The sequence below is a fragment of the Halorhodospira sp. 9621 genome, assembly GCF_022228055.1.
GTDB lineage: Bacteria > Pseudomonadota > Gammaproteobacteria > Nitrococcales > Halorhodospiraceae > Halorhodospira > Halorhodospira halophila_A.
Genome location: NZ_JAJNRD010000019.1, coordinates 1 through 43,075, shown reverse-complemented (window position 1 = coordinate 43,075; position 43,075 = coordinate 1). Strand labels below are relative to the sequence as shown.

At 70.2% G+C, this 43,075-nt stretch carries 42 protein-coding genes, 1 tRNA gene and 1 other RNA gene; 6 read left to right on the top strand and 38 right to left on the bottom strand.

What is annotated here, in order from left to right; translation table 11 throughout:
• Positions 1-212: 212 nt before the first annotated feature.
• From LRF89_RS09560 to LRF89_RS09545, 4 genes are all read right to left on the bottom strand, one after another.
• Positions 213-839 carry a hypothetical protein gene (locus LRF89_RS09560; protein ID WP_238636996.1) on the bottom strand — a complete coding sequence of 209 codons (627 nt, stop codon included), beginning with the start codon at positions 837-839 and terminating at the stop codon, positions 213-215.
• Positions 840-887: 48 nt separating this feature from the next.
• Positions 888-2,369, bottom strand: a complete 1,482-nt coding sequence (traF, locus tag LRF89_RS09555; protein ID WP_201172370.1) for a conjugal transfer protein TraF — start codon at positions 2,367-2,369, stop codon at positions 888-890.
• A 144-nt stretch (positions 2,370-2,513) separates the two neighbouring features.
• Entirely contained in the window at positions 2,514-5,021 is a 2,508-nt protein-coding gene (locus LRF89_RS09550; RefSeq protein WP_238636995.1) for an ABC transporter permease, read from the bottom strand.
• Positions 5,018-5,728: an ABC transporter ATP-binding protein gene (locus LRF89_RS09545; RefSeq protein WP_238633888.1), complete on the bottom strand. Its 711-nt coding sequence runs from the start codon at positions 5,726-5,728 to the stop codon at positions 5,018-5,020. Before LRF89_RS09545 ends, LRF89_RS09550 begins: the two co-directional genes overlap by 4 nt.
• 15 nt (positions 5,729-5,743) lie before the next feature.
• On the opposite strand from LRF89_RS09545, the gene LRF89_RS09540 reads away from it, so the two are divergent.
• On the top strand, positions 5,744-6,397 hold the full coding sequence (locus tag LRF89_RS09540) for an arylesterase (RefSeq protein ID WP_201172373.1): 654 nt from the start codon (positions 5,744-5,746) through the stop codon (positions 6,395-6,397).
• A 180-nt stretch (positions 6,398-6,577) separates the two neighbouring features.
• On the opposite strand, the gene LRF89_RS09535 is transcribed toward LRF89_RS09540, so the two are convergent.
• From LRF89_RS09535 to LRF89_RS09515, 5 genes are all read right to left on the bottom strand, one after another.
• Positions 6,578-7,486 carry a recombination-associated protein RdgC gene (locus LRF89_RS09535; protein ID WP_238636994.1) on the bottom strand — a complete coding sequence of 303 codons (909 nt, stop codon included), beginning with the start codon at positions 7,484-7,486 and terminating at the stop codon, positions 6,578-6,580.
• Positions 7,473-8,627, bottom strand: a complete 1,155-nt coding sequence (locus LRF89_RS09530) for a 5-(carboxyamino)imidazole ribonucleotide synthase (RefSeq protein WP_238636993.1) — start codon at positions 8,625-8,627, stop codon at positions 7,473-7,475. The genes LRF89_RS09535 and LRF89_RS09530 overlap by 14 nt, the downstream gene beginning before the upstream one ends.
• Positions 8,624-9,115, bottom strand: coding sequence for a 5-(carboxyamino)imidazole ribonucleotide mutase (gene purE, locus LRF89_RS09525; RefSeq protein WP_201172390.1), 492 nt, complete (start codon positions 9,113-9,115; stop codon positions 8,624-8,626). Before purE ends, LRF89_RS09530 begins: the two co-directional genes overlap by 4 nt.
• A 45-nt stretch (positions 9,116-9,160) precedes the next feature.
• Positions 9,161-9,397 carry a hypothetical protein gene (locus tag LRF89_RS09520; protein WP_201172393.1) on the bottom strand — a complete coding sequence of 79 codons (237 nt, stop codon included), beginning with the start codon at positions 9,395-9,397 and terminating at the stop codon, positions 9,161-9,163.
• Between the two features lie 89 nt (positions 9,398-9,486).
• Complete coding sequence (locus LRF89_RS09515) at positions 9,487-11,292, bottom strand: PHA/PHB synthase family protein (protein ID WP_201172396.1); 1,806 nt, start codon at positions 11,290-11,292, stop codon at positions 9,487-9,489.
• A 62-nt stretch (positions 11,293-11,354) separates the two neighbouring features.
• Here LRF89_RS09515 and LRF89_RS09510 point away from each other — a divergent pair, with 62 nt between their 5' ends.
• A complete protein-coding gene (locus LRF89_RS09510) occupies positions 11,355-12,152 on the top strand; it encodes a class I SAM-dependent methyltransferase (RefSeq protein ID WP_201172399.1) in 798 nt (265 codons plus the stop codon).
• Between the two features lie 92 nt (positions 12,153-12,244).
• Here the strand turns inward: LRF89_RS09510 and LRF89_RS09505 are convergent.
• The 26 genes from LRF89_RS09505 to mraZ all read right to left on the bottom strand — a co-directional run bounded on the left by LRF89_RS09505 (position 12,245) and on the right by mraZ (position 37,504).
• Positions 12,245-12,318 (bottom strand) — tRNA-Gln (locus LRF89_RS09505).
• Positions 12,319-12,342: 24 nt separating this feature from the next.
• Positions 12,343-12,735 carry a 30S ribosomal protein S9 gene (gene rpsI / locus LRF89_RS09500; RefSeq protein WP_201172401.1) on the bottom strand — a complete coding sequence of 131 codons (393 nt, stop codon included), beginning with the start codon at positions 12,733-12,735 and terminating at the stop codon, positions 12,343-12,345.
• Between the two features lie 26 nt (positions 12,736-12,761).
• On the bottom strand, positions 12,762-13,190 hold the full coding sequence (rplM, locus tag LRF89_RS09495; protein WP_201172413.1) for a 50S ribosomal protein L13: 429 nt from the start codon (positions 13,188-13,190) through the stop codon (positions 12,762-12,764).
• Between the two features lie 87 nt (positions 13,191-13,277).
• Positions 13,278-14,096, bottom strand: a complete 819-nt coding sequence (gene speD, locus LRF89_RS09490; RefSeq protein WP_201172416.1) for an adenosylmethionine decarboxylase — start codon at positions 14,094-14,096, stop codon at positions 13,278-13,280.
• A 156-nt stretch (positions 14,097-14,252) separates the two neighbouring features.
• Positions 14,253-15,071 carry an indole-3-glycerol phosphate synthase TrpC gene (gene trpC, locus LRF89_RS09485; protein WP_201172419.1) on the bottom strand — a complete coding sequence of 273 codons (819 nt, stop codon included), beginning with the start codon at positions 15,069-15,071 and terminating at the stop codon, positions 14,253-14,255.
• Entirely contained in the window at positions 15,068-16,096 is a 1,029-nt protein-coding gene (gene trpD, locus LRF89_RS09480) for an anthranilate phosphoribosyltransferase (RefSeq protein WP_201172422.1), read from the bottom strand. The genes trpC and trpD overlap by 4 nt, the downstream gene beginning before the upstream one ends.
• Before the next feature lie 45 nt (positions 16,097-16,141).
• Entirely contained in the window at positions 16,142-16,735 is a 594-nt protein-coding gene (locus LRF89_RS09475; protein WP_201172425.1) for an anthranilate synthase component II, read from the bottom strand.
• The gene (gene trpE / locus LRF89_RS09470; protein WP_238636992.1) at positions 16,732-18,207 is read right to left on the bottom strand and encodes an anthranilate synthase component I; all 1,476 of its coding nucleotides are present in this window, start codon (positions 18,205-18,207) and stop codon (positions 16,732-16,734) included. The genes LRF89_RS09475 and trpE overlap by 4 nt, the downstream gene beginning before the upstream one ends.
• Before the next feature lie 4 nt (positions 18,208-18,211).
• Positions 18,212-18,892: a phosphoglycolate phosphatase gene (locus LRF89_RS09465; protein ID WP_201172431.1), complete on the bottom strand. Its 681-nt coding sequence runs from the start codon at positions 18,890-18,892 to the stop codon at positions 18,212-18,214.
• A 68-nt stretch (positions 18,893-18,960) separates the two neighbouring features.
• On the bottom strand, positions 18,961-19,863 hold the full coding sequence (gene lpxC, locus LRF89_RS09460; RefSeq protein WP_238636991.1) for a UDP-3-O-acyl-N-acetylglucosamine deacetylase: 903 nt from the start codon (positions 19,861-19,863) through the stop codon (positions 18,961-18,963).
• 160 nt (positions 19,864-20,023) lie between these two features.
• Positions 20,024-21,184, bottom strand: a complete 1,161-nt coding sequence (gene ftsZ / locus LRF89_RS09455; RefSeq protein WP_201172434.1) for a cell division protein FtsZ — start codon at positions 21,182-21,184, stop codon at positions 20,024-20,026.
• A gap of 48 nt (positions 21,185-21,232) precedes the next feature.
• Positions 21,233-22,471 carry a cell division protein FtsA gene (gene ftsA / locus LRF89_RS09450; protein WP_201172437.1) on the bottom strand — a complete coding sequence of 413 codons (1,239 nt, stop codon included), beginning with the start codon at positions 22,469-22,471 and terminating at the stop codon, positions 21,233-21,235.
• 14 nt (positions 22,472-22,485) lie between these two features.
• On the bottom strand, positions 22,486-23,259 hold the full coding sequence (locus LRF89_RS09445; RefSeq protein ID WP_238633879.1) for a cell division protein FtsQ/DivIB: 774 nt from the start codon (positions 23,257-23,259) through the stop codon (positions 22,486-22,488).
• Positions 23,256-24,170 carry a D-alanine--D-alanine ligase gene (locus tag LRF89_RS09440; RefSeq protein WP_238636990.1) on the bottom strand — a complete coding sequence of 305 codons (915 nt, stop codon included), beginning with the start codon at positions 24,168-24,170 and terminating at the stop codon, positions 23,256-23,258. Before LRF89_RS09440 ends, LRF89_RS09445 begins: the two co-directional genes overlap by 4 nt.
• Entirely contained in the window at positions 24,167-25,069 is a 903-nt protein-coding gene (gene murB / locus LRF89_RS09435; RefSeq protein WP_238636989.1) for a UDP-N-acetylmuramate dehydrogenase, read from the bottom strand. Before murB ends, LRF89_RS09440 begins: the two co-directional genes overlap by 4 nt.
• Positions 25,066-26,526, bottom strand: a complete 1,461-nt coding sequence (gene murC, locus LRF89_RS09430; RefSeq protein ID WP_201172460.1) for a UDP-N-acetylmuramate--L-alanine ligase — start codon at positions 26,524-26,526, stop codon at positions 25,066-25,068. The genes murB and murC overlap by 4 nt, the downstream gene beginning before the upstream one ends.
• A complete protein-coding gene (gene murG, locus LRF89_RS09425; protein ID WP_238636988.1) occupies positions 26,519-27,592 on the bottom strand; it encodes an undecaprenyldiphospho-muramoylpentapeptide beta-N-acetylglucosaminyltransferase in 1,074 nt (357 codons plus the stop codon). Before murG ends, murC begins: the two co-directional genes overlap by 8 nt.
• The gene (ftsW, locus tag LRF89_RS09420; RefSeq protein WP_201172464.1) at positions 27,589-28,776 is read right to left on the bottom strand and encodes a putative lipid II flippase FtsW; all 1,188 of its coding nucleotides are present in this window, start codon (positions 28,774-28,776) and stop codon (positions 27,589-27,591) included. Before ftsW ends, murG begins: the two co-directional genes overlap by 4 nt.
• Positions 28,769-30,112 carry a UDP-N-acetylmuramoyl-L-alanine--D-glutamate ligase gene (murD, locus tag LRF89_RS09415; protein WP_238636987.1) on the bottom strand — a complete coding sequence of 448 codons (1,344 nt, stop codon included), beginning with the start codon at positions 30,110-30,112 and terminating at the stop codon, positions 28,769-28,771. The genes ftsW and murD overlap by 8 nt, the downstream gene beginning before the upstream one ends.
• Positions 30,112-31,176 (bottom strand): phospho-N-acetylmuramoyl-pentapeptide-transferase, encoded by a 1,065-nt coding sequence (mraY, locus tag LRF89_RS09410; protein WP_201172595.1) that lies wholly within the window; start codon positions 31,174-31,176, stop codon positions 30,112-30,114. The genes murD and mraY overlap by 1 nt, the downstream gene beginning before the upstream one ends.
• Positions 31,177-31,194: 18 nt before the next feature.
• Complete coding sequence (locus tag LRF89_RS09405) at positions 31,195-32,550, bottom strand: UDP-N-acetylmuramoyl-tripeptide--D-alanyl-D-alanine ligase (protein ID WP_238633868.1); 1,356 nt, start codon at positions 32,548-32,550, stop codon at positions 31,195-31,197.
• A complete protein-coding gene (locus LRF89_RS09400) occupies positions 32,538-34,049 on the bottom strand; it encodes a UDP-N-acetylmuramoyl-L-alanyl-D-glutamate--2,6-diaminopimelate ligase (protein ID WP_238635638.1) in 1,512 nt (503 codons plus the stop codon). The genes LRF89_RS09405 and LRF89_RS09400 overlap by 13 nt, the downstream gene beginning before the upstream one ends.
• Positions 34,046-35,773 carry a peptidoglycan D,D-transpeptidase FtsI family protein gene (locus LRF89_RS09395; protein ID WP_238636986.1) on the bottom strand — a complete coding sequence of 576 codons (1,728 nt, stop codon included), beginning with the start codon at positions 35,771-35,773 and terminating at the stop codon, positions 34,046-34,048. Before LRF89_RS09395 ends, LRF89_RS09400 begins: the two co-directional genes overlap by 4 nt.
• A gap of 10 nt (positions 35,774-35,783) precedes the next feature.
• On the bottom strand, positions 35,784-36,056 hold the full coding sequence (gene ftsL / locus LRF89_RS09390; protein WP_201172482.1) for a cell division protein FtsL: 273 nt from the start codon (positions 36,054-36,056) through the stop codon (positions 35,784-35,786).
• Positions 36,053-37,027 (bottom strand): 16S rRNA (cytosine(1402)-N(4))-methyltransferase RsmH, encoded by a 975-nt coding sequence (rsmH, locus tag LRF89_RS09385; RefSeq protein ID WP_201172485.1) that lies wholly within the window; start codon positions 37,025-37,027, stop codon positions 36,053-36,055. Before rsmH ends, ftsL begins: the two co-directional genes overlap by 4 nt.
• 18 nt (positions 37,028-37,045) lie before the next feature.
• On the bottom strand, positions 37,046-37,504 hold the full coding sequence (gene mraZ / locus LRF89_RS09380; protein WP_201172489.1) for a division/cell wall cluster transcriptional repressor MraZ: 459 nt from the start codon (positions 37,502-37,504) through the stop codon (positions 37,046-37,048).
• A gap of 287 nt (positions 37,505-37,791) precedes the next feature.
• Here mraZ and rnpB point away from each other — a divergent pair.
• An RNA gene (rnpB, locus tag LRF89_RS09375) (RNase P RNA component class A) lies at positions 37,792-38,151 on the top strand.
• A gap of 25 nt (positions 38,152-38,176) precedes the next feature.
• On the opposite strand, the gene rsmI is transcribed toward rnpB, so the two are convergent.
• Positions 38,177-38,998, bottom strand: a complete 822-nt coding sequence (gene rsmI, locus LRF89_RS09370; protein WP_238636997.1) for a 16S rRNA (cytidine(1402)-2'-O)-methyltransferase — start codon at positions 38,996-38,998, stop codon at positions 38,177-38,179.
• An 80-nt stretch (positions 38,999-39,078) separates the two neighbouring features.
• On the opposite strand from rsmI, the gene LRF89_RS09365 reads away from it, so the two are divergent.
• From LRF89_RS09365 to LRF89_RS09355, 3 genes are read left to right on the top strand one after another with little or no spacing between them, the layout of a single operon-like run.
• The gene (locus LRF89_RS09365) at positions 39,079-40,983 is read left to right on the top strand and encodes a penicillin-binding protein activator (RefSeq protein WP_238636985.1); all 1,905 of its coding nucleotides are present in this window, start codon (positions 39,079-39,081) and stop codon (positions 40,981-40,983) included.
• Positions 40,958-41,320, top strand: coding sequence for a YraN family protein (locus LRF89_RS09360; RefSeq protein ID WP_201172498.1), 363 nt, complete (start codon positions 40,958-40,960; stop codon positions 41,318-41,320). The genes LRF89_RS09365 and LRF89_RS09360 overlap by 26 nt, the downstream gene beginning before the upstream one ends.
• Positions 41,321-41,349: 29 nt before the next feature.
• Positions 41,350-41,946 (top strand): phosphoheptose isomerase, encoded by a 597-nt coding sequence (locus tag LRF89_RS09355; RefSeq protein ID WP_201172502.1) that lies wholly within the window; start codon positions 41,350-41,352, stop codon positions 41,944-41,946.
• Between the two features lie 55 nt (positions 41,947-42,001).
• Here LRF89_RS09355 and LRF89_RS09350 read toward each other — a convergent pair whose 3' ends face one another.
• Together LRF89_RS09350 and LRF89_RS09345 are read right to left on the bottom strand one after the other, a co-directional pair.
• A complete protein-coding gene (locus LRF89_RS09350; RefSeq protein WP_238636984.1) occupies positions 42,002-42,433 on the bottom strand; it encodes a ClpXP protease specificity-enhancing factor in 432 nt (143 codons plus the stop codon).
• An 18-nt stretch (positions 42,434-42,451) separates the two neighbouring features.
• Positions 42,452-43,075, bottom strand: a 624-nt coding sequence (locus LRF89_RS09345; RefSeq protein ID WP_274522124.1) for a glutathione S-transferase N-terminal domain-containing protein, incomplete at its 5' end; no start/stop codon positions are given.

The window sequence follows — 43,075 nt, the reverse complement described above, 5'->3', positions numbered from 1 at the left end:
CGCCCACCGCCCGGGGGGGCCCCGCCCCCCCAACCCACACCACCGGGGGCCCCGCGCCCCCGGGGGGGACCCGGGGCCCTGGCCGCGGTGCTCACCGCGGCCAGCAACAGGCCCAGCACTGCTACGAATGTCCGATCCATGGGAAGGCCTTATCGGAAAAACCTATCCCCGGTTAACGGCCGACCAACGCGCGCCTTGAATGCTGTGAAAGGCTACGATTCAGCATCTCCGCCGGCTTCGTCATCGGCCGCTCCCTGGCCCTCGTTCTGCTCCTCAGCCTCGTCCTGCTCCTCGGCCCGGTCCTGTTCCGCGGCAGCCTCTTCGGCCGCTTCCTCTCGCGCCGCCCGCCGGGCCTCGGCGCGCTCCCGGGCCAGCTGCTCGCGCAACTCAGTCACGCGTCCGCCAAGCTCCTCGAGCCGCTCATCATCGGCGAAGACCACCACCGCGCGGGCCTCGGTGCCCCGCACCCAAGGGTGCAGGCCGCCGACGCCGGCCAAGGCGAACCACCCCCAACCGGTAGTGCAGATCGGCTCGGCGGTGGTGGAGCCGTCGTCGAGGTTGGTCCAGCGCACGTTGATCAGAGCATTGCCACCCTTCTCCGCGGCCTGCTCGGCCAGCTCGTCGGCGACCTGATCAACCAGCGCGTCGCAACTGGTCCAGGCAAAGCCGCGGGCCGAGGCCTCCACCGGGCCGATTTCCACGTAGGGAAGGTTGCCGGCGGTACCACCGGAGTAAAAGGCGCGCTCGTCGTAGTCGGTATAACTGGAGGTGGTGCTGCACCCCGCCGCCACCACGCCGGCACCGACGATGGCGATGATCCCTAGGCTTTTCTGCTGCATGGGTCTCCCCCCAAGGCAATACGTCACACATGGGCCGCCGGTGGGCGGCTAGAATCCGAGTTCGAGGCCGACATTGACCAGCGCCGAGCGGGGCACGGAGGAACCGTCGTGCTCCACATCGTCGGTACTCACCGCGGCGTCGATGTTCAGGACGCGGAACAGGGTCAAGCCGCCGGTGATGTACGACAGCTCGCTGCCGGCGTTATTGGTCCGGTAGCCGAGCCGGAACCCCGGCCAGAGATAGCTCTCACTGGCATAGCCCACGCCCACCGCCGTCCACTGGTACTCGTTGTTGTTCTCAGCGCCGTGGGGCCCCTCGACGCTGTTGAGATCGTGACTGAAGCCGAGCATCCAGCGCCGATTGGGCGAGTGGAGCGAAGCCTCCACCGTGCCCTGACGCTCCAGGGTGTAGCTCTTGGTGCGACTGACCCGGTCCTGCACCGAGGCAGGCAAGTCGTCGTAGCCGGCGATCTCCGGGTAGTCGAGGCTCGGCTCGTTGAGGTTCTTGCCGGTCAGCCCGACCTGGTAGTTGCGCGCCACCCAGAGCAGGCCCAGATCGACGCCGAAGGCGTCGTCGCTGGAGCGGCTGTCGGAGAAGTCGTCACTCAGGGTATCCAGCGCGTCGTCGTCGATCTCGCTGACCGCCCGGGCCATCTCGGCCTGGTAGTAGTGACCGCGGCCGCCGACGAAGAGCTCACCGTCGCGGCTGCTGTAGGTGCGGGCGGAGTAGCCGAGGGAGAAGCGCCCAATGGCGGCGGCTTCCATGTCGGAGTAGACACCAAGGCTACCGTCGGCTATGTCGACTTCGTCACCGCCCTCTTTTACGCTGTCATCGTCGATTGTCCACTCGACGCCGTCGGGGCCTGTGGCGGTGAACTTGCTACCATCTGTACCCCAATCATCCGAGCTCAGCGGGATACCGGCCAACCCGGTCTCGAAGGTCCCGTCGGTCATCACGCCAACCCGGCCACTGACGCTGCCGTGTATATCGAAGCTCACGGCGCCGCCCAGAACGTCGTGGTTAACCACCAAGGGCGTAAGTGCACGGAAGGCACCGGTAAGGTTGAGCGCGGCGTTGTCGCCCACCGACTGGATCAGGGTATCGCCTGCCTGCTCGACCTCAAGCAGCCGCTCAATGGAAGCGAGGAGATCCTCAAACTCTTCCAGATCACTCGGATCATCGCTTGGGCTTATATCACTGAAGTCCAAGTCTTCGACTGAGTCGCCGACCGAGTCGATCAGGGCGCTCCGGTCGACGCCCTCATCCGCCCAGGTCTCGAAGGCGTCGAGGAAGTCGTCCACCTCGCCGAGCTCATAACCGACCCCGAGGGAACCGAGGCCAAAGCGAAAGCCCCGCGGCATGGCGGCGCCGGAGGCGGGGTTGGCGACGCTGCCCATCACCCCCTGGGTGTGGCTGATCTCACCGTAGGCGAGGTTGGCGCCGGACGGATGGTAGGGTGCGGCCAGCAGCGGTGTGCAGGCCAGGGTGGCGGCCAGGCCGGTGCCTGCACCGAGGAGTGCTCTTCTCATCGGGATCCCCCTTCCCGTGCGGCAGGCCACGGGGCGCGCCTGCCCATAGGGGTGAAATTACCCGACAACACGAGAGGTCACAAGGATTTTATCGCCGCAGGGCAACCGGCCGCGGGTGCGGCCGGTTGCCCGGGCCCTAGCGGCTCAGGACTCGCCGCCGCGCAGCAGCTCCATGGGGCTGCTGCGCCAGTCCCGGCGGGCCCCCAGCCAGCCCGCGCCGGCCACCGTCACCGCGCCGACGACCGCACCCAGCACCACCACCGATCCGGGGAAGGCGTAGGTCAGATCGAACAGGTACCGGGCCGCCAAGTAGCCGCCCGAGGCGGCGGCGATGCCGGCCAGCAGCCCGGCCAGCGCCCCGGAGGCCGCGAGCTCGGCCACCGCGATGGCCTCCAGCCGTCGCCGCGAGGCGCCCAGGGCACGCAGCAGCGAGGCCTCGAAGCGCCGCTGCGCCGCCGCCGTGCGCAGCGCTGCGAGCAGCACGACCACCCCGGCCACCAGGGTCAGAGCAGCCATCAGCTCCACCACCCGTGCCCCCTGGCCGATGATTCGCCGGGCGGTCTCCAGGATGGCCCCGATATCCAGCGGCGTAGCCCCGGGGAAGCGCTCGTTGAGCTCCGGCAGCACCCGCTCGGCGGCGTCCCCGAGGCGGAAACTGGTGATGTACTCCGGATGGGCATCGATCATCCCCGGCGCGGCGATGACAAAGAAGTTGGGATTGAAGCTGTCCCAGCGCAGCTCGCGCAGCGAGGTCACCGTACCGCTAACCGGCTCGCCGTCGATGACGAAGCTGATCTCGTCGCCCACACCGATGCCCACGCGCTCGGCGTAACCGGCCTCCACCGACCACTCGGCACCGGGGTCGTCGCCCCACCATTCGCCGGCGACCACGCGGTTGTCCTCGGGCAGCGTCTCGGCCCAGGTGAGGTTGAGATCCCGGTCGACCATGCGCTGGGTCCGCGGCGACTCGAAATCACCGGGGCGGACGCGGTCCTCGTTGATGGCGTCGAGCCGGCCGCGGGTGATGGCGTAAAGGGTCACCTCGGTGTCCAACTCCTCGGCCAGGAAGGCCTGCAGCGGCTCGACCTCCTCCGGCGCCACGTCGATGAGGAAGGTATCCGGCGCATCGTCGGGGATGCCGGCCTGCCAGGTATCGAGCAGGTCCTCGCGGACCGCCGAGAGCAGCAGCAGCGCCATCAGCCCCAGGCCCACGGCCACCACCTGCACCACGGTGGCGCCGGGACGCCGGCTCGGCCCGGTGAGCCAGAGCAGCCGCGAGCCGCTGCGCGCACGCAGCCAGCCGGCCAGGCGCACGGCGGCATACGCAGCGATGGCCAGGGCGGCCAGGGTGGCGGCCGTGGCCGCCAGGACCACGCCGGCCAGGGTGAGATCGCCGGCGCGCCAGACCATGAGCGCGGCGATCACCGCCGCCGCCACGGCGTAGGCCCCGCCGGTCCGCACCACGCCGGCACCCGCGGTGCGCCGCAGCACCCGCATGGGCGGCACATGGCGCAGCCGCGCCGCCGTGGGCAGGGCGAACCCGGCCGCCGCGGCCACGCCCAGGCCCACCCCGTAGACGGCCGGCAGCAGGCCCGGCGCTGGCAGGTTGGGCGGCAGCACATCGGCCAGCAGGGCGATCATCACCGCGTGCAGGGCGAAGCCGATGGCCGCGCCGAGCACGCCGGCGGCGAGCGCCACCGCGCCGAGGACCGCGGCCTGGATGGCCACCACCCGGCCCTGCCGAGCGCCGAGCACGCGCATGACCGCCACGCGGTCGAGCTGCGCCTCGGCGTAGTGCCGGGCGGTGAGCAGCACCGCGGCGGCGGCGACCACCACGGTGATCAGCGCCGCCAGGCCCAGGAACCGCTCGGCCTGGCCGACGATCTCCTGGATGGCCGGCTGCGCCTCGGTGCCGGTAAGCACCTCGGCCTCCGGGCCATCCGCCCCGCGCAGCCACTCAGCGAAGGCATCCAGCTCGGCATCGGGGCCGGCGAGCAGCAGGGCGTGGCTCACCCGCACGCCCTCGCCCACCAACCCGGTATCTGCGATGTCCTCCCAGGCCATCAGCACCCGGGGCGCCACGGTGCCGAACATGCCGGCACGATCGGGCTCGGCGGTAACCAGCCGCGTCATGGGCAGCTCGCTCTCGCCGACCTCCAGCGATCCGCCGAGCTCGGCGCCGAGCAGGTCGAGCAGTCGCGGCTCAACCCAGGCCTCACCCGGCTGCGGGCGCTGCTCCGCCACCCGGTCGGCGCTCTCGCGATCCTCTGCGTAGCGCAGCTCACCGCGCAGGGGGTAGCCGACCTCCACCGCCTTGGCGGAGACCAGGCGCGTGCTGCCATCGGCAGCCACCACGGTGGGGAACTCCACGGTGCGCGCCGCCTGCAGGCCGCGCTCGCGGGCCTCGTCCAGCCACGCCTGCGGAGCGGCGTCGTCGGTGCGCACCAGGCGATCGGCGGCGATCAGCTCCGCCGCGCGCTCGGTGGTGGCCGCCCCCACCCGGTCGCCCAGCCACCCAACGGCGGTCACCGCGGCCACAGCCACAACCAGCGCGGCGGCGAGGATCCCCAGCCGGCCGGCGGCCAGATCGCGTCGCAGGAAGCGCGCGGCTAGCCGCAGCGTGGTGCCAATCGCAGAGTTCGGGGCGCTCATCGGGCCAGCACCCCCTCGCGGAAGCGATAGACGGTCTCGCAGCGCTCGGCCACCGAGGGATCGTGGGTGACCAGGATCAGGGTGGTGCCGTGCTCCCGGTTGAGGTCGAAGAGCAGGTCCACCACCTGGGCACCGATGGTGTCGTCCAGGTTGCCGGTGGGCTCGTCGGCCATTAGTAGCCGCGGCTCCGTCACGAAGGCGCGGGCGATGGCCACCCGCTGCTGCTCGCCGCCGGAGAGCCGCTCGGGGGTATGGTGCAGGCGATGCCCCAGCCCCACCCGCTGCAGCGCCGCAGCCGCCGCCTCACCGTCGCCACCACGGCCGGAGAGTTCCAAGGCCAGGCGCACGTTCTCCAGCGCCGAGAGCCCGCCGAGCAGATGGAAGGCCTGGAAGACAAAACCGATGCGTCCGGCCCGCGCCGCCGCACGCCCGTCCTCGTCCAGCGCGGTCAGCTCCTCGCCGTCGACACAGACCTGCCCGCTGGCGGGCTGCTCCAGGCCGGCCAGCAGCCCGAGCAGGGTCGATTTACCGGAGCCCGAGGCCCCCAGGATGGCGACGCTCTCGCCGTGGCGGATGGTAAGATTCAGGTTATCGAACAGGACGACCTCGCCGTCGGGGCCACGAAAGCGCATCCCCAGGCCGCGGGCTTCCAGCGCCGGGTGAGGGGTGCCCGCCGCGGCGGGGGCGTCGGCTTCTTCCTTCAGCATCGGGTGTTCGCTCCTATGGCTGGTACCGGCTGCTTCTTTTTGCCCCTGCGCCGGGCGTTGTTCGCCGCGGCACTGGCGCTGCTCCTGGCGCCGGCGGCGGCCGCCGCCGAGCGTCCGACCATCCTGGTCTTCGGCGATTCACTCTCCACCGCCTACGGCTTCGACCGCGACGAGGCGTGGCCCGTTCTACTCGAGACACGCCTGGACGAGGCCGACCTGCCCCACCGGGTGACCAACGTCAGCCGCAGTGGCGAGACCACCAGCGGCGGGACCCGGCGCCTGCCCGACGCCCTCCAGGAACACGAGCCGGAGATCGTCCTGCTCCAGCTCGGGGGCAACGACGGCCTGCGCGGCCAACCCCCGGAGCGGATCCGCAGCAACCTGGCGCGGATGATCGAGCAGGCCCACGAGGCGGACAGCCAGGTATTGCTGATCGGCATCCGCATCCCACCGAGCTACGGGCGAACCTACACCGAGCAGTTCGCGGCCATCTACCCCGAACTGGCCGAAGAGCACGACCTGCCGGTGATCCCCTTTCTCCTCGATGGGGTCTGGGACCGGGACGGGATGATGCAGAACGACGGGGTCCACCCCACCGCCGAGGCGCAGCCGAAGATCGCCGAGCGGGTGTGGGAGACCCTGCGCGAGCTACTCGACGCCCCCTCCTGACGGCTGACTGACGCCCCCGACCGGCGAGGGCGGGGTGAGGCCGGGGTCGGCCAGGGGCCTCGCTCGCCAGGGACGGCGAGCGTGGAGCCCCCAAAGGTGGGCGGGTAGCGTCCCCAGGTCGGCACCGGCGCCAGCACGCCCCCGCCGGCGGTGATCGTCGGTCGCCCCTGGGGGCAGGTATCAGGAGGTGGCTTTCTCGCCGCCGAACCACTCCATCATGCGCGGGATCAGGGTGCGCAGCTCAAGGGTCATCAGCGAGAAGTCGGCATCGAGCTGCTCGGCCTGGCTCTCCGGGTCGCAGTCGCCGGCCTGCTCGCGGATGACGTCGTGGAATTTCAGGCGGCGCAGGCTCAAGTCGGTGTCGAGCACCGCGCTGAGCCGCTCGCTGTAGGTCACCGCCAGCCGGCGAACGCGCTTGCCGGCATCGATGTGGGCACGCATCTCGTCGGAGGTCAGGTCCTGGCGCTTGACGCGGACCTCGCAACCCTCGGCGTTGGGGTCCTCGAGCACCGCCTCTTCGCCTAGCTCCAGGTCACCGGGCAACTGCTGCTGCGCCAGCCAGCGGGTCATGATGGTCCCCGGCCCCATCTCGGTCTCCGGCGGACTGAGGGTGAGATCCCCCCACGCCTCGCGCAGCTGCTCGACGAAGTGCTCGGCCTGTTTCTCGGAGCCGGCGTCCACCACCAGGTAGCCGGCCTCAGTATCCAGGTAGCCCCAGGTCCGCTTGTGGCGGCTGAATGCCCGCGGCATCAGGTCGGTGACCACCTCGTCGCGGATGCGGTCGCGCTCGCGCTTGCGCACCTTGCGATGCTCGGCCGCCTCCACGGCGCTGATGCGCTCGTCCATAGCCTCGCGAATCACCGCCGCGGGCAGCAGCTTCGTCTCCTCCTGCAGACAGAAGAGCAGGCTGCCGGCGGCGGCGTGCACCAGCGGCGCCCCGGGGCCGAGCGGCGGTACGAACCCACTGCGGCTCGGCTCCAGTGCCCCGCAGGGCGTGAAGGCGAGCGCACCCAGGCGCTGGTCGGCGGTCTCGGGGTCGTAAGCGACGTCATCGCGCAGGCGGTAGGGGATCAGGTTACGAAACCACATGGGGGGCCAGTCGGTTGCGCAGCTTCAGGGCTCGGTCGGCGGCCTCCTGCCGGTCGTCGCCGAGCACGGTGATGTGGCCCATCTTGCGGCCGGGGCTCGGCGCGCCCTTGCCGTAGAGGTGGAGGGTGGCCGCCGGGTCGGCGAAGACCTCGTCCCAGGGCGGGGTGCCGGCATCCCAGACATCGCCGAGCAGGTTGACCATGGCCGCCGGGGTCAACCGCCGGGTGCTACCCAGGGGCAAGCCGCAGATGGCACGCAACTGCTGGTCGAACTGTGAGGTGACCGCCCCCTCGATGGTCAGGTGGCCGGAGTTGTGCGGCCGCGGGGCGATCTCGTTGACCATCAGCTGTCCGCCGGCGTCGATGAAGAACTCGACGCAGTAGGTGCCGACGGCGTCGAGCCCCTCTCCCACCACCCGGGCGATCTCCACGGCCTGCTGACACAACGCCGGGTCGAGGTCGGCATCGCTGACCGACAGATCGAGGATGTGGTCCCGGTGGCGATTCTCGGTCACCCCGTAGTGGACAAGACGGCCATCCACGCCGCGGGCGGCCACCACCGAGACCTCCATGGCCAGATCGATACGCGCCTCGACCACCGCCTCCTCGGCACCGATGGCCGGCCATGCAGCGGCCACGGCCTCGACGCTATCCACCCCCGCCTGGCCCTTGCCGTCGTAACCCAGCCCGGCGCTCTTGATCACCGCCGGGGCACCGAGACGTTCCACGGCAGCGGCCGCCTCCGCGGCCCCGCGGACGGACTCGAAGGGGACCGTGGGCAGGCCGTGCTGGCGCAGGAAGGTCTTCTCCAGGGCGCGGTTCTGCGTCGTCGCGAGGGCGTGGGGGGACGGCCGCACCGGTAGGCACTCCGCGGCGGCCTCGACGGCCCCCCGGGGCAGATTCTCGAACTCGTAGGTCAGCACGCTCAGCTCGCCAGCCAGGCTGCGCAGCAGCTCCGCCGTGGGCTCGGCGTCGTGCACGACATCGGCCACTTGCCCGGCCGGGGCCTGCCCGGCGCCGGGGGCGATGACGTGGACCCGGTAGCCGGAACGCCGCGCGGCCACGGCGAGCATGCGGCCGAGCTGGCCGGCACCGAGGATGCCGATGGCCGCTCCCGGCAAGATCGGCGCGGCGACGGTCATGAGAGCTCCTCCCCATAGACGCGCTCGGCCTGCTGGGTGCGGAAGGCCTTGAGCGCGTCGGCGTAGCGCGGATCCTCGCGGGCGAGCATGGCCACCGCAAAGAGCGCCGCATTGCGCGCGCCGGCGGTGCCGATGGCGAAGGTGGCGGTGGGCACGCCGGCCGGCATCTGGACGATGGACAGCAGCGAGTCGAGGCCGTTAAGGGCCTTCGACTGCACCGGCACCCCGAGCACCGGCACGATGGTCTGCGCGGCGAGCATGCCGGGCAGATGGGCGGCACCGCCGGCGCCGGCTATGATCGCCCGCAGGCCGCGCTCTTCGGCCTCGGCGGCGTAGTCGGCCATCAGTTGCGGGGTTCGGTGGGCAGAGACCACTCGGGCCTCATGGGGCACCTCGAAGTCACGAAGCACCTCGGCGGCGCCGGAGAGGGTGTCCCAATCGGAACTGCTGCCCATCACGACGCCCACTAACGGCTGCGCGTCGGTCATAACGGGTCCACTCGCAAAAGCGAAAATTGTAGCACGGGCGGGAGGTCAGGAGCGGATATTGAGCAGCGTGCCGGTCATCTCGTCGACGGCCCGCACGACGCGGACGCCGGCGTGTCCCTGCTGCTCGTAGCTCAGCGACTGGATGACCGCCGTGTGCATCTCCTCGGAGCGAGGATCGGACTGCGCTGTAACCCGGGCCACCTGGGCGGCGGTCCGGGTCAGGCCCTCGTCCGCGCGGTGGATGGCCTGCATCCCCGCCGGATTGAAAGCGGTCACGTCCATGGCAACGCGCTGCCCGCAAGTTTGACTCAGTGCATAAGTGTAATCCGGGCCGGCCGTCGACACCAGCCCGCCCGACCCGGAAGATGGCTTCAGTCGCCGTAGAGCACGCCGTGGCGGACGTAGGAGCCCGGTGCCGGCTCGATCGGGGCGTGCTTTTTCGACCCGACCTTCCGTGCAGCAACGCTCTCGCCGCCGTGGCCGGCCAGCCACTGCCCCCAGTCGTTCCACCATGAGCCCTCGTGGGCCTCGGCCCCGGCCAGCCACTCATCCTGATCCACCGTCTTGGCGGTGTTGGTCCAGTAGCCGTACTTGTTCTTGTGGGGCGGATTGATGACGCCGGCGATGTGGCCGGATCCGCCAAGCACGTAGCGGGTAGGACCGGAGAGCAGCCGCGGGCCACGGATGGTGCTCTTCCAGGGGGCGATGTGGTCTTCCTTGGCCGACATGAAGTAGGCCGGGATGTCGACCCGGCCCAGGTCGATGGCCTCCCCCGCCAGCTCCAGGGCACCCGGCTCCTTGAGCAGGTTGCGCTGATACATGTTGCGCAGGTAGAAGCTATGCATCTTGGCGGGCATGTTGGTGGAATCGGAGTTCCAGTAGAGCAGATCGAAGGGGAACGGCTCATCGCCCTTGAGGTAGTTGTTCACGAAGAACGACCAGATCAGGTCGTTGGCGCGGAGCATGTTGAAGGTCGTGGACATGTACCGACCCTCCAGATAGCCCTTCCGGCTCATGCGCCGCTCCAGCGTGGCGATCTGCTCCTCGTCGAGGAAGACCTCCAGCTCACCGGGGTACTCGAAGTCGAGCATGCAGGTCAGGAAGGTCGCGGCCTGAATGCGCCGGTCCCCGCGGGCCGCCAGCCAGGCCAGGGTGCAAGCCGACAGGGTCCCGCCGAGGCAGTAGCCAACCAGGTTCATCTCGTCGCTGCCGGTGATCTCCTGGACGACATCCATGGCCGTCACCGGCCCCTCGAGCATGTAATCCTCGAAGCGCTTCTCGGCCAGGCTCTCGTCGGGGTTGCGCCAGCTGATGATGAATACGCTATGGCCCTGATCCACCAGCCACTTCACCATGGACTTCTCGCTGTTGAGATCCATGATGTAGTACTTGTTGATCCACGCCGGCACCAGCAGCAGGGGCCGCTTGTGGACCTCGGCGGTGGTGGGCTCATACTGGATGAGCTGCATGAGTTCGTTCTGGTAGACCACCTGCCCCGGGGTGGTGGCGAGGTTGGTGCCGACCTCGAAGGCGTCGTAGTCGGTCATCTTGATGTCGAGCCGGCCACGACCCCGCTTGAGGTCGTCGAGCAGATTGCTCAGCCCCTGCAGCAGGTTCTGGCCGCCGGTCTCGACGGTCTTCTCGAGCACCTCGGGGTTGGTGGCCACGAAGTTCGACGGGGCCATGGCGTCGATGAACGCCCGGGTGTAGAAATCCACCTTCTTCTTGGTCTGATCATCGAGCCCTTCCACGTCCCGGACCACCGCGTGGGTGTGATCCGCCGCCAGGAGGTAGGACTGCTTAACGAAATCGAAGAAGGGGTGATCCTCCCAGTGCTGGTGCTGAAAGCGCCGATCCCCCTTGGCCGGCTGCGCCACCGGCTCGGACTCCAGCCCCCAGAAGCGCAGGGCCACGTTCTGCATCAGGCTCATGTAGTCCTGCCAGAAGGACATCTGCACCTGCATCAGGCGGGCCGGATCGGCCATCACCCGCGCGCTCAGCTGCTGGAACAGCTGCGCCATCTGCGCGGCGTCCTCCATGGCCACGTGGTGCGTCGACTGCTCCTGCTGCAGGAACTCCTGCACCAGCTCCTGACTCTTGGCGGTAATCTCGGTCAGCGACCGGGAGAGCGCCTCGTAATCGATGTCCTGGTTCCGGGTGCCGTTCTCTTGTGCCATACCGCTCCTCGCGATCGGGGCCACGTGCCCCGCGGGTGTCTTGTCTCCGGAGGAACATACTAATGCACGCAGGATTGCGTTGCGATGCGCCAACCGATGCCGGGCTGCGCGGCGTGCTGGCCGACGGCGACGATGCCCTCGCCGCCGCATGGGCCGAGCGCCTGGGCGTGCCCCAACTCGACGCCCACCCCGACGCCGGCCCCGGGGTGGTGCTGCGCGCCGGCGACCCGCCGGCGCTGCAGATGCTCGGCCGGCGCGCCCCCGGACCGGTGGCGGTGGACTTCGCGGACCGGCAGCTGAAGCGCCGGGTGGCCGGCTCCACGCCCCGCCGCGACCCGTTGGCGCGCGCCGTGGGGCTACATAGACGACCGCAGACGGCAGTGGTCGATGCCACCGCCGGACTCGGCCAGGACGGCTGGGTGCTCGCCGCTCTGGGCGCCTCGGTGACCTGGATCGAGTGCAGCCCGGTCCTCTCCGCCCTGCTCGCCGCCGCCCTCGAGCGGGCTGCCGCCGAGCCGCAGCTGGCCGCCACGACCGAGCGCATCCGCCTGCAACCGGGGGATCTGCGCGACGTGCTAGGGCGGCTCCCCACCGCCTCGTGCGAGGTGGTCTACGTTGATCCGATGTACCCCGACGGCGCCACCCGCGGCGCCGTCGGCCGCCCAGCGCAGGTCCTGCGGGCCCTGCACGCGAGCGCACCGCCCCCGGCCGAAGCCGACCTGCTGGCCGCGGCGCTGGCCCACGCCACCCGCCGGGTGGTGGTCAAGCGTCCGCAGCGCGCGGCCCCGGTGTCCGGCCCACCGCCAAGCCGGGCGGTATCCGGCCGGGCGGTGCGTTTCGACATCTACGAGCGGGGCTAGGATATACGGCGGCGTCGAGAGGAAGGGAGGCCGGACGAAAGCGCCAGCGGCACCCGAGGGTGTCCGCTGGCGCGGGGCATAGGCCGTATAGATGGCTGGGGGAGGTGGATTCGAACCACCGCTGACGGAGTCAGAGTCCGTAGTCCTACCGCTAGACGATCCCCCAGCAGGAACTGCTGCTTTCGCCGCGTTAACGCTTGGAGAACTGCGTCGCGCGACGGGCCTTGTGCAGGCCGATCTTCTTCCGCTCGACCATGCGCGCATCGCGGGTGATGAAACCAGCACGCCGCAGCGGCGCCTTGAGCTCGGCGTCGTAGTTCGCCAGCGCCCGGGCAATGCCGTGGCGCACCGCACCGGCCTGCCCGCTGGACCCGCCGCCCGAGACGGTCGCCTTGATGTCGAACTTGTCCGCGGCGTCCACCTGATCCAGCGCCTGGCGCACGATCATGCGCCCGGTCTCGCGCCCGAAGTACTCGTCGAGCGGGCGACCGTTAACGGTGATATTGCCGTTACCCGGGGTCATGAACACCCGCGCGGCAGAGGTCTTGCGGCGTCCGGTTCCGTAATACTGCTGATTCGCCATGGTCTTGATCGTTCCCGATTGTAGCCTCAGAGCTCCAGCGGCTGCGGCTGCTGAGCGTGATGACGGTGCTCGTTCCCGGCGTAGACCTTGAGCTTCTTGAGCATGGCCCGGCCCAGCCGGTTCTTCGGCATCATCCCGCGCACCGCGCTCTCGATCAGGCGCTCCGGATGACGTTCACGCACTTCGGCCACGGACCGGCTCTTGATGCCGCCCGGGAAACCGGTGTGCCAGAAATACTGCTTGTCCCGCTCTTTCCGCCCGGTCAGGCGAACCTTGTCGGCGTTGATCACGACAATATAATCGCCCGCGTCGACGTGCGGAGTAAAGACCGGCTTGTGCTTGCCGCGCAGGCGATGCGCGACCTCGCTGGCCAGCCGCCCGAGCGTCTTGTCGGTGGCGTCGACCAGGTACCAGTCGCGTTGAACCTCTGCGGGCTTGGCGCTATACGTCTTCATCGCTTCGCTCTCTCCGTCGAAGACCGCGCATAATAACGGAAGGCGGCGGTACTGGCAACCGCCACTGCCCCCGCCGTCCGCGGCGGCTCAGACTTCTTGGTTGGCCGGCAGGTTGCGCCCGGCGAAGATCTCCATCATCTCCCGGCGCAGATGCCTGCGGATCGTGTTCGCCTCTTCATCGTCAAGGTCGGCACTCGACTCGCCGAAGAGGTAATTATCCAGGTCGAACTCGCGCAGGATCATCTTCGTGTGGAAGATGTTCTCCTGGTAGACGTTCACGTCCAGGGTCTGGTAGCGCTCCTTGGTGTCCTCGGAGAGGTAGTTCTGGATCGAGTTGATCTCGTGATCGATGAAGTGCTTGTGCCCCTCCACGTCGCGGGTGAAGCCGCGCACGCGGTAGTCCATCGTCACGATGTCCGAGTCGAACGAGTGGATCAGGTAGTTGAGCGCCGTCAACGGCGAGATCACGCCGCAAGTGGAGACATCGATGTCCGCCCGGAAGGTGCTCACACCCTTGTCCGGATGCATCTCCGGGTAGGTGTGCACGGTGATGTGCGACTTGTCCAGGTGGGCAACGACATCGTCGGGCAGCGGCCCGGGCCGCGCCTCGGCGCTCTCCTCGGCCTCCTCGGGCGACACCGGACCCTCGGAGATGAGGATGGTCACGCTGGCCCCCTGGGGGTCATAGTCCTGGCGCGCGACGTTGAGCACATTGGCGCCGATGATCTCGGCGACGTTGGTCAGGATCTCGGTCAGCCGTTCGGCGTTGTACTCTTCGTCGATATATTCGATATACGCCCGCCGCTGCGCCTCGGTCTTGGCGTAGCAAACGTCGTAGATGTTGAAGCTCAACGACTTGGTCAGATTGTTGAAGCCGTGGAGCCGGATGCGGGTGTAATCGACCAACGCCTGGGCCCTCCCGTCGCCGGTGGGAAGTGTGCGCTCAAGGAAGCAGGGAATTATGCACAAATCTGGCGATAACGCCACCGTTGTAATGGACAGTAGCTCCGCGGCCGACGTTCCGTGGAACACCCGCCGCGCGGCCCACGGCCACCCCGCCGGTCACGCCCCAGCGGGGCCGCCGAAGAGCTCGGCGAGCCGTTCCCCCGGGCTCTCCGCGGACATGAACGCCTCGCCGACCAGGAAGGCGTGGATGCCGGCCGCGCGCATACGGGCCACATCCCCGGCGGTGTGGATGCCGCTCTCGGTCACTGCCAGGGCACCGGAGGGCATCGCCCCGGCCAGCGCCTCGCTGGTTGCCAGATCGGTATGGAAGGTCCGCAGGTCCCGGTTGTTCACGCCGACCAGCGCCGGCCCCAGCGGTGCGACCCGGGCCAGCTCCTCGGCGTCGTGGACCTCGATGAGCACATCCATGCCCAGTTCCACCGCCAGGGCGTGCAGCTCTGCCAGCTGCGCATCACCCAGCGCCGCGGCGATAAGCAGGATGCAGTCCGCCCCGAGGACACGCGCCTCGTAGACCTGATAGGCATCGACGGTGAAGTCCTTGCGGAGCACCGGCACGGTGACGGCCTCGCGGGCCTCCTGCAGATGGGCGTCATCGCCCTGGAAGAAGTCGCGGTCGGTCAGCACCGACAGGCAGGCGGCACCGTGACGCTGGTAGTCGGCGGCGATGGCCGCCGGCCGGAAGTCGTCGCGGATCACGCCACGGCTGGGCGAGGCGCGCTTGATCTCGGCGATGACCCCGGCGCCGCCGGCCTCAACCCGCTGCAGCAGCGCATCGCAGAACCCGCGGGTCGGCGCCAGGTCGGCAGCGGCGGCCGACAACTCGCGCAGCGATCGGGCCTCGGCGCGCTCGACCACCTCCTCGGCCTTGCGGCGCAGGATGCGGCGCAGGATATCCGGCGTCCCGGTGGCGCTCATTGGGCGAGCTCCCGGGTCGTCGCCACGAAGCGCTCCAGGGTCTGGGCGGCGGCCCCGGAGGTCATGAGTTCCCGAGCCCGCTCCACACCACGACGCAGATCGGGCGCCTCACCGCCGACATAGAGCGCGGCACCGGCGTTGGCGGCGATCAGCTCCATGGCGGCAATGCGCTCGCCGGCGAAAGCGGCACGGATCATGGCCAGGCTGTCCTTGGTGCCGGAGATGGTCACCTCATTGAGCGGCGCGCTGCGCAGCCCCAGATCCTCCGGCGTGACGGTGTACTCCTCGATCTGCCCGTTGCGCAGCTCGGCGATCCGCGTCGGGGCGGCGATGCTGATCTCGTCCAGCCCGTCCTCGGCGTGGACCACCAGCACATGATCGCTGCCCAGGGTCTGCAGCACCTCGGCCACCGGGCGCACCCACTCCTGGCCGAACACCCCGAGCAGCTGGCGCCGCGCCCCGGCCGGGTTGGACAGGGGGCCGACCAGGTTGAACAGGGTGCGCACACCGAGTTCCTTGCGCGGCCCCACGGCGTGTTTCATGGCGCTGTGGTGCAGCGGGGCAAAGAGGAAACCGACGTTGACCCGGCGGATGCACTCGGCCACCGCCTCGCTGCTGAGCTCCAGCGTGGCGCCGCAGGCCTCGAGCAGATCGGCACTGCCGCTGCGCCCGGAGACCGAGCGGTTACCGTGCTTGGCCACCGGGATGCCCCCGGCGGCGGTGACGAAGGCGGCGGCGGTGGAGACGTTCAAGGTGCCGCTGGCATCACCGCCGGTGCCGCAGGTGTCCACCAGGCGGTGGAAGTCGTCGCCGACATCGACCCGCTCGGCGAGCTCACGCATGACCGAGGCAGCAGCGGCCATCTCCTGGACCGTCTCCCCCTTCAGGCGCATGCCGATGAGGAAGCCACCGATCTGCGCCGGCGTGGCCCCACCGGTCATGATCGTGCGGAAGACCGCGGTCATCTCATCGGGGCTGAGGTCCTGGTTTTCCGTGATTCGACGAAGGGCGGCGGTTAGGTCCATGGGGTGCCTCGGTTTTTTGATGGTTCAGGGTACTAGGGGCAGGGTTCAGGCGACGGCGCGGGGCTGTTCGAGGAAGTTGCGAAGCAGATCGTGGCCGGACGATGTGAGGATCGATTCCGGGTGGAACTGCACTCCCTCGACCGGAAGACGGCGATGGCGCAGACCCATGATCTCGTCGACGGCGCCGTGGGCCCCCTCGGTCCAGGCGGTGATCTCCAGCTCCTCAGGGAGGCTTTCGCGCTCGACGATCAGCGAGTGGTAGCGGGTGGCCTCCAGCGGCTCGGGGAGGCCGGCGAAGACTCCCTGGCCGCGGTGACGCACCGCGGACGTCTTGCCGTGCATGACCTCGCGGGCCCGGACCACGCGGCCACCGAACACCTGCCCGATGGTCTGATGCCCGAGACAGACGCCGAGGATGGGCACCTCGCCGGCCAGGCAGCGGACCACCTCAAGCGACACGCCGGCCTCGTTGGGCGTGCAGGGCCCTGGCGAGATCACGATGCGCTCCGGACGCAAGCGGCGCACCTCATCGGCACTGATCTCGTCGTTGCGCACCACCTCGACCCGGGCACCCAGCTCACCCAGGTACTGGACCAGGTTCCAGGTGAACGAGTCGTAGTTGTCGATCATCAGGATCATAAGCCAGCCTCGGCCATCTCGACGGCGCGCAGCAACGCCCGGCCCTTGTTCAGGGTCTCTTTCCACTCCAGCTCGGGGACCGAGTCGGCGACCACCCCGGCGCCCGCCTGGACATGGACCTGGCCATCGTGGACCACCGCCGTGCGGATGGCGATGGCGGTATCCATATTGCCCGACCAGGACAGATAGCCGACGGCCCCGGCGTAAACGCCCCGCTTGACCGGCTCGACCTCGTCGATGATCTCCATGGCGCGGATCTTCGGCGCGCCGGAGACTGTCCCGGCGGGGAACGTGGCCCGCAGCACGTCCATGGGGCCGAGCCCGGGACGCAGCCGGCCAACCACGTTAGAGACGATGTGCATGACCTGGGAGTAGCGCTCCACCACCATGCGCTCGGTCAGGCGCACGGTGCCGGTCTCGGCCACCCGGCCGACGTCGTTGCGCCCGAGGTCGATGAGCATCACGTGCTCGGCGATCTCCTTAGGGTCCGAGACCAGTTCCTGCTCCAGCTCCCGGTCGCGGGCTTCGGTGGCCCCGCGCTTGCGGGTCCCGGCGATGGGACGCACGGCCACCTCGCCATCCTCGAGGCGGACCAGGATCTCCGGCGAGGATCCGACCACCTGGCACGCACCCAGATCGAGGAAATACATGTAAGGCGACGGATTGGTGCAACGCAACGCCCGGTAGAGATCGAGCGGCTCGGCGCTGAACGGCATGCTCATGCGCTGCGAGGGAACCACCTGCATCACGTCGCCTGCAGCGATATACTCGCGGATCCGCTCCACCGCGTCCTCGAAGCCGGCCTGGGTGAAGTTGTAGCGGGGCTCGCCGGCCGCCACACCACGCCCCCGGGACGGGGGCCGCTGCACGGGCTCGGCCAGCCGCGCGGCCAGCTCGTCGAGCCGGGCTAGCCCGGCCTCATAGGCGCCGGGCTCGCGCGGGTCGCAGTGGACCACCAGGTAGAGCCGGCCAGCGAGGTTGTCGAAGACCACCACCTCCTCGGCCTCCACCAGGCAGATATCCGGCAGCCCCAGGGCGTCTTCCGGGGCCCCCTCAGCCAGGCGCGGCTCGACGTAACGCACGGTATCGTAGCCGAAATACCCCACCAGCCCGCCGAGAAAACGCGGCATCTGCGGGAATCCGGAGGGCGTTGCGGCGCGGTGGCGGTGCTGGTAGGCCTCGATCCAGGCGAGCGGATCGCGAACCTGCTCCTCGTCGACCAGCGCGCCGTCGCGGCGAACCTCGACCCGGTGGCCGTAGACGGCGATCTCGGTCCGGGCCGTCAGGCCGATGATGGAGTAGCGCCCCCACTTCTCGCCACCTTCCACCGACTCAAAGAGGAAGGAGCGCGGCCCGCGGGCGAGCTTGAGATAGGTGGACAGCGGCGTGTCGAGATCGGCCAGCACCTCCCGGATAAGGGGGATACGGGTGTAGCCGGCCTCGGCGAGGCTGTGGAATTCGTGCTCTTTCATCGCCTCAGGCCGCCCCGCGAAGCAGCGTGACCACGCCGCTGAGGTCATCGACGATGGCGTCGGCCCCCAGATCCTCCGGCGCGACGCCGCGGCGATAGCCGTAGGGCACGCAGACTACCGGGATGCCGGCGTTGTGCGCCGCTTCGACATCGGTGCTCGAGTCGCCGACCATCAGCACCGTCCGCGACGCCGCGCCCAGGCGCTCCATGGCCAGGCGCAGCGGCTCGGGATCGGGCTTGCGCGCCTCGGTGCACTCGCCGCCGACGACCACATCGATGGCGTCGGCCACGCCCATGCCCTCGAGGATCGGCTCGGCGAAGCGCCGCGGCTTGTTGGTGACCACGGCCAGACGCATGCCGGCCCGGGCCAGCGCCTGCACGGTCTCCACAACCCCGGGGAAGGGGCGACTGTGGACATAAACGGCCTCGCCGTAGCACTCGAAGAAGCGCTCCAGGGCGGTGTCCAGTTCCTCGTCGGGCGGGGTACCGTCGTCCTCGCCGGTGAGGGCACGCGCCACCAGCCGTCGGGCGCCGTTGCCCACCCAGCCACGGACCTGCTCCTCGGTTACCGGGGACCGGTCCCGCTCGGTGAGAACCTGGTTGATGGCAGCGGTCAGATCCGGGGCGCTATCCACCAGCGTCCCGTCCAGATCGAAGAGAATCGCGCGAGTCAGCGAGAGATCCATAGCCAGCTTTCAGGCAGAAAGCTACACCCTACCGGCTGGCCGGCCCGGACCGCAAGCTGCTGCGGCGCTCAGGCCACCACCGGCTGATCGTAGGCAATGGGCAGTTCGTCGAACTCCTCGAAGGTCACCTCCTCCCAGGCGTGCTCGTGCTCGAGGAGCTTGCGCAGGAGGCGGTTGTTGAGGGCGTGCCCGGACTTGTGCCCGTGGAAAGAGCCGATCAGGCTGCTGCCCAGCAGGTAGAGGTCGCCGATGGCGTCGAGGATCTTGTGCTTGACGAATTCGTCCCGGTAGCGCAGCCCGTCCTCGTTCAGCACCCGGTAGTCGTCGACCACGATGGCGTTGTCCAGGCTGCCCCCCAGGGCCAGACGGGAAGCCCGCAGCGCCTCGATCTCCTTCATGAACCCGAAGGTCCGCGCCCGGCTGACCTCCTTGATGAACGAGGTCGAGGAGAAATCCACCTCGGCCCGGGCGTGCTGATCGAGGAAGACCGGATGGTCGAAGTCGATGGTGAAGCTGACCTTGAAGCCCTCGAAGGGCTCGAAGGCCACCCACTTGTCACCGTCGACGACCTGGACCGGCTCCAGGATGCGCACAAAGCGCTTCGGCGCCTCCTGCTCCTTGATCCCGGCAGAGCGGACCAGGAACACAAAAGGCGCCGCACTGCCGTCCATAATCGGTACCTCGGCGGCGGAGAGATCGACGTAGCAGTTGTCGATCCCGAGTCCGGCCAGCGCCGAGAGCAGGTGCTCGACGGTGGACACACGCACCCCGTCCTCGACCAGGCAGGTCGAGAGACGGGTATCGCCCACCGCAGCGGCCGTTGCCTTGATCTCGCGATCGAGATCCGTCCGCCGGAATATGATGCCCACATTGGCCGGAGCCGGGCGGAGGGTCAGGTAGACCTTCTCGCCGGTGTGCAGGCCCACGCCGGTCGCGCGGATGCTGTTCTTCAAGGTGCGTTGACGGATCATGGCTCGACTCGGCTCCACTGCTCATGCGGCTACATGTGTGCTCAGCCGCAACCAGCGCGACCGGACACACCGCCTTCACCGTTTATAGCGGCGAGACGTCGCGAAATATTAGTGTAACAAATCCAAAAAGTATATTGCAGCGCACAAAACGCGCCGCGCCTCAGTCGGCCTGGCGACGCAGGAACGCCGGGATATCCAGGTACTCCATGTCGCCGTCGGTATCCGCCTCCTTGCGCTCGTTGGCGGCGTTCTGCCGGATCACCGTGGGCCGGTCGAGCTGCGCGTAGTCGACCTCGCCGGTGTGCTTGCGCGGACCGGGCTGCGCCTGCTGGGCGACGCGAGCCACATCCTCAGCGGACTGAACCGCCGGCCCCAGACCGGTGGCCACCACCGTCACGCGCAGCTCGTCCTCCAGTTCGGGGTCGATCACGGCACCGACCACCACGGTCGCCTCGTCGGAGGCGTACTCGCGCACGGCGTTGCCGACCTCGTCGAACTCGCCGATGGAGAGGTTGTAGCCACCGGTGACGTTGACCAGAACACCGTTGGCGCCGGCCAGGTTGAAGTCCTCGAGCAGCGGGCAGGCGATGGCCCGGTCGGCCGCCTCGCGGGCACGCCCCTCGCCCGAGGCCACGCCGTTGCCCATCACCGCCATGCCCATCTCGGACATCACGGTGCGCACGTCGGCAAAGTCGACGTTGATCAGGCCCGGACGGGTGATCAGCTCAGCAATACCGCGCACCGCGCCATGGAGCACGTCGTTGGCCGACTTGAAGGCGTCGATCAGGGTCAGGTTCTTGCCGAGCACCGGCAGAAGCCGCTCATTGGGGATGGTGATCAGCGAATCGACGCTGTTCTCCAGCTCCTTGATGCCCTCCTGGGCCACGCCCATGCGCTTGTTGCCCTCGAACGGGAACGGCTTGGTCACCACCGCCACGGCGAGGATGCCCATCTCGCGGGCGACCTCGGCCACCACCGGGGCCGCCCCCGTGCCCGTGCCACCGCCCATGCCGGCGGTGATGAAGACCATGTCCGCCCCGTCGAGCACTTCCTGAAGGCGGTCACGGGACTCCTCGGCCGCCTGCCGGCCGGTGGTCGGATCAGCCCCGGCCCCCAGGCCCTTGGTGATGCCGGAACCGAGCTGCACCGTCACCCCGGCGCGGGTATTGGCCAGGGCCTGGGCGTCGGTGTTGGCGTAGATGAACTCCACGCCCTCGATCTCGCTCTCAACCATGTGCTGGACGGCGTTGCCACCGCCGCCGCCGACTCCGATCACCTTGATGACCGCGTTCTGATTGGCGGTATCCATTAGATCAAACATGATGCTGCCCTCCTCAAGCGTCGCGGACGCTAGCGATTACTGAAATGACTAGAAATTGCCCTTGAACCAGTTCTTCATCCGCCCCCACAAGGCGGTTATCCCGGCGTCCTGCGCCAGCGCCGGCGACATGCCGCTTTCGCGGTTGCGCGCGCCGAAGGCGAGCAGACCGACGCCGGTGGAGTACATCGGGTTGCGCACCACATCGGATAGGCCGGTAACGAACTTCGGCACCCCGATGCGCACCGGCAGGTGGAAGACCTCCTCGGCCAGATCGGTGACCCCCTCCATCTTCGAGCTACCGCCGGTGAGCACGATGCCCGCCGGGATCAGATCTTCGAAGCCGCTCTTGCGCAGCTCCGACTGCACCAGCGAGAGCAGTTCCTCGTAGCGCGGCTCCACCACCGACGCCAGCGACTGGCGGGACAGGCGGCGCGGCGGCCGGTCACCCACCGAGGGCACCTCGATGCTCTCCTCGGGGTTGGCCAGCTGCGACAGGGCGCAGGCGTAGCGCACCTTGATGTCCTCGGCGTGGTGCGTCGGCGTCCGCAGCGCCACCGCGATGTCGTTGGTGACCTGGTGCCCGGCGATGGGGATGACGGCGGTATGGCGGATGGCGCCGCCGGTGAACACCGCGATATCGGTGGTCCCGCCGCCGATATCGACGAGGCAGACGCCCAGCTCCTTCTCGTCGTCGCTGAGCACAGCGTGGCTCGCCGCCAGCTGCTGGAGAACGATGTCGTCCACGTCCAGCTGGCAGCGGCGGACGCACTTGGTGATGTTGTCCGCCGCCGAGACCGCACCGGTGACCATGTGGACCCGCGCCTCCAGCCGCACGCCGGCCATGCCCAGGGGATCGCGGATACCCTCCTGGCTGTCGATGACGAACTCCTGCGGGATCACGTGCAGGATCTGCTGGTCCGCCGGGATCGCCACCGCCTTGGCCCCATCGAGGACACGCTCCAGATCGGCCTGGCGGACCTCCTTGTCGCGGATGGCCACCATCCCGTGGGAGTTGAGGCTGCGGATGTGGCTGCCCGAGATCCCGACATAGGCCGAATGGATCTCGCAGCCGGCCATCAGCTCGGCCTCCTCGATGGCGCGCTGGATCGACTGCACCGTGGAGTCGATATTCACCACCACGCCCTTCTTGAGACCGTGGGACGGGTGGCTGCCCACACCGATCACCTCCAGCTCGCCCTCCTCCTTGGCCTCGCCGACGATGGCGACCACCTTCGAGGTACCGATATCGAGGCCCACCAACAGGCTGTCTTCGCTCTTTCGCACCATGCTCTGCTCCGCCTTCAGTCCGCTTCGTCTGCCGCACCCCAAGCCACGGCAAAGCCGTTGGGGTAGCGCAGATCGACCCGCTCCATCGGGGCCTCTTGTCGTTCTTCCAAGGCCGGCAGCACGGCGGCGAAGCGCTCCACGCGCTCGCCCGGGTGCTGCCGGCCCAGGGCCATCTCAATGCCGCCCTCCAGCCGCGCGCTCCAGGACCCCCGGGGCGAAAGACCGAGCGCCACCAGGTTGACACCGCGCTCAGCGAGTCGTTGCTGCACCTCCCTGAACAAGCCGGCCATCTCACCCTCGCTGCCGTCCGGACCGCGCAGCACCGGGAGCCCCTCCGGGATGCTCGCCGGCCGCGGCTCGAACCGCTCGCCGTCGCGGTCGACCAGCGCCTGCTCTCCCCAGCGCGCCAGCGGCTCGCGCTCACGCAAGGTCACTTGGATCCGCCCCGGCCAGGCCCGGCGCACCTCGGCACCCGCCACCCAGGGCAGCGCCTCCAGGGCGTCCCGGGCGCCGCGCACATCCACCCCCAGCACACTCCTGTGCAAGTGCGGTGCCAGCGCCTGGCGCAAGTCATCGTCCGCCACGCGCTCCGGCGCGGCGCTCAGTTCCACCCGCTCCAGGGGCAGAATCCGCCCCTCCTGAAGCGCCACGGTGGCCATACCGGCAGCGCCGGTGGCCAACAGCGCCACCGCTCCACCCCAGAGCCAGCCCCGCAGCCCCGGGGCGCCGACCCGCTTGCGGCGCGTAGGCTGCCGGCCCAGCAGGTCTCTCCAGTCTTCGCGGCTCACGGCAACGCCTCCCCGAGAATGCGAGCCACCAGCTCATCGAAACCGATACCGGCCTGCGCCGCAGCGATCGGGACCAGCGAGTGATCCGTCATGCCCGGGATGGTGTTCACCTCCAACAGCCACCAGCGTCCGTCGGCATCCCGCATGACATCCACCCGCCCCCAACCGTTGCCGCCGCTGGCGGAAAAGGCCTCGCGACACAGCGCGCCGAGCTCCGCCTCCTCGTCCGCACCCAGACCGCTCGGGCAGTGGTGCCCGGTATCGTCGGCCTGGTACTTGGCGGCGTAGTCGAAGAAGGCGTGGGATGTCTCCAGCCGGATCGACGGCAACGCCCGATCGCCGAGCAGCGCCACGGTGTACTCCTCGCCCTCGACCCACTGCTCCGCGAGGACTGTATCGTCGTAGGCCGCCGCTGCCCGGTAGGCCTCGGCCAGCTGCGCCGGCCCGTCAACCCGGGTCATGCCCAGACTCGACCCTTCCCGGACCGGCTTGACGATCACCGGATACGCCAGCCCCTCGGCCAGCACCGGAGACTCGCTGGTGAGCAGCTGACCCGCCGGCGTGGGCAGTCCACTACCCTGCCAGAGCCGTTTGCAGCGCCACTTGTCCATGCCCAGCGCCGAGCCGAGGACACCGCTGCCGGTGTGCGGCACCCCGAGCAGCTCCAGCAGCCCCTGTACCGTACCGTCCTCACCCCCCCGCCCATGCAGGGCGATGAAGACCACGTCGTAGCCCCGCAGCCCCTCCAGGGCGCGGTCACGGGGGTCGTAGGCCTCGGCGTCGTAGCCGCGGCGCTGCAGCGCGGCGAGCACCGCCCCGCCACTGCGCAGGGAGATGTCCCGCTCGGCGGAAGTGCCCCCCATGAGCACCGCCACGCGACCGACCCGCTGCGGATCCGGGATACCAGTCATGGCCGCACCTCCCCGATCACATGAACCTCGGGTTCCAGCCATACACCGTGCACCACAGCAACCCGCTCCCGGACCTGCGCCATGAGCCCCTCGATATCCGCCGCACTGCCACCCTCGTTGATGATGAAATTGGCGTGGCGCTCGGAGACCCGGGCACCGCCGCGCCGCGCCCCCTTCAAACCGGCCTCCTCAATCAGCCGCCCGGCCGCATCCCCCGTGGGATTGCGGAAGACCGAACCGCAAGTGGGCTGCCCCACTGGCTGCACGGCGTTGCGATGCTGCAGCAGCGCCCGCACCCGCTCGCGGAGCACCTGCGCATCGGCGGGGGGCAGTTCCCAGGTCGCGGCTAGGAACCACTCGCCGGCGGGGCCGGCCACACTGCGATAGCCGATCCGGAAATCGGCCGGAGCCCGCCGCCGGATGTGCCCCTGGCGATCGATGGTCTCGACCTCGACCACGCGCTCCCAAGTCTCGCCGCCCCAGGCGCCGGCATTGAGGGCCAGGGCCCCTCCCACGGTGCCCGGGATACCGGCCAGGAACTCGAGCCCGGCCAGCCCCTCCCGGACTGCCGCCCGAGCCAGGCGACCGCACGCCACGCCGGCTTCCGCGTGGACCCGGCCATGCGCCCCCACCACCAGCTCGTCCAACCCGCCCTGGGTCAGGACGACCGTCCCTGCCACGCCACCATCGCGGACCAGCAGGTTGCTGCCCAGACCACACCAGAGCAGCGGCTCGTCAGCTGGCAGGCGCGCCAGGCAGTCGACCAGCCCGTCGCGGCCGGCCGGACAGCAGAGCCGACGCGCCGGCCCACCAACCCGCCAGGTGGTGTAGCCGGCCAGCGGCTCCTGCTCGCGCCACTCGCCGGGCCGGATCCGCCGCCGCTCGACCGCCGCGCTCACGCCGCACCTCCCGCCGCCGGGCCGGCGCCCAGGCGCGCCGGGAGCCCACCGATGCTGCCGGCACCCAGGGTCAGCACCACGTCGTTATCGCGCAGCAGCCCGGCCAGCAGCCCCGGCACCTCGTCCAGGCTGTCTGCGAAGATCGGCTGCGCACCGCCGCGATCGCGCACCGCCGAGGCCAGCGCCCGGCCGTCGGCGCCGGGCAAACGCGCCTCGCCGGCGGCATAGACCTCGGTGAGCACCAGCGCGTCGGTGCCACTGAGCACCCGCGCGAAATCGTCGAAAAGCTCCCGCGTGCGGGTGTAGCGGTGCGGCTGGAAGACCACCACCAGGCGCCGCTCCGGCCAGGCGGCGCGGGCCGCCTCCAGGGTCGCCTCCAGCTCCCGGGGATGATGGGCGTAGTCATCGACCAGCGCCGCCGCCCCCCCGGCGAGCGGGATGTCGGGATAAACCTGGAAGCGCCGGCCGATACCCTGGAAGCCGGACAGCGCCCGCTGGATTGCCGCCACATCCACCCCCAGCTCTCGGGCCAGGGCGATGGCAGCGGTGGCATTGAGCACGTTGTGCCGTCCGGGCAGGCTCAGCTCCACGGCGAAGGCGGCGTCATCGCCCTCCTCGACCCGGAACCGGGTGCGATGGCCGTCGGCCTCCAGGGCACTGACCCGCACGTCGGCATCCGCGGAAAAGCCGTAAGTCAGAACCGGCCGGCCGATCTCTTCGCGCAGCCGGCGCACCTCCGGGTCGTCGATGCAGAGCACCGCCAGGCCGTAGAACGGCAGATGGTGCAGGAACTCGATGAAGGTCCGGCGCAGGGCGTCGAAATCACCGCCGTAGGTGCCCAGGTGGTCGGCATCCACGTTGGTCACCGCCGCCATCATCGGCTTGAGATGAAGGAACGAGGCGTCGCTCTCGTCGGCCTCGGCCACCAGGTAGGGCCCGGCACCCAGGCGCGCGTGCGCCCCGGCACTGATCAACCGCCCGCCGATGACGAAGGTCGGATCCAACCCGCCCTCGGCCAAGCAGCTGGCCAGCAGGGAGGTCGTCGTCGTCTTGCCGTGGGTGCCGGCCACCGCCACACCGTGACGGAAGCGCATCAGCTCGGCGAGCATCTCGGCCCGCGGCACCACCGGGATGCGCTGCTGGCGCGCCGCCTGCACCTCGGGGTTCTCCTCGGTGACAGCAGTGGAGACCACGACCGCGTCCACGCCCTCGACATGGCCCGGATCGTGGCCGATCCGCACCGCCACCCCGAGACCGAGCAGGCGCTCCACCACGGCGCCCGACTTGACGTCGGATCCGGTGATGGTGAAGCCGAGGTTGTGCAACACCTCGGCGATGCCACCCATCCCGGCCCCGCCGATGCCCACGAAGTGGATGCGGCGCACCCGGCCGAAGGCGCCACGGCCATCGGCCGGCGCGGCGAAACGCGGCTCGCGTGCAGGGACTGCATCAGCCATGGGCCACCTCCTCACAGATCGTCGCCACGCGGTCGGTGGCATCCGGGCGCGCCACGTCGCGAGCCGCCTCCCCCATCCCCGCCAGGCGTTCACGGTCGGCGAGCAGATCGGCAAGCACCGCACCCAGCGCCCCCTGCTCCACGTCGCCCTCAGGCAGACACCGGGCTGCGCCGGCGGCGCACAGCAGCTCGGCGTTGGCCGTCTGGTGGTCGTCCACCGCCCAGGGGAGCGGCACCAGCACGGCCGGCACCCCGGCCGCGGCCAGCTCGGCCACGGTCAGGGCACCGGCGCGGGCCACCACCAGATCCGCCCAGGCATAGGCGCCGGCCATGTCCTCGATGAACGGCACCACCTCCGCGTCCAGGCCCAGCTGCCGATACCCGGTGCGCGCCTCCTCCAGGGTGAGCTCGCCGGCCTGATGCAGCACCTGCGGCCGCGGCCCGTCGAGGCCGGCCAGCGCTTTCGGGACGAAACGGTTCAGGGTCCGCGCCCCCTGGCTGCCGCCGAGCACCAGAACCCGCGGCGCCTCCGGGCGCCCGGCGTAACGGGATCGCGGCGCCTCCAGCCGGTGGATGCTTGTGCGGATGGGATTGCCCACCCACTCGCCCCGCGCCCCCAGGGTATCGGGGAACCCGGTCAGCACGCGGCGCCCGAGGCGAGCCAGGAAGCGATTGGTCAGCCCGGCCCGGGCGTTCTGCTCGTGGATCACCAGCGGCCGCCCGGCGAGCCGGGCGGCCAACCCGACCGGCCCGGCCACGTAGCCGCCCATGCCGAGGACCACATCCGGACGCCGGCGACGCAAAGCGGCCCCGGCAACCGCCACTGCGCGCCCCAGCCGCCAGGGCAGCCGGAGCTGCGCGGCCAGCCCCTTGCCGCGCAGCCCCTGGATCTCCAGCCACTCGGCCTCGACCCCGGCGGCGGGCACGACGCGGCCCTCCAGGCCGCTGCGCGTCCCGAGCCAGACCACCCGGTGGCCACGCTCGCGCAGCAGCTCGGCCACCGCCAGGCCGGGGTAGACGTGCCCGCCGGTGCCACCGGCGGCGATGGCCACGGTCAGCGCGGTCATGACGGCTCCTCCTCGGGACGGCGCCCCTCGGCCCGCGCCTCGGCCAACTCGTAGCCACAGCGCAGCAGCAGCCCAATCATGGCGCCCGTCGCCAGGGCGCTGCTGCCGCCGTAGCTGAACAGCGGCAAGGTCAGGCCCTTGGTCGGCAGCAGCCCGGTGGCCACCCCCATATTGATGAACGCCTGCAGGCCGATGGCCAGCCCCACCGCCCAGGCCAGGTAACCGGCGAAGGGCAGTCGGTGGCGGTGGCACAGCCAGCCCATGGCCATGGCCCGCCAGACGATGTAGGCGAAGAGCAGGACCACGACGACCACGCCGATCCAGCCCAGCTCCTCGGCCAGCACCGAGAAGACGAAATCGGTGTGCGCCTCGGGCAGGTAGAAGAGCTTCTGCACGCTGCCGCCGAGCCCCACACCCAGCCAGTCTCCGCGGCCGATGGCGATCAGCGACTGGGTGAGCTGGAATCCGGTATTGAACGGATCGGACCAGGGATCCATGAAGGCGGTCACCCGCTGCCAGCGGTAGGGCGAGTAGACCACCAGGGCGGCGGCCGCCGCCGCCAGCACCCCCACCAGGGTGACGAACCGCCACAACGGCGCGCCCGCCAGGTAGAGCAGACCCACCGCCAGCGCCATGAGCATCAGCGCGGTGCCGAAATCGGGCTGCCGCAGCAGCAGGAAGGCACACGCCGCCGAAACCAGCACCGGGACCAGGAAGGCAGCCATGGAGGTGCGCAGCTGCTGCTGTCGGCGCACCAGGAAACCGGCGAGATAGAGGGCCAGCAGCACCTTGACCACCTCGGCGACCTGCAGGTTGAACACGCCCAGCGGGATCCAGCGCACGGCACCATTGACCTCGCGCCCCACACCGGGGATCAGCACCAGCACGAGCAACCCCAGCGCGACGAGCAGGAGCCCCGGGCCGGCCCGCTCCCAGGTGGCCAGCGGGACCTGCAGGAGGGCCAGGACCATGCCCAGGCCGAGCAGGGCGAAGAAGACCTGGCGCTTGAAGAAGTAGAACGGATCGCCGGTGGCCTGCTCGGCCATGGAAATCGAGGCCGAAGCGACCATGACCAGGCCGAGCAGCGCCGTAGCCGCCACCACCCAGACCAGCCGCTGGTCCAGGCTTGGCCACAGCGGCAGCCGCGTACCGCGTTCGGCAACGCCTGCGGTCATCTCAGCCATGGGCCACCTCCCCGCGAACGGCGTCGCGGAACGCCTCGCCGCGTGCCTCGAAGCCGCTGTAGGCATCAAAGCTGGCGCACGCCGGCGCCAGCAGAACGGCGTCACCCGGCTCGGCCCAGCGGGCGGCGGCCGCCACGGCAGCGATCATGCCGCCGACCCGCTCAGTGGGCACGCGGCCGGCGATGGCCGCCTCGATAGCCGGCGCGTCCTCGCCCACGAGGATGACGGCCCGCGCCGATTCGGCACAGACCCGGCCCAGCGGCCGGAAATCCGCACCCTTGCCCTGCCCGCCGGCGATCAGCACCACCGGCCGCTGCAGGCCGCTGATGGCAGCCACGGCAGCACCGACATTGGTCGCCTTGGAGTCGTTGATCCAGCGCACCCCGCACCACTCGCCCACCGGCTCCATGCGGTGCGGCAGTCCGGCAAAGGCCTTCAAGGCCTTGCACTGCGCGGCTTCCGGGATCCCCAAGGCGTCGGCCAGGGCCATAGCGGCCAGCGCATTGGCGCAGTGGGCGCGACCGGGCACGGGAAGCGCATCGGCGGCCACCCGCGGCCGACCGGCGACGGCGAGCCAGGTACCGCCGTCCCGCTCGAGCAGGTGGTAGTCGGCCGGCCGGTCGATCGCGAAGCGGCGCACCGTGCCGGCCTGGCGTCCCAGCTCGGCCAGATGTGGATCCTCGGCGTTGAGCACCGCTGTCCCGACCCCCTCGAGCAGCCGCGCCTTGACCGCCGCGTAGTCAGCAAGGCGGTCATAGCGGTCCATGTGATCGGCGCTGACATTGAGCACCGCCGCCACGTCGGCCTGAAACCCGGGGCACGCTTCCAGCTGGAAGCTCGACACCTCCAGCACATAGCCATCGGCCGGCGCCCGGGTCAGCAGCTCCAGCGCCGGCGTCCCCAAATTGCCACCCACGGCGACGTCGAGCCCGGCGGCCCGGGCCATTTCGCCGAGCAGGCTGACCACGGTGCTCTTGCCGTTGGACCCAGTCACCGCGCAGACCGGCGCGTTCACCGCCTCGGCGAACAGGGTCAGCTCGCCCACCACCGGCCGCCCGGCGGCGCGCAACTCGGCCCAAACCCCGTGACGCAGATCGAGCCCCGGACTGGCCACCACCCGAACCGCGCCGAGCAGGGTTTCCCGATCCAGCCCCCCGGTCACCACCTGGACCTCGGGGTGCTCGGCCTGCAGCTGCCCCAGGCGGGGCGGCTCGCTGCGGCTATCCACCACCGCGACCGCCTCGCCACGGGCGCGCAAATGGCGCACGCAGGCCATCCCCGTGGCACCGAGGCCGGCGACGGCGGTATATCCGTGATGGCGGTCGCCTGCTGCCATTAGCGCACCTTCAACATCGCCAGACCGATCAGGACCAGGACCACGGTGATGATCCAGAAGCGGACGATCACCCGCGGCTCGGGCCAGCCCTTGAGTTCGTAGTGGTGGTGCAGCGGCGCCATGCGGAACACGCGCCGCCCGGTCAGCTTGTAGGAGAGGACCTGGATCATCACGGAGACCGTCTCCATGACGAAGATGCCACCCATGATGAACAGAACGATCTCCTGGCGGACGGCCACGGCCACCACGCCCAGGGCGGCGCCGAGGGCCAGGGCGCCCACGTCGCCCATGAACACCTGGGCCGGGTAGGTGTTGTACCAGAGGAACCCGAGTCCGGCGCCGACGATGGCGCCACAGAAGATCACCAGCTCCCCTACCCCGGGCACTGACGGGATCCCGAGGTACTCGGCGAAGATGTGGTGCCCGCTGGCGTAGGCGAAGACCGCCAGGCCGGTGGCCACCAGCACCGTAGGCATGATGGCCAGGCCATCGAGCCCGTCGGTGAGGTTGACGGCGTTGGAGCTGCCCACGATCACCAGCGTTGCCAGCGCGATGAACCCGATACCTAGCGGGAAGACCCACTCCTTGACCAGCGGCAGCACCAGGCTGGTCTCCACCGGGTCGGCGGCGGTGGCGAACAGGAACGTGCTTGCCGCCAGGGCCGCGAGCATCTGCAGCGAGAACTTGGTCCGGGCGCGCAGCCCCTGGCTGTCCTGCCGGGCCAGCTTGAGGGCGTCGTCGACCCCGCCGATCACGCCGAAGGCGAGGGTCACCAGCAGGACCACCCAGACGTAGCGATTGGTCAGATCCGCCCAGAGCAGGGTAGACACCGCGATGGCGACGAGGATCAGCGCGCCGCCCATGGTGGGGGTGCCCGCCTTCTCCAGGTGCGTCTGCGGGCCATCGTCCCGGACCTGCTGTCCGACCTGGTGGAGCACCAGGCGCTGGATCACCGCAGGGCCGATCATCAGCGCGATCCCCAGGGCCGTGAGCACCCCGAGGATGGTCCGGAACGTAATGTACTGGAAGACGTTGAATCCCGAGTAGAACGTCTCCAGCACCATGGCCAAGTGGTAGAGCACCTAGCGATCCCCCCCTTCCGTTGTCGATTCTTCCGCGGCCAGGCCTGCCGCCACGTGCTCCATGGCGGCGGAGCGCGACCCCTTCACCAGCACCACTGCATCGGCGGGCATCTCGGCCCGGCACGCCTCGATCAGCGCCGAGGCGTCGTCAAAACAGCGCCCGCCAACCCCGAAGCCCTCGGCAGCCGGGGCAGCGGCCCCGCCCAGGGTCCAAAGCCGCTGGATCCCGGCAGCCCGCGCCCGTTGCCCGGCGCGGCGATGCCAGTCCGCCGCCTCCCGGCCGAGCTCGCCCATGGCCCCGAGGAGCAGCCAGGGCGCACCGCCGAACTCCGTGACCGTATCGATGGCGGCCTGCAGGCTTGCCGGGTTGGCGTTGTAGGTATCATCCACCAGCCACCCCCCGTGACACCCCCAGCGCAGCTGCAGCCGCCCCGGCACGGCCGCGGCGGCCGCCACCCGCTCCAGGATGGTCCGGGCCGGCACCTCGAGCGCGGCGGCGCAGGCCGCGGCGGCGGCGATGTTCTGGGCGTTGTGGCGACCGAGCAGCGGCGTCGGCGCTGCCGTCCAGCCGCCTCCGAGATCCAGCTCGAGCCGGCTGCCCCGCCCCCGGTAGCGGATCTGACCGGTCTCGGCGCCGAAGGTCAGGCAGCGCCGCGCGCCGGCCAGCTCCCGCCACAGGCCGCTGTAGTCGTCGTCGGCATGGATCACGGCAACGCCGTGGCCGGGCAGCCCCTCAAAGAGTTCGCCCTTGGCGCGGGCGACTCCGTTGAGCGAGCCGAAGCCCTCCAGGTGTGCTGGCCCGGCGTTGGTCACCACACCCACGTCCGGCTGCGCCCACACGGTGAGCTGTGCAATCTCACCGGGTGCGTTGGCACCCATCTCGATGACGGCGTAGCGGTGCCCACCATCAAGCCGGCAGAGCATCTCCGGGACGCCCAGCAGGTTGTTCCGGTTGCCCTCGGTGGCCAGCGTCGGACCGGTTTCGGCAAGCATCGCCGCCAGCAGTTCCTTGACCGTGGTCTTGCCGTTGCTGCCGGTGACGGCCACCACGCGCGCCCCGCTGCGACGCCGACACTCCGCGCCCAGAAGCGCGAGGGCCGCGGCCGGGTCCTCGACCACCAGCGTGGGCAGCGCCGCCACCGGCCGAGCCCCGAGGACCGCCACGGCGCCCCGCGCCGCGGCGTCGGCAGCAAAGTCGTGGCCATCGCTGCGGGCCCCGGCCAGGGCCACGAAGAGCGTCCCCGGCGCGGACCGGCGGCTATCCAGCGCAACACCGTTCACCGTCGCACCGCCGTCACGACCGACGAGTTCGGCACCGGTCAGCGCAGCCACCTGATGCAGGCTCAGCGGGTCCATGCACCCTCCTCGGCAGCGCCGAGCAGCCGCGCCACCTCCTCACGGTCAGAGAAAGGCAGCCGGTGCCCGTCCACTTCCTGGTCCGTCTCATGGCCCTTGCCGGCGACCAGGACCACATCTCCGGCGCCCCCCCAGGCGACAGCCTCGCGGATGGCCGCGCCCCGATCCGCCACCAGTTCGGCCGCCTCGCCGGCCCCGTCGGCCACGGACGCCCGGATGGCGGCGGCATCCTCGCCCCGGGGGTTGTCATCGGTGATCACCACCCGGTCGGCCAGGCGCGCTGCGACCTCGCCCATCAGCGGGCGCTTGCCGGTGTCGCGCTCGCCCCCGCAGCCGAATACGACGCACAACCGCCCGTCGGTATGCGCGCGCAGGGCGCTCAGCGCCTGCTCCAGGGCCCCCGGTGTATGGGCGTAGTCCACCACCACCAGCGGTGCCCCGACGGCCTGGAACTGCTCCATCCGCCCCGGCACCGGACGCAGCGTCGCCAGCCGATCGAGAACGGCGTCCATGGGCCGCCCTAAAGCCAGGGCCGCCGCCACTGCCGCCAGCACGTTGGCCACGTTGAAGCGCCCGAACAGGGGCAGTCGCACCGAGCGTCGGATCCCGCCCAGACAGAGTGTGAGCTGAACGCCGTCGGCCACCGGGGTTACCGCCTCGGCGGAGAGGTCCGCAGCGGCGCCGGCAGCGCTGTAGGTGAAGACCGCACCGGCGGCCCGGTCGTGCAGGCGCCGGCCGAGTTCGTCGTCCAGGTTGAGCACCTGGGCCCGCAAACTGGGGAACTCGAACAGCCGGCTCTTGGCGTCGGCATACGCCTCGACCGAGCCGTGGTAATCTAGGTGGTCGCGCCCCAAGTGGGTGAGTACGGCCAGATCCACCGCTGTGGCGGACAATCGCCCCTGCTCCAGGGCGTGGGAGGAAGCCTCCATGGCCACGCCGCGGGCGCCCGCCTGGCGACAATCGGCCAAGGCCTCCTGCAGGGCCACAGCGTCCGGTGTGGTCAGCACACCCGGGCGCAGCCGGTCCACCAGGCCGTGGCCAAGGGTTCCGACCACGCCCCAGGGCGCCTCGGCGGTGCTGAGCAGCTGGGCAATGAAATGGGTGACCGAGGTCTTGCCGTCGGTGCCGGTAACCGCGATGACATCCAGATCCCGGGATGGCTCCCGGTAAAGGCGCGCAGCAACAGCACCCAGGTATCGGCGCAGGCCCGGCACACCGACCATCGGCACGCCGGCCGCCTCGGCAGCGGCACGCGCCGGCGCGGCATCAGCGTCGTCGTCCGTATCCCACGCCACAGCAGCAGCCCCGGCAGCTACCGCTGCGGGCACGTAGGCAAGTCCGTGCTCGCGGCTGCCGGACAGCGCCAGGAACACGGCGCCGGGCTCAAGGCGCCGGGTATCGAGGGCCAGCCCGCGGACCGAAACCGCCGGGAGTTCGCCACCGACCCACGGTTCGAACAGCCAGCGCAGGGTGACCCCGGATGCGGACAAAGCGCTCATGACCCCTCCCCCTCGGCGACGACGGGCACCTCGAGCTCCGGGAGATCGTCCGGCGGCACGTTGAGCATCCGCAGCGCACTGCCCATCACCCGGGAGAACACCGGCGCCGCCACCTGGCCGCCGTAGTAGAGATCGCCGCGGGGCTGATCGATGGTCACCGCCATGACCAGCCGCGGGTCCGACGCCGGGGCGAAACCGACGAAGGAGGCGAGGTAATCCTCCTCGGCATAGCCGCTGGGGCCGCTCTTGAGCACCGTGCCGGTCTTGCCGGCCACCCGGTAACCGGAGATGGCCGCACGGGTGCCGGTCCCGCCGGGCTCGACCACGGCCTCGAGCATGGCGCGCAGCTCGGCAGCCAGATCCGGGTCGAGCACCTGCCGGCCCTGCGGGGGATCATCCAGGGCGCGAATAGAAACCGGGCGCATCACCCCGTCGCGGGCCACCGCGGCGTAGGCGCGCGCCAGCTGCACGGGCGTGGCGGTCACGCCGTAACCGTAGGAAAGCGTAGCGCGCTGCACGTCGCCCCGCGGCGGCGCCTGCAGGAAGTGCCCGGCGACCTCGTCGCGCAGGCCGCTGCGGGTACGCTCGCCGAAGCCCACATCCTCCAGGGTGCTCCAGAGGGCCCGCGGCTCGGTCTCCAGGGCCATCTTGACCGTGCCCACGTTGCTGGATTTCTGCAGCACGCCGGCAATGTCGAGCTCGCCGTAGTCGAGGAAATCGCGGACCGTGTGCCGCCCCACGCGCATGGTCCCCGGCGCGGTATCGAACTCCTGCCCGCTGCGCACGGCCCCGCTGGACAGGGCGGCGGCGATGGTGAACGGCTTGATCACCGACCCCGGCTCCTGGGCCCAGCTCACCGCCCGATTGCGGCGCTGCTCGGCCTCGACGCCGGAGCGGCGATGGGGATTGAACGAGGGCTGGCTGACCATTGCCAGCACCTCACCGGTGGTTGCATCCAGCACCACGGCCGCACCGCCCTCGGCATCGTGGCCATGGACGGCGCGCTTGAGTTCGCGGTACGCCACATACTGGATGCGCCGGTCCAGCGAGAGGCGGATGTCCTCGCCGGGGCGCGGCTCGCGCAGCAGCTCGACATCCTCGATGGTGCGCCCGAAGGGATCACGGACCACACGCTTGGCGCCGCTACGCCCGCTCAGGGCATCGTTAAAGGCGCGCTCGACGCCGCCCAGCCCACGACCATCGATGTCCGTGAAGCCGACCAGCTGCGCGGCCACCTCGCCGGCCGGATAGAACCGGCGGAACTCCTGCTGCAGCTGAACACCCGGCGCATCCAGTTCCTGGATGCGCGCCGCCACCCGTGGGGACAGGTGGCGCCTCAGGTAGACGAACTGCCGCCCCTCCCGGGCCTGCAGGAAGTCGCGCAGCTCGGCCGGAGCACGCTCGAGGGTCTGGGCCACGGCGGCGACGGCCCCCCGGTCCTCCAGCAGCTCCGCCGGGTTGGCCCAGGCCGACTCTACCGGTGAACTGATCGCCAGCGGCTCGCCGTTGCGATCGGTGATCACCCCGCGGTGCGCCGGCATGCTCACCGTACGCAGGTGGCGGGCGTCGGCCTCGTCGCGCAGGAACTCGCTGTTGATCACCTGCAGATCCAGGGCGCGCAGGATCACGGCACCGGCGGCCAGGGCCAGCACCACCACGACGCTGTAGAGCCGCCAGCGTGGCGGCCCCTGAAGCGGGGGTTGTCGGCGCGTGTTCCTGCTCACTCTCGCCACCTCAAGGGCGCCTCAGGATGATGATCTCGTCACGCTCGGGCAGCGCCATGCCCAGCTCCTCGCCGGCGACGCGCTCCAGACGGCTGTGCCCGGCCCACGCCCCCTGCTCAAGCTGCAGCATGCTCCACTCCTCGCGCAGCCGGTCGCTGCGCTCGAGTTCGTCCTGCAGGGTCACGAAGACCCCGCGGTACTCGTGCTGGACGGCCACCACGCCGATGGCACTGGCGACCACCGCCGGGACCAGCACGGTCATGCCCCAGACCGCACGGCTCATGACAGCCGCTCCGCTACGCGCAGCACCGCACTGCGTGCGCGCGGGTTGCCGGCCACCTCGTCGTCGCCCGCGCGCAAATCGCGTCCCAGCGGCCGCAGACGGGGCTGACAGCCTTCCGGCGGCACCGGCACCGACGGCGGCAGATCGCCGACGCTCGAGGCCCGGCGGATGAACCGCTTCACGCGCCGGTCTTCCAGGGAGTGGAAAGCGATGACGGCCAGTCGCCCGCCGGGGGCGAGCAGGTCGATGACCCCATCGAGGAAGCGGTCCAGCTGTCCGAGTTCGTCATTGACCGCAATGCGCAGGGCCTGGAAGGTCCGCGTCGCCGGATGGCGCCCGGGCTCGCGGCGTGGCACCGCCTGCTCGACCAGCCGGGCCAGCGCCAGGGTGGTGCGCGGCGGCTCACCGGCCTCGCGGGCAGCGACGACGGCACGGGCGATACGCCCGGCGTGGCGCTCCTCCCCCAGCTGGCGCAGGATCCCGGCGATCTCGCGCACGCTCAAACGCTCGAGCAACGCCGCGGCCGACTCGCCGGAACTCGGGTCCATGCGCATGTCCAGCGGGCCGTCCCGCTGAAACGAGAAACCGCGGTCGGGGTTGTCAACCTGCGGCGACGAGATACCGAGATCCGCCAGCAGGCCGTCGATACCGGCGGTCAGACCATACCCGGACAACATTCGGGGCAGATCGGCCAGCTCGGCACCGAGCACGGTACAGCGGGGGTCATCCGATAGGGTCTCGCGGGCGTGGGCCAGCGCCTCGGGGTCGCGATCCGCGACCCACAGCTGGCCGCGGGGCCCCAGCCGCTCGAGGATGCCGCGGGCGTGGCCGCCACGACCGTAGGTGGCGTCCACATAGCAGCCGTCCGGGCGCACGGCGAGCGCCTCCAGCGCGGCCTCGTAGAGGACCGGCCGGTGTGTCGTCGCCGTTGGCTTCTGCTCCGCCACTGCGCGCATCTCCGCTGCGGACATGACGCCCCCTGACCTGATCTACAGGGCGAGGCTCTCCAGCTCCCCGGGGAGCTCGGCATCCGACGCGGCCGCCTCCTGCAGCCAATCCGCCCGCCGCTGCTCCCAGAGGGACTCATCCCAAAGCTCAAACTTGTTGCCCTGCCCGATCAGCACCACCCGCTTTTCCAGGCCGGCGTATTCACGCAACGGCGGGGGGACCAGGGCGCGTCCGTTGCCGTCAACCTGGAGTTCCTGGGCGTGACCGATCAGAAGGCGTTTGAGTCGCTTGGCGCTCGGCTGGAGGTCCGGCAGGGCGATCAGTTTGCGCTCGATCTCTTCCCACTCGGGCAGCGGGTAGAAGACCAGGCAACGATCGCGATAGTCGATCGTTGCCACTACCTCGCCGCTGCAGTGACTCAGGAGGCGGTCGCGGTGCCGGGACGGGAAGGCTAGCCGCCCCTTGGCATCCAGGTTGAGTTGGTTGACTCCGCGAAACACCGCGCCCCCCGCTGCTCCATGCCGTGCCCTTTTATCCCACTTTTAACCACGTTGCGACACTATAGGAGGGGGCCCACACCCCGTCAACCAGCCGTACCGCCGCACTGCCCGGCGCCAAACATGAAGTTACGCACGGGATTTCAAGTCGAAGGGCGGCCGATGCGACAACCAAATAACTGGCGTTACGGGATGTTAACCGCATGTGCTAATAACGCACATCGGCTCTTTTCGGTATCTACCTGTCATTGAAGGGTTGACGTGCTCGTGCGCGTTCGTAATATAGGGGTGGAGTCGGCCGGATGGCCGCTGTGCCGCACCGCGGCACGGAGGAAAGTCCGGGCTCCACAGGGCAGGGTGCCAGGTAACGCCTGGGGGGCGTGAGCCCACGGAAAGTGCCACAGAAAACAGACCGCCGATGGCCGCCGCGGAGCGGCGGCACAGGTAAGGGTGAAAAGGTGCGGTAAGAGCGCACCGCGCGACCGGTAACGGTTCGCGGCACGGTAAACCCCACCCGGAGCAAGGCCAAATAGGGGAGCCATGGCGTGGCCCGCGCCGCTCCCGGGTAGGCCGCTAGAGGCGTGCGGTGACGCCCGCCCCAGAGGAATGGCCATCCTCGACAGAACCCGGCTTACAGGCCGACTCACCTCTTTTTTCCGCCACGCGACCTGTGACTCAGCCCCGGGCGAGTTCCAGGGCGCGCTGGTATAGGGCGTTGCGCCGCCCCCCGGTCAGGCGCGCAGCCACGCGAGCCGCCTGCTTCACCGGAACCCCTTCGCCGAGCAGCGCGCGCAGCGTGTCATCGGCGGCGGCGCCTGCCTCCCGCGCCGGCGCCCCCTCAAGGACCACGACGATCTCTCCCCGCTGCTGATTGCTGTCCGCCTCCACCTGCCCCAGGACCGCCTCCAGCGCACCGCGCAGCAGCGTCTCGTGCACCTTGGTCAACTCCCGCGCCACCACGACCCGGCGCTGTCCACCGCAGATCGCGACCAGATCGCGAAGGCAGGCGGCGATGCGGTGCGGCGCCTCGAAGAAAACCGCGGTCCGCGGCTCGGCCGCCAGCTCCTGCAGCCGGCTGCGCCGGGCGGCATCGCGCGAAGGCAAGAAGCCGTCGAAGACGAACCGGTCCGCCCCGAATCCGGCCACCGAGAGCGCGGCCGTGACGCTGCAGGCCCCCGGCACCGGCGACACCGGCACCCCCTCGGCGGCGGCAGCGGCCACCAGCCGGGCGCCCGGGTCGCTGAGCAGCGGCGTACCCGCATCACTGACTAGGGCCACATCCCGGCCGGCCGCCAGGATCCGGAGCAGGCGGGGCAGGCGCGAGGCCTCGTTATGCTCGTGCAGGCTCAGCAGGCGCGCCCGCAGGCCGTACTGCTCCAGCAGACGCCCCGTGCGCCGCGTATCTTCGGCGGCCACCCACTCGACACCGCCCAGGATCTCGGCCGCCCGGCGGCTCAGATCGGCCAGATTCCCGATCGGCGTCGCCACCACCCACAGCGTCCCGCCGCCGTTTGACACGGGTGCGACGGGCGCCGGATACTCCGAAGGCTTATCCACAGGCTTCTCCGACGGTTCCCATGACCTGCCCCTCGCGCGTTCTCCAGTTCCTGATCGCGGCCGCGCTGCTGGCGGCACTCTACAGCTGTGCCCCGGCACCGGTCACGCCGGCCGACGCCCCGGAGCAGACCGAGGCGCAGGCGGATGAGGCCCGGGGGGGGGGGGGGGGGGCCCCCCCCCCCCCCCCCGCGGAGCTCTATGATGCGGCAGCGGAGGCCTACGAGGAAGCGGCGGACCGCAATCGAGTCAGCATCGCCGCTGCACGCACCTGGCTGGATGCCGACGAGCGCGACGCCGCCACCACGGCGCTGGCCCGGGTCGAGCCGGATCATCTCGACGACCGGGGACGGGCGCATTTCACCTTGGCCCGCGCCCAGCTCGCCTTGGCCCGCGAGCGGCCGGACCGGGCCGCATCGCTGCTCGATAACCTGGCCGAGCCACCGGCCGGCGAGGAGGCGGATTACCACCGTCTACGCGCCACCGCAGCCGCCGGCCTGGACAACCACCTGATGGTGGTGGAGCAACGCGTGGCCCTCGAGGACCACTTGGAGACGCCGTCGCAGCGCGACGAGAACCGCAACCTCATCTGGCAGGCCCTGGGGCGGGCCCCGGCGCAACAACTCCAGGCCATCGAGCCGGACGCCGACACCTACGGCGGCTGGATCCGCCTGGCGCAGATCGCCCGCAGCCACCGCCTCGACCCGGAGCGCCTCGAGGAGGCGGTGTCCGCCTGGGAGGAGGCCTATCCAGACCACCCGGCGCGCGACCGCCAGGCCACCGAACTCATCACGCGCTTTCATGAGCGCATCCGCCGGCCAGAACACGTCGCCCTGCTGCTGCCACTCAGCGGAGACTTCCGCGATGCCGGCCGCGCCGTCCGTGACGGCATCCTCGCCGCCTACTTCAACGACGCCAACCGTCGCCCGGAGGTCACCGTCCACGACACCGGTGGCGAGGCGGAGCGGGCCCGCGCGGCCCTGGCCGAGGCCCGGGAGGCCGGCAGCGACGCCGTCATCGGGCCCCTGACCCGCGACGCTGTCCGCGCCGTCGCCGACATCGATGACGCGCCCCCGATCCTGGCTCTCAACACCCTGGAGGACGGCGACAGCCATGACCACCTGTTCCTCTTCCCCCTCAGCCCGGAGGCAGAGGCCCAGCAGGCCGCCCGGCACGCGCACCGCCGCGGCTGGACCAGCGTGGTGGTTCTCGCGCCGCGGACCGACTGGGGTGAGCGGGTCCAGCAGGCTTTCCAGGAGACCTTCGAGGCGGGCGACGGCACGGTCCTGCAGAGCGAAGCCTACGACGCCGATGAAACGGACTTCTCAGGCCCCATCCGCGAGGTGCTCAACCTGCGCATCAGCAGTCGCCGCCACCAGGAATTGACCCGAACCTTCGGCCAGACCCTGGAATACCAGCCGCGCCGCCGCCAGGACGTCGACGCCGTCTTCCTCGCCGCGTTCCCCGAAGCGGGCCGACTGCTGCGCCCGCAGCTCGAATACCACCACGCCCAGGACGTGCCGGTCCTGTCGACATCGCATATCTACGGTGGCACCCCACGCCCCGAGGACGACCGCGACCTGGACGGCCTGCACTTTGTCGACGGCCCCTGGCTGGTGGGCCAGTCGCCCGGGATCCCGGCGGAGCTCAAGCACGAGCGGCTGACCGAGAAGCTCGGTGATGTCATGGCCCGCCAGGCCCGGCTGGTGGCCCTGGGCATCGATGCCTACCGCATCTTCCCGTACCTAGAAGTGCTCGAGGAGCACCCGGAAGAACGCCTGGACGGGCTGACCGGGGGGCTACACCTGAACAGCGAACGGATCGTCGAACGCGAGCTGGTGACCGCGCAATTCGTGCGCGGGCGCCCGGTATTCCGCCAGCCGGCCACGGAGGGCAGGCACCATGACACCGAGAAGGAGGGGGAATGACCCCCGCGACCGGGGCCACGAGGCCGAGGAGCGGGCACGCGCCTACCTGGAGCGGCGGGGGCTGCGAACACTGGCACGGAACTTCCGGACACGCCGGGGCGAGATCGACCTGGTCATGGCCGATGGCGGCGTCACCGTGTTCGTCGAGGTCCGCCGACGCAGCCACCCGGGGTACGGCGGCGCAGCCGCGTCCGTGGACCGCCGCAAGCGCCAGCGCCTGAGCCGCGCCGCCAACGTCTGGCTGGCCCGAAACCCCGGGTGGGCCCGATTCGATGTAGTCGCCACGGACGGAAACGAAGTGCACTGGGTGCGCGATGCGTTCCAGGAAGAACGCTGACCGGCCCGGCAAGACGACAGCGAGGATTCATGGATTCCCACGAACGCGTGGCACAGCTCTTCCACGACAGCATCCGCGCCAAGCAGGATGCCCTGGATCGCATCGCGCCGGACATCGTCCGGGCCGGGCGTGCCATGGCCCGGGCCCTAGGCGCCGAGCGCAAGATCCTGATCTGCGGCAACGGCGGCTCCGCCGCGGACGCCCAGCACTTCTCCTCGGAGCTGCTCAATCGCTTTGAGATGGAGCGACCGGGCCTGCCGGCCATCGCGCTGACCACCGACTCCTCCACACTGACCTCGGTGGCCAACGATTACCACTACGACGAGGTCTTCGGCCGGCAGATCCGCGCCCTAGGCCACGAGGGGGACATCCTCCTGGCCATCTCCACGAGCGGCGGCTCGGGGAACATCCTCGCAGCCCAGCAGGCCGCCACCGAACGGGGCATGGTCACCGTCGCCCTCAGCGGCCGGGACGGCGGGCCACTTGCCGCCAACCTCTCCAGCGACGACATCGAGATCCGCGTGCCCAGCGAGACCACGGCAAGGATCCAGGAGGTCCACCTGCTGGCGATCCACTGCCTGTGCGATCTGATCGATCGCACGCTGTTCGGCGGGCCGGGCGGCTAGTCCGCGAAGCCGGGTCGACCACGGCCCCCGGCCGGCCCCGCCCGCCCCGCCTCGCCTACTTCACCACGCGCAGGTTGGGCCGCTTGCCGCCGCCGGGGCCATCGGGGCCATCCGGCGGGCCGTCATCGCCCTCGTCCCCGCCGGCGTCGATGGCCTCGTAGCCCTCGGCCTCGGCATCTTCGCCATCCCCGAAGAGCATCCCCTGCCCGTTCTCCCGGGCGTAGATGGCCATGACGGCGTTGACCGGCAGCTGCACGCCGCGCGGCACGCCACCGAAACGCGCCCGGAAGGCGATTTCGTCGTTGCCCATGCTCAATCCCTGGACCGCCCGCGGCGCCACGTTGAGCACGAGGCGACCATCCTCGGCGTACTCCAGCGGGGCATCCACGTCGTCGCGGGTGGCGTCCACCAGCAGATAAGGCGTGTAACCGTTGTCGGCGATCCACTCGTAGATCGCCCGGATGAGATAGGGACGGCTCGGGGTCATTGGGTGCGCCTCCTGCCTTCAGGCACGCAGGCCCAGCTCCTCGCGGGTCAGGCTGGTGCGGAAGGCATCGGTTGCAAACTGCTGTTCGGCGTACTGAGTGATCGCCGCTGCATGCTCCGGCAACTCGACGCCGGCGGCGGGGAGTCGCCACAGCAGCGGCAGGATCGTCAGATCCATGATGGTCAGCTCATCGCTGAGGAAGTACGGCTGGCCCTCAAAGAGCTCGGCAGCCGCCACCAGGCTTTCGCGCAGGGCGCGCCGCGCCTGCTGGGCCTGCGCCGCCGTACCGTTCTCGATTTGTTCGTAGAGCGCGTACCAGTCACGCTGCATGCGGTGCACCACCAGTCGCGCCTTGGCCCGGCTGACCGGGTCCACCGGCAGCAGCGGCGGGTGGGGATACCGCTCATCCAGGTAATCGATGATGATCTCGGGATGATAGAGCGCGATATCGCGATCCACCAGAGTCGGGACATCCCCGTAGGGATTCTGCTCCAGCAGCGACGCAGGCGGACGCTCCGGGTCGACCGGGACACGCTCGGCCTCCACCCCTTTCAGGGCCAGGGCCAGCCGGGCCCGGTGGCTGTGGATGCATGACGCTCCGGTGTAGAGGCGGATCACGGGCCCTCCGGCAACCCCGCGGGG

Coding starts and splice junctions, on each gene's coding strand:
- LRF89_RS09560 (WP_238636996.1), bottom strand. CDS start 839: ATGCAGCAGAAAAGCCTAGGGATCATCGCCATCGTCGGTGCCGGCGTG.
- traF (WP_201172370.1), bottom strand. CDS start 2,369: ATGAGAAGAGCACTCCTCGGTGCAGGCACCGGCCTGGCCGCCACCCTG.
- LRF89_RS09550 (WP_238636995.1), bottom strand. CDS start 5,021: ATGAGCGCCCCGAACTCTGCGATTGGCACCACGCTGCGGCTAGCCGCG.
- LRF89_RS09545 (WP_238633888.1), bottom strand. CDS start 5,728: ATGCTGAAGGAAGAAGCCGACGCCCCCGCCGCGGCGGGCACCCCTCAC.
- LRF89_RS09540 (WP_201172373.1), top strand. CDS start 5,744: ATGGCTGGTACCGGCTGCTTCTTTTTGCCCCTGCGCCGGGCGTTGTTC.
- LRF89_RS09535 (WP_238636994.1), bottom strand. CDS start 7,486: ATGTGGTTTCGTAACCTGATCCCCTACCGCCTGCGCGATGACGTCGCT.
- LRF89_RS09530 (WP_238636993.1), bottom strand. CDS start 8,627: ATGACCGTCGCCGCGCCGATCTTGCCGGGAGCGGCCATCGGCATCCTC.
- purE (WP_201172390.1), bottom strand. CDS start 9,115: ATGACCGACGCGCAGCCGTTAGTGGGCGTCGTGATGGGCAGCAGTTCC.
- LRF89_RS09520 (WP_201172393.1), bottom strand. CDS start 9,397: ATGGACGTGACCGCTTTCAATCCGGCGGGGATGCAGGCCATCCACCGC.
- LRF89_RS09515 (WP_201172396.1), bottom strand. CDS start 11,292: ATGGCACAAGAGAACGGCACCCGGAACCAGGACATCGATTACGAGGCG.
- LRF89_RS09510 (WP_201172399.1), top strand. CDS start 11,355: ATGCACGCAGGATTGCGTTGCGATGCGCCAACCGATGCCGGGCTGCGC.
- rpsI (WP_201172401.1), bottom strand. CDS start 12,735: ATGGCGAATCAGCAGTATTACGGAACCGGACGCCGCAAGACCTCTGCC.
- rplM (WP_201172413.1), bottom strand. CDS start 13,190: ATGAAGACGTATAGCGCCAAGCCCGCAGAGGTTCAACGCGACTGGTAC.
- trpC (WP_201172419.1), bottom strand. CDS start 15,071: ATGAGCGCCACCGGGACGCCGGATATCCTGCGCCGCATCCTGCGCCGC.
- trpD (WP_201172422.1), bottom strand. CDS start 16,096: ATGGACCTAACCGCCGCCCTTCGTCGAATCACGGAAAACCAGGACCTC.
- LRF89_RS09475 (WP_201172425.1), bottom strand. CDS start 16,735: ATGATCCTGATGATCGACAACTACGACTCGTTCACCTGGAACCTGGTC.
- trpE (WP_238636992.1), bottom strand. CDS start 18,207: ATGAAAGAGCACGAATTCCACAGCCTCGCCGAGGCCGGCTACACCCGT.
- LRF89_RS09465 (WP_201172431.1), bottom strand. CDS start 18,892: ATGGATCTCTCGCTGACTCGCGCGATTCTCTTCGATCTGGACGGGACG.
- lpxC (WP_238636991.1), bottom strand. CDS start 19,863: ATGATCCGTCAACGCACCTTGAAGAACAGCATCCGCGCGACCGGCGTG.
- ftsZ (WP_201172434.1), bottom strand. CDS start 21,184: ATGTTTGATCTAATGGATACCGCCAATCAGAACGCGGTCATCAAGGTG.
- ftsA (WP_201172437.1), bottom strand. CDS start 22,471: ATGGTGCGAAAGAGCGAAGACAGCCTGTTGGTGGGCCTCGATATCGGT.
- LRF89_RS09440 (WP_238636990.1), bottom strand. CDS start 24,170: ATGACTGGTATCCCGGATCCGCAGCGGGTCGGTCGCGTGGCGGTGCTC.
- murC (WP_201172460.1), bottom strand. CDS start 26,526: ATGGCTGATGCAGTCCCTGCACGCGAGCCGCGTTTCGCCGCGCCGGCC.
- murG (WP_238636988.1), bottom strand. CDS start 27,592: ATGACCGCGCTGACCGTGGCCATCGCCGCCGGTGGCACCGGCGGGCAC.
- ftsW (WP_201172464.1), bottom strand. CDS start 28,776: ATGGCTGAGATGACCGCAGGCGTTGCCGAACGCGGTACGCGGCTGCCG.
- murD (WP_238636987.1), bottom strand. CDS start 30,112: ATGGCAGCAGGCGACCGCCATCACGGATATACCGCCGTCGCCGGCCTC.
- mraY (WP_201172595.1), bottom strand. CDS start 31,176: ATGGTGCTGGAGACGTTCTACTCGGGATTCAACGTCTTCCAGTACATT.
- LRF89_RS09405 (WP_238633868.1), bottom strand. CDS start 32,550: ATGGACCCGCTGAGCCTGCATCAGGTGGCTGCGCTGACCGGTGCCGAA.
- LRF89_RS09400 (WP_238635638.1), bottom strand. CDS start 34,049: ATGAGCGCTTTGTCCGCATCCGGGGTCACCCTGCGCTGGCTGTTCGAA.
- ftsL (WP_201172482.1), bottom strand. CDS start 36,056: ATGAGCCGTGCGGTCTGGGGCATGACCGTGCTGGTCCCGGCGGTGGTC.
- rsmH (WP_201172485.1), bottom strand. CDS start 37,027: ATGTCCGCAGCGGAGATGCGCGCAGTGGCGGAGCAGAAGCCAACGGCG.
- LRF89_RS09365 (WP_238636985.1), top strand. CDS start 39,079: ATGACCTGCCCCTCGCGCGTTCTCCAGTTCCTGATCGCGGCCGCGCTG.
- LRF89_RS09360 (WP_201172498.1), top strand. CDS start 40,958: ATGACACCGAGAAGGAGGGGGAATGACCCCCGCGACCGGGGCCACGAG.
- LRF89_RS09355 (WP_201172502.1), top strand. CDS start 41,350: ATGGATTCCCACGAACGCGTGGCACAGCTCTTCCACGACAGCATCCGC.
- LRF89_RS09350 (WP_238636984.1), bottom strand. CDS start 42,433: ATGACCCCGAGCCGTCCCTATCTCATCCGGGCGATCTACGAGTGGATC.